The sequence below is a fragment of the Nocardia transvalensis NBRC 15921 genome (genome assembly GCF_000308875.1).
GTDB classification, from domain to species: domain Bacteria; phylum Actinomycetota; class Actinomycetes; order Mycobacteriales; family Mycobacteriaceae; genus Nocardia; species Nocardia transvalensis.
In genome coordinates this window covers 1-55,638 of sequence record NZ_BAGL01000055.1, presented here as the reverse complement: position 1 = coordinate 55,638, position 55,638 = coordinate 1, and the positions used below count along the sequence as shown (strand labels likewise).

The 55,638-nt window shown below is 69.0% G+C and carries 58 protein-coding genes and 3 pseudogenes (1 of these 61 only partly in view); 26 read left to right on the top strand and 35 right to left on the bottom strand.

All coding sequences use genetic code 11. The annotated features are described in order from the left end of the window. The 4 genes and pseudogenes from ON41_RS17050 to ON41_RS17035 all read left to right on the top strand — a co-directional run. Positions 1-787 carry the 3' portion of a LysR family transcriptional regulator gene (locus ON41_RS17050; RefSeq protein WP_051161797.1) on the top strand. It extends 158 nt beyond the left edge of the window, so the window shows 787 of its 945 coding nt (coding positions 159-945); its start codon lies beyond the left edge, outside the window; it ends in the stop codon at positions 785-787. Positions 788-928: 141 nt separating this feature from the next. Then, a complete protein-coding gene (locus ON41_RS39080; RefSeq protein WP_051161699.1) occupies positions 929-1,501 on the top strand; it encodes a pyridoxamine 5'-phosphate oxidase family protein in 573 nt (190 codons plus the stop codon). Between the two features lie 115 nt (positions 1,502-1,616). Beyond that, positions 1,617-2,111, top strand: a complete 495-nt coding sequence (locus ON41_RS17040; protein ID WP_157185502.1) for a hypothetical protein — start codon at positions 1,617-1,619, stop codon at positions 2,109-2,111. A 206-nt stretch (positions 2,112-2,317) separates the two neighbouring features. Further along, positions 2,318-2,742, top strand: a pseudogene (locus ON41_RS17035) (hypothetical protein); the annotation flags it as partial. On the opposite strand, the gene ON41_RS17030 reads toward ON41_RS17035, so the two are convergent. Beyond that, a complete protein-coding gene (locus ON41_RS17030) occupies positions 2,743-6,795 on the bottom strand; it encodes a non-ribosomal peptide synthetase (RefSeq protein WP_083905438.1) in 4,053 nt (1,350 codons plus the stop codon). It abuts the pseudogene before it with no gap. Positions 6,796-7,001: 206 nt separating this feature from the next. Here ON41_RS17030 and ON41_RS17025 point away from each other — a divergent pair, with 206 nt between their 5' ends. Genes ON41_RS17025 through ON41_RS40325 form a run of 3 tightly spaced genes read left to right on the top strand, consistent with a single transcriptional unit; the run spans position 7,002 to position 8,887 of the window. Then, entirely contained in the window at positions 7,002-8,015 is a 1,014-nt protein-coding gene (locus ON41_RS17025) for an iron-containing redox enzyme family protein (protein ID WP_040748634.1), read from the top strand. Then, positions 8,008-8,697 (top strand): HemK2/MTQ2 family protein methyltransferase, encoded by a 690-nt coding sequence (locus tag ON41_RS17020; RefSeq protein ID WP_246461616.1) that lies wholly within the window; start codon positions 8,008-8,010, stop codon positions 8,695-8,697. Before ON41_RS17025 ends, ON41_RS17020 begins: the two co-directional genes overlap by 8 nt. Then, positions 8,678-8,887 carry a CDGSH iron-sulfur domain-containing protein gene (locus ON41_RS40325; RefSeq protein WP_083905416.1) on the top strand — a complete coding sequence of 70 codons (210 nt, stop codon included), beginning with the start codon at positions 8,678-8,680 and terminating at the stop codon, positions 8,885-8,887. The genes ON41_RS17020 and ON41_RS40325 overlap by 20 nt, the downstream gene beginning before the upstream one ends. A gap of 92 nt (positions 8,888-8,979) precedes the next feature. Here the strand turns inward: ON41_RS40325 and ON41_RS17015 are convergent, their stop codons facing one another. The 4 genes from ON41_RS17015 to ON41_RS17000 all read right to left on the bottom strand — a co-directional run bounded on the left by ON41_RS17015 (position 8,980) and on the right by ON41_RS17000 (position 12,006). Further along, a complete protein-coding gene (locus tag ON41_RS17015; protein ID WP_040748632.1) occupies positions 8,980-9,465 on the bottom strand; it encodes a CinA family protein in 486 nt (161 codons plus the stop codon). 115 nt (positions 9,466-9,580) lie between these two features. After that, complete coding sequence (locus tag ON41_RS17010) at positions 9,581-10,705, bottom strand: enolase C-terminal domain-like protein (protein ID WP_040748631.1); 1,125 nt, start codon at positions 10,703-10,705, stop codon at positions 9,581-9,583. After that, entirely contained in the window at positions 10,702-11,661 is a 960-nt protein-coding gene (locus ON41_RS17005) for a TIGR03557 family F420-dependent LLM class oxidoreductase (RefSeq protein WP_040748630.1), read from the bottom strand. Before ON41_RS17005 ends, ON41_RS17010 begins: the two co-directional genes overlap by 4 nt. Positions 11,662-11,805: 144 nt before the next feature. After that, positions 11,806-12,006, bottom strand: coding sequence for a hypothetical protein (locus tag ON41_RS17000; RefSeq protein WP_040748629.1), 201 nt, complete (start codon positions 12,004-12,006; stop codon positions 11,806-11,808). A 427-nt stretch (positions 12,007-12,433) separates the two neighbouring features. On the opposite strand from ON41_RS17000, the gene ON41_RS16995 reads away from it, so the two are divergent. The 3 genes from ON41_RS16995 to ON41_RS16985 all read left to right on the top strand — a co-directional run bounded on the left by ON41_RS16995 (position 12,434) and on the right by ON41_RS16985 (position 15,598). Then, the gene (locus ON41_RS16995; RefSeq protein ID WP_040748628.1) at positions 12,434-13,777 is read left to right on the top strand and encodes a cytochrome P450; all 1,344 of its coding nucleotides are present in this window, start codon (positions 12,434-12,436) and stop codon (positions 13,775-13,777) included. A 508-nt stretch (positions 13,778-14,285) separates the two neighbouring features. Continuing rightward, complete coding sequence (locus ON41_RS16990) at positions 14,286-14,657, top strand: hypothetical protein (RefSeq protein WP_040748627.1); 372 nt, start codon at positions 14,286-14,288, stop codon at positions 14,655-14,657. A 149-nt stretch (positions 14,658-14,806) separates the two neighbouring features. Beyond that, the gene (locus ON41_RS16985; RefSeq protein ID WP_051161698.1) at positions 14,807-15,598 is read left to right on the top strand and encodes a sigma 54 modulation/S30EA ribosomal C-terminal domain-containing protein; all 792 of its coding nucleotides are present in this window, start codon (positions 14,807-14,809) and stop codon (positions 15,596-15,598) included. Positions 15,599-15,650: 52 nt separating this feature from the next. On the opposite strand, the gene ON41_RS16980 is transcribed toward ON41_RS16985, so the two are convergent. Together ON41_RS16980 and ON41_RS16975 are read right to left on the bottom strand one after the other, a co-directional pair. Next, complete coding sequence (locus tag ON41_RS16980; RefSeq protein ID WP_051161697.1) at positions 15,651-16,004, bottom strand: NAD(P)-binding domain-containing protein; 354 nt, start codon at positions 16,002-16,004, stop codon at positions 15,651-15,653. 28 nt (positions 16,005-16,032) lie between these two features. After that, positions 16,033-16,365, bottom strand: a complete 333-nt coding sequence (locus ON41_RS16975) for a hypothetical protein (RefSeq protein WP_040748626.1) — start codon at positions 16,363-16,365, stop codon at positions 16,033-16,035. Between the two features lie 674 nt (positions 16,366-17,039). On the opposite strand from ON41_RS16975, the gene ON41_RS16970 reads away from it, so the two are divergent. Further along, complete coding sequence (locus ON41_RS16970) at positions 17,040-17,195, top strand: hypothetical protein (RefSeq protein ID WP_157185501.1); 156 nt, start codon at positions 17,040-17,042, stop codon at positions 17,193-17,195. 76 nt (positions 17,196-17,271) lie between these two features. On the opposite strand, the gene ON41_RS43800 is transcribed toward ON41_RS16970, so the two are convergent. Next, a complete protein-coding gene (locus ON41_RS43800) occupies positions 17,272-17,484 on the bottom strand; it encodes a WD40 repeat domain-containing protein (protein WP_373281350.1) in 213 nt (70 codons plus the stop codon). A gap of 113 nt (positions 17,485-17,597) precedes the next feature. On the opposite strand from ON41_RS43800, the gene ON41_RS41075 reads away from it, so the two are divergent. Further along, the gene (locus ON41_RS41075; RefSeq protein WP_051161696.1) at positions 17,598-18,389 is read left to right on the top strand and encodes a S26 family signal peptidase; all 792 of its coding nucleotides are present in this window, start codon (positions 17,598-17,600) and stop codon (positions 18,387-18,389) included. Positions 18,390-18,941: 552 nt separating this feature from the next. Here the strand turns inward: ON41_RS41075 and ON41_RS16960 are convergent. Then, positions 18,942-19,796: an aldo/keto reductase gene (locus tag ON41_RS16960; protein ID WP_040748624.1), complete on the bottom strand. Its 855-nt coding sequence runs from the start codon at positions 19,794-19,796 to the stop codon at positions 18,942-18,944. Positions 19,797-19,906: 110 nt separating this feature from the next. On the opposite strand from ON41_RS16960, the gene ON41_RS16955 reads away from it, so the two are divergent. Continuing rightward, a complete protein-coding gene (locus tag ON41_RS16955; RefSeq protein ID WP_040748623.1) occupies positions 19,907-20,608 on the top strand; it encodes a VOC family protein in 702 nt (233 codons plus the stop codon). A 420-nt stretch (positions 20,609-21,028) separates the two neighbouring features. Here the strand turns inward: ON41_RS16955 and ON41_RS16950 are convergent, their stop codons facing one another. Beyond that, on the bottom strand, positions 21,029-22,429 hold the full coding sequence (locus ON41_RS16950) for a serine/threonine-protein kinase (protein WP_051161695.1): 1,401 nt from the start codon (positions 22,427-22,429) through the stop codon (positions 21,029-21,031). 163 nt (positions 22,430-22,592) lie between these two features. Here ON41_RS16950 and ON41_RS42720 point away from each other — a divergent pair, with 163 nt between their 5' ends. After that, a complete protein-coding gene (locus ON41_RS42720) occupies positions 22,593-22,919 on the top strand; it encodes a hypothetical protein (RefSeq protein ID WP_040748622.1) in 327 nt (108 codons plus the stop codon). Positions 22,920-22,930: 11 nt separating this feature from the next. On the opposite strand, the gene ON41_RS16940 is transcribed toward ON41_RS42720, so the two are convergent. After that, the gene (locus ON41_RS16940) at positions 22,931-23,659 is read right to left on the bottom strand and encodes a cutinase family protein (protein ID WP_246829544.1); all 729 of its coding nucleotides are present in this window, start codon (positions 23,657-23,659) and stop codon (positions 22,931-22,933) included. 380 nt (positions 23,660-24,039) lie between these two features. Between ON41_RS16940 and ON41_RS16935 the strand changes: the two genes are divergently transcribed. After that, the gene (locus tag ON41_RS16935) at positions 24,040-26,313 is read left to right on the top strand and encodes an ATP-binding protein (protein WP_040748621.1); all 2,274 of its coding nucleotides are present in this window, start codon (positions 24,040-24,042) and stop codon (positions 26,311-26,313) included. 84 nt (positions 26,314-26,397) lie between these two features. Continuing rightward, complete coding sequence (locus ON41_RS16930; RefSeq protein WP_051161692.1) at positions 26,398-27,609, top strand: PucR family transcriptional regulator; 1,212 nt, start codon at positions 26,398-26,400, stop codon at positions 27,607-27,609. A gap of 34 nt (positions 27,610-27,643) precedes the next feature. On the opposite strand, the gene ON41_RS16925 is transcribed toward ON41_RS16930, so the two are convergent. Beyond that, positions 27,644-27,844 carry a hypothetical protein gene (locus ON41_RS16925; RefSeq protein WP_040748620.1) on the bottom strand — a complete coding sequence of 67 codons (201 nt, stop codon included), beginning with the start codon at positions 27,842-27,844 and terminating at the stop codon, positions 27,644-27,646. A gap of 11 nt (positions 27,845-27,855) precedes the next feature. After that, entirely contained in the window at positions 27,856-28,050 is a 195-nt protein-coding gene (locus tag ON41_RS43795; RefSeq protein WP_373281348.1) for an epoxide hydrolase N-terminal domain-containing protein, read from the bottom strand. Positions 28,051-28,374: 324 nt separating this feature from the next. Between ON41_RS43795 and ON41_RS16920 the strand changes: the two genes are divergently transcribed. The 6 genes from ON41_RS16920 (at position 28,375) to ON41_RS16895 (ending at position 32,859) form a co-directional block, all read left to right on the top strand. After that, entirely contained in the window at positions 28,375-28,779 is a 405-nt protein-coding gene (locus ON41_RS16920; RefSeq protein ID WP_040748619.1) for a CBS domain-containing protein, read from the top strand. A gap of 41 nt (positions 28,780-28,820) precedes the next feature. After that, complete coding sequence (locus ON41_RS16915) at positions 28,821-29,468, top strand: flavodoxin family protein (protein ID WP_051161690.1); 648 nt, start codon at positions 28,821-28,823, stop codon at positions 29,466-29,468. Positions 29,469-29,670: 202 nt separating this feature from the next. After that, positions 29,671-30,606: an alpha/beta hydrolase fold domain-containing protein gene (locus ON41_RS16910; RefSeq protein ID WP_063709889.1), complete on the top strand. Its 936-nt coding sequence runs from the start codon at positions 29,671-29,673 to the stop codon at positions 30,604-30,606. After that, complete coding sequence (locus ON41_RS16905) at positions 30,584-30,934, top strand: ectoine synthase (protein WP_040748618.1); 351 nt, start codon at positions 30,584-30,586, stop codon at positions 30,932-30,934. Before ON41_RS16910 ends, ON41_RS16905 begins: the two co-directional genes overlap by 23 nt. A gap of 98 nt (positions 30,935-31,032) precedes the next feature. Further along, positions 31,033-31,257: a DUF6480 family protein gene (locus tag ON41_RS16900; protein ID WP_040748617.1), complete on the top strand. Its 225-nt coding sequence runs from the start codon at positions 31,033-31,035 to the stop codon at positions 31,255-31,257. A 129-nt stretch (positions 31,258-31,386) separates the two neighbouring features. Beyond that, on the top strand, positions 31,387-32,859 hold the full coding sequence (locus ON41_RS16895; protein ID WP_040748616.1) for an aminotransferase class I/II-fold pyridoxal phosphate-dependent enzyme: 1,473 nt from the start codon (positions 31,387-31,389) through the stop codon (positions 32,857-32,859). Between the two features lie 320 nt (positions 32,860-33,179). Here ON41_RS16895 and ON41_RS16890 read toward each other — a convergent pair whose 3' ends face one another. The 6 genes from ON41_RS16890 to ON41_RS16865 all read right to left on the bottom strand — a co-directional run bounded on the left by ON41_RS16890 (position 33,180) and on the right by ON41_RS16865 (position 37,350). Continuing rightward, positions 33,180-33,626 carry an SPW repeat protein gene (locus tag ON41_RS16890; RefSeq protein WP_063709888.1) on the bottom strand — a complete coding sequence of 149 codons (447 nt, stop codon included), beginning with the start codon at positions 33,624-33,626 and terminating at the stop codon, positions 33,180-33,182. A gap of 123 nt (positions 33,627-33,749) precedes the next feature. Beyond that, positions 33,750-33,959, bottom strand: coding sequence for a CDGSH iron-sulfur domain-containing protein (locus ON41_RS16885; RefSeq protein ID WP_040748615.1), 210 nt, complete (start codon positions 33,957-33,959; stop codon positions 33,750-33,752). Continuing rightward, positions 33,937-34,596, bottom strand: coding sequence for a methyltransferase (locus ON41_RS16880; RefSeq protein WP_040748614.1), 660 nt, complete (start codon positions 34,594-34,596; stop codon positions 33,937-33,939). The genes ON41_RS16885 and ON41_RS16880 overlap by 23 nt, the downstream gene beginning before the upstream one ends. A gap of 27 nt (positions 34,597-34,623) precedes the next feature. Then, on the bottom strand, positions 34,624-35,643 hold the full coding sequence (locus ON41_RS16875) for an iron-containing redox enzyme family protein (RefSeq protein ID WP_040748613.1): 1,020 nt from the start codon (positions 35,641-35,643) through the stop codon (positions 34,624-34,626). Positions 35,644-35,723: 80 nt separating this feature from the next. Then, positions 35,724-36,383: a GAF and ANTAR domain-containing protein gene (locus ON41_RS16870; RefSeq protein WP_218003485.1), complete on the bottom strand. Its 660-nt coding sequence runs from the start codon at positions 36,381-36,383 to the stop codon at positions 35,724-35,726. Next, on the bottom strand, positions 36,364-37,350 hold the full coding sequence (locus ON41_RS16865; protein WP_083905412.1) for an SAM-dependent methyltransferase: 987 nt from the start codon (positions 37,348-37,350) through the stop codon (positions 36,364-36,366). The genes ON41_RS16870 and ON41_RS16865 overlap by 20 nt, the downstream gene beginning before the upstream one ends. 115 nt (positions 37,351-37,465) lie before the next feature. On the opposite strand from ON41_RS16865, the gene ON41_RS16860 reads away from it, so the two are divergent. Beyond that, positions 37,466-38,080, top strand: a complete 615-nt coding sequence (locus ON41_RS16860; RefSeq protein WP_174411332.1) for a TetR/AcrR family transcriptional regulator — start codon at positions 37,466-37,468, stop codon at positions 38,078-38,080. Between the two features lie 151 nt (positions 38,081-38,231). Here the strand turns inward: ON41_RS16860 and ON41_RS16855 are convergent, their stop codons facing one another. Then, entirely contained in the window at positions 38,232-38,738 is a 507-nt protein-coding gene (locus tag ON41_RS16855; protein WP_157185499.1) for a hypothetical protein, read from the bottom strand. A 166-nt stretch (positions 38,739-38,904) separates the two neighbouring features. Next, on the bottom strand, positions 38,905-39,471 hold the full coding sequence (locus tag ON41_RS16850) for a peptide deformylase (protein WP_040748609.1): 567 nt from the start codon (positions 39,469-39,471) through the stop codon (positions 38,905-38,907). A gap of 46 nt (positions 39,472-39,517) precedes the next feature. Between ON41_RS16850 and ON41_RS16845 the strand changes: the two genes are divergently transcribed. Then, positions 39,518-40,063 (top strand): PadR family transcriptional regulator, encoded by a 546-nt coding sequence (locus ON41_RS16845; RefSeq protein ID WP_040748608.1) that lies wholly within the window; start codon positions 39,518-39,520, stop codon positions 40,061-40,063. A 109-nt stretch (positions 40,064-40,172) separates the two neighbouring features. Here the strand turns inward: ON41_RS16845 and ON41_RS16840 are convergent, their stop codons facing one another. The 4 genes and pseudogenes from ON41_RS16840 to ON41_RS16825 form a co-directional block, all read right to left on the bottom strand. After that, positions 40,173-40,775, bottom strand: coding sequence for a pentapeptide repeat-containing protein (locus tag ON41_RS16840; protein ID WP_157185498.1), 603 nt, complete (start codon positions 40,773-40,775; stop codon positions 40,173-40,175). A 290-nt stretch (positions 40,776-41,065) separates the two neighbouring features. Then, positions 41,066-41,947 (bottom strand): annotated as a pseudogene (locus tag ON41_RS16835) (spirocyclase AveC family protein). A 178-nt stretch (positions 41,948-42,125) separates the two neighbouring features. Beyond that, positions 42,126-43,139, bottom strand: coding sequence for a glycoside hydrolase family 183 protein (locus ON41_RS16830; RefSeq protein WP_040748607.1), 1,014 nt, complete (start codon positions 43,137-43,139; stop codon positions 42,126-42,128). A gap of 47 nt (positions 43,140-43,186) precedes the next feature. Continuing rightward, positions 43,187-43,540, bottom strand: a complete 354-nt coding sequence (locus ON41_RS16825; RefSeq protein ID WP_051161686.1) for a hypothetical protein — start codon at positions 43,538-43,540, stop codon at positions 43,187-43,189. 108 nt (positions 43,541-43,648) lie between these two features. Between ON41_RS16825 and ON41_RS16820 the strand changes: the two genes are divergently transcribed. Then, positions 43,649-44,797 carry a hypothetical protein gene (locus tag ON41_RS16820; RefSeq protein ID WP_040748606.1) on the top strand — a complete coding sequence of 383 codons (1,149 nt, stop codon included), beginning with the start codon at positions 43,649-43,651 and terminating at the stop codon, positions 44,795-44,797. Positions 44,798-44,823: 26 nt separating this feature from the next. On the opposite strand, the gene ON41_RS16815 is transcribed toward ON41_RS16820, so the two are convergent. The 9 genes from ON41_RS16815 to ON41_RS16775 form a co-directional block, all read right to left on the bottom strand. Continuing rightward, positions 44,824-45,894 carry an MSMEG_0565 family glycosyltransferase gene (locus ON41_RS16815; RefSeq protein ID WP_040748605.1) on the bottom strand — a complete coding sequence of 357 codons (1,071 nt, stop codon included), beginning with the start codon at positions 45,892-45,894 and terminating at the stop codon, positions 44,824-44,826. Beyond that, entirely contained in the window at positions 45,894-46,745 is an 852-nt protein-coding gene (locus ON41_RS16810) for a carbon-nitrogen hydrolase family protein (protein ID WP_040748604.1), read from the bottom strand. Before ON41_RS16810 ends, ON41_RS16815 begins: the two co-directional genes overlap by 1 nt. Positions 46,746-46,755: 10 nt before the next feature. Further along, a complete protein-coding gene (locus tag ON41_RS16805) occupies positions 46,756-48,000 on the bottom strand; it encodes an MSMEG_0569 family flavin-dependent oxidoreductase (protein WP_040748603.1) in 1,245 nt (414 codons plus the stop codon). Next, complete coding sequence (locus tag ON41_RS16800; RefSeq protein ID WP_040748602.1) at positions 47,993-48,916, bottom strand: carbon-nitrogen hydrolase family protein; 924 nt, start codon at positions 48,914-48,916, stop codon at positions 47,993-47,995. The genes ON41_RS16805 and ON41_RS16800 overlap by 8 nt, the downstream gene beginning before the upstream one ends. Beyond that, positions 48,913-50,340, bottom strand: a complete 1,428-nt coding sequence (locus tag ON41_RS16795) for an MSMEG_0567/sll0787 family protein (protein WP_040748601.1) — start codon at positions 50,338-50,340, stop codon at positions 48,913-48,915. Before ON41_RS16795 ends, ON41_RS16800 begins: the two co-directional genes overlap by 4 nt. 1 nt (position 50,341) lies before the next feature. Further along, positions 50,342-51,400, bottom strand: coding sequence for an MSMEG_0568 family radical SAM protein (locus tag ON41_RS16790; RefSeq protein WP_040748600.1), 1,059 nt, complete (start codon positions 51,398-51,400; stop codon positions 50,342-50,344). 10 nt (positions 51,401-51,410) lie between these two features. Next, positions 51,411-51,956: an MSMEG_0572/Sll0783 family nitrogen starvation response protein gene (locus ON41_RS16785; protein ID WP_040748599.1), complete on the bottom strand. Its 546-nt coding sequence runs from the start codon at positions 51,954-51,956 to the stop codon at positions 51,411-51,413. 342 nt (positions 51,957-52,298) lie between these two features. After that, complete coding sequence (locus tag ON41_RS16780) at positions 52,299-53,507, bottom strand: cytochrome P450 (RefSeq protein ID WP_040748598.1); 1,209 nt, start codon at positions 53,505-53,507, stop codon at positions 52,299-52,301. A gap of 114 nt (positions 53,508-53,621) precedes the next feature. Continuing rightward, entirely contained in the window at positions 53,622-54,194 is a 573-nt protein-coding gene (locus ON41_RS16775) for a hypothetical protein (RefSeq protein ID WP_040748597.1), read from the bottom strand. 108 nt (positions 54,195-54,302) lie between these two features. Here ON41_RS16775 and ON41_RS16770 point away from each other — a divergent pair, with 108 nt between their 5' ends. After that, positions 54,303-54,875 carry a TetR/AcrR family transcriptional regulator gene (locus ON41_RS16770; RefSeq protein ID WP_040748596.1) on the top strand — a complete coding sequence of 191 codons (573 nt, stop codon included), beginning with the start codon at positions 54,303-54,305 and terminating at the stop codon, positions 54,873-54,875. A gap of 42 nt (positions 54,876-54,917) precedes the next feature. On the opposite strand, the pseudogene ON41_RS16765 reads toward ON41_RS16770, so the two are convergent. Continuing rightward, positions 54,918-55,622: pseudogene (locus ON41_RS16765) on the bottom strand (aldehyde dehydrogenase family protein); the annotation flags it as partial. Positions 55,623-55,638 lie beyond the last annotated feature (16 nt).

Below are 55,638 nucleotides of genomic sequence, written 5' to 3'. Positions count from 1 at the left end.
CTTCGAAGGCCTGACTCCGGAGGGGGAGCGGCTGGTTCTGTGGGCGCGGCGCATCCTTGCCGACCACAACGCGCTCCAGCAAGAGGTGGTGGCCCTGCAGACGGGGTTGTCCGGTGAGCTGCGGCTCGGGGTGATTCCCGCGGCCGCGGGGACCGTGGCTCTGTTGACCGATCCGTTCTGCGCCGAGCACCCGCTGGTGAAGGTGCGGATGGAGACCAGCTTGACATCGGCGGACATCGTCGAGCGGATCCGGCGCTGCGAGCTCGACGCCGGCGTGGTGTATCCGGACGGGCAGGACACCGCCGGATTGTCGGTCACGCCACTGTATTTCGACCAGCACGTGCTCCTGGCGGGTGGCGATCTGCTCACCGGTCGGTCGGGCCGCATCGGTTGGCCGGACGTGGTGGAGCTGCCGTTGTGCCTGCTGCATCAGGGGATGCGCGGCCGCCAGCTCATCGACGATGCCCTGGCGACGAAACATCTCCGAGTCAACCCGCAGCTGGAAACCGACTCGGTGGCAGCGCTTTTCGCTCATGTCGCGGCCGGCCGGTGGGCCACCGTCATCCCGTCGACCTGGCTGCGCACCATGCGTCCGCCGGCGGGCGCGCGTGTGCTGCAGGTGGAGGACCCGTCGGTCACTGCGATGATCGCGTTGGTCACCGGTGTGGCGGAGCCGGTTTCGATGGTGACGCGCGCGTTGTGCGAGACCGCGCGGACGACTCGCATCGAGGCCGCGGTACAACGGCCCCGGGAATCGACCGAGACCGCGACCTTCGGCACCGAGTGATCGCTCCGGCCTATCGAATCGTCGCGTACGTCTCTTGGACGCTCGTGCAGTGCCGCGGTGAGACTTGTTGGACACGGCACCGGCGGCAGTACGGAAGCTTCTTCGATGTCGTCACTTGCGGGCCACCTGAGGTGACTTATTGTGAGCGAACCGGATTTCTTCGGCAACGGCACCTACCACGGGCCGTTCGGCCTCTACCACCGCTCGGATCTCCAGTCGGGCTTATCGAGTGACGAGGGTGCGAGCCCGCCGGTCGATCCCGAGCCGACACGAACACGGCAGCTGTCCGACAGCGACTGCCTACGTCTGCTCTCTGATGTCCGAGTCGGACGGATTGCGTTCTCCCGCTACGCGTTACCCGTGATCAGGCCGGTCAACCACATCGTCGACGCGGAGTTCGTCATCGTGTATGCCGCCGCCGGTATGGGGACCTCGCCCGACCACCACGTCGTCACGTACGAGGCCGACGCGCTCGATCATCGCACGCTGCTCGGCTGGTGCGTCGCGGTCACCGGCTTCGCGGAACCGGTGACCGCCACCCGCGAAATCCACCACTACCGCAATCGATTACAGCGGTGGATCCCCGGACAGCACGAACGGATCGTCCGCATCGTTCCCGACATCATCGCCGGTGTCGAGTACGTCGAACACCACGATCCGGACCCCTCCCATCGACCCGGACCGCCGCTGCCCCCGCCGACGTTCGATCGATGACGCCGATCACTGGTCGGCGGTCCCTATTGGACGTGCGCAGCTTCTGTCTCCGAGGATGACATCCGCTCTGCGGTGGGTTTCATCAGGCTTGCTCGATCCAGGATGGGAGAACGATGTGGTGACGACAGCGCAGATGCGTGCCGTGCTGGCTGTGCTCGATGTCGATGTGGAGACCCTCGTCACGGTGGGCGATACGGACATCGAGCGGGCCGAATTGGCGGCCGTACTGCAGTCGGTGGCACGCCGCGCACTGCGTGCGTCGGTGACGGAGGCGCCGCTGGGCGAATGCGCTCGGGCGTGGTCGGCCGCCGCCGTGGCGGCCACGGTGTCCGGGAACGAGATGTCCGAGCAGGTGCAATTCGACGCGATTTGGCTGCGGCAGCAGATCGCCGCCCTCGCCGTGCGGACGGCGCCCGCGCCGACGCGCGCACTGCTGACAGCCGCCGCACAGGCGATCGATGCCGCGGCGATACTGACCGCGATCGCCCGCAGCCCAACCGGTTACGGCAGCCGGGACGGCTGGCAGGCAGCTCTCGCAGACCTCGCCTGCGCTTTCCGGGCGGTCACCGACGAGCACAACGAACTCACCCGACCCGGTCCCCAAATATGATCGGTGCCCTCGGTGGGTCATACGAGGCACCCTCGTCGGCCAGCTGCTGGTGACCGCCCCGCTGGCGGTCCTGGCGGCCACGCAGGGACCCCTTTCTCCGCTGAGGTTATGGCTTGCCGTCGAGTGCGGTGCGACGCCGTTGGATGGGTGTCATGCCGTAGGTGGCGCGGAATCGGTGGGTGACGTGGGACGAGTCGCGGAAGCCGGGGCGCTGGCGCATGAGTGCGGCGACGGTCCTGTCGATCGTGGCGATGATCCTGTGGCTCATCCTCGATCACGAACTGTGGGAGCGACCGGAATCGCCGTCCGACCGCGGTCGATCGGTGCTCTACAACGCAGCGACCGTAGTCACGCTGGTCACCGGCGTCGCTGTCCTACACGTGGCCCTGTTCGGACTGTTGCTGGGCACGGCAGTCTGACTCTTCCCTCAGAACTGTTCTCGCGGGTTCTGGGGCACGGAGTGAACGTCGCCGATTACCTCACCCTGGCTTGGTTGCTGGCGTCCATCGCGACCATCGGCGGGGCCCTCGGATCCGGTCTCGAAGATGACACCGCGGTGAAAGAAGCGGCATACGGGGTCCGGCAGCGCCAACGCCTCGACAAGCACCGGAGCCCTTCGACCGAGCCATGATTAGAGCCGTCCCCGCCATCGTCTCTCTGTGGGGGAGCGTTGGGCGGCCTGTGCTGGGTGGCGACCGGATCGCTCCATCGGTTCGAGTTCGGCCGGGGCCGTTTCGCTGTCGGCGGCGGGTGATTGCGCGACGGCTGTCAGGTGGCGGTCGAGGAGCGGGCCGATGACCGCGACGACGTCGGAATTGGTCAGTTGTGCGTGGGTTGCCTCGATCCGGTGCTCGATGAGCTTTCCCGTCACGTGCGGCCGCCATATCCGGGCGTCTAGCAGTGCGGTGATGCCGCGGGTCGCGGAGAAATACAGCAGGTCACCGTCGTAGGTGCCCGGCCGGTAACCGTGGGAGAGCATGGTGCCCGCGACGTATCCGCGGTGCAGCCGTTCCAGTTGGTCGGCGCACAGCCCGGCGCCGAAGGCTCGGGCGGTGCCCGCCAGCTCGGCCGCCGCCTCTGCCGCGGTGACCTCGGGCGCCGCGTCGGCGTCCTCGGGTTCGTCGCCGAGCAGGTGCGTCAGCAGATCCCGCATCCGCGGCGCCGGCGGTGGCGCCGCCTCGGCGGGAACGACCACGCTGTCCAGCATGGCCAGCACCGCGACCGTGGCGCCGTCGGCCCGGAGCCGGACGGCGAGGGCGTGCGCGAGCTGTCCGCCGAGGGACCATCCGAGCAGGTGGTAGGGGCCGTGCGGCTGTACGGCGTAGATGGTGTCCAGATAGTGGCCCACCAGGTCGTCGATCGTGATCGCCCGATCGGCCAGTTCGGTGGCCTGCAATCCGTAGATGGGCCGGTCGGTGAGGTAGCTCGCCAGCCCCGAGTAGCACCAGGCCAGCGGCACGGCCGAGTGCACGCAGAACAGGGGCGGCCGAGTGCCGTTGTGGCGCAATGTGAGTAGCGTCCCGAGCGCGTCGTCGCCGGTGTCGTGACCGTCGTAGGCGGCGATGCGCTGGGCGAGTGCCGCGACGGTCGGGGTGGTGTAGAGCCAGCGGACCGTCACCGGGACGTTCGTCGCCGCCGACAGGTTTGCCGAAACACCCACGCCGAGTAGGGAATTGCCGCCCAGTTCGAAGAAGTCGTCGTCCAGGCCGACGCGCTCGGCCCCGACCGCCGTCGCGATGTGGTCGGCGACCAACCGTTCCAGTTCGGTCTGCGGAAGCCGCGTGGACCGCGGTGCGGGTCGCGGAGCGGGTAGGGCGGCGCGATCGATCTTTCCGTTGCCGGACAACGGTAATCGCGCGAGTTCGATCAGCGTGCCGGGAATGAGGCTCGGCGGCAGGATGCCGCGCAGGGTGCGCAGGACGGCGCCGGTGTCCAGGGTGGCGCCGGAGGCGGCGACCACGTAGCCGGCCAGCCGTGCGCTGGGCTCCCGCGCCTCGGTGACGATCACCGTGGCGTAGGCGATCTCCGGCTGGGCGAGCAGCGCGGCCTCGATCTCGGCCGGTTCGATACGCCGCCCGTGCAGTTGAATCTGGTTGTCCAGGCGGCCGTGGAACTCGAATGCGCCGCCGAGGTTCGCGCTCACCAGATCGCCTGTGCGATAGAGCCTTTCACCACGATTGAAGGGGTCGGCGACGAAGCGCGCTGCCGTGCTCACCGGGTCGTGGAGGTAGCACTGGGCGACGCAGGAGCCGCCGAGATAGAGTTCCCCCCGCGCACCCTGGGGAACCGGTCGCAGGCGGGCGTCCAAGACGACGGCGAAGACGCCGGGCAGCGGGCGGCCGATGGTGACCGGCTCGTCGGCGGTCATCGGCGCGGCGGTCTCGGTCACCATGATCGTGGCCTCGGTGGGCCCGTAGCCGTTGTACAGCCGCACGCGCGGCGCCCACTCACGCACCACCGTGGCCGGACAGGCCTCGCCGCCGATCGCCACCACCTCCACCCCCGGGAGGTCGTCCGGGGACATCGTGGCGAGTACGGCGGGCGCGGTCTGGAGCACGGTGCAGCCGACGCGCCGGATCAGTTGCGCCAGTTCGGCACCGGCGAGCACCGTCGGCGGTGCGACCACCAGCTGAGCCCCGGCCGCGAACGCGGCGAGCAACTCCAGCAGATGTGCGTCGTAGATCGAGGTATGCGAATGCAGCAGTACCGAATTCGCCGTGATGCCATACTGCGCGAGCAGATGGTCGATCAGCGGTCCCAAGCCGCGGTGGCCGACCACGACGCCTTTCGGGGATCCGGTGGTCCCGGAGGTGTGGATCAGATACGCCGGGTGCTCGGCGCGCAGTCGCCGGGGCCGGTCGGCATCGCCGACGGGTGTGCCGGGGTACTTGTCGGCCGGTGAGGTGTCGTCATCGAGCACGAACCACTCGATCGCTGCGGGCACGGTGCCCGAGGTATCGCCGTACGGCGCCGGCGGCAGGGCCGAGCGAACCGTAAGTCCCCAGCGGGCACCGCAATTCGCGGCGATCGCCCGGAGGCGTCCGGCGGGTTCGTCGGGATCCATCGGCACGAAACACGCGCCGGATTTGGCGACCGCCCATAGCGCGAGAACGGATTCCAGTGATCTGGGAGCCAGGACCGCGACGAATGTTCCGGGGCCGGCGCCGTGGGCCAGTAACAGGCGGGCCCAGCGTGAGGACTCCTTGTCCAGCTCGGCATACGTGCGGGCACGCTGCCCGTCCCGCACGGCCACCGCATCCGATACTGCTGCGGCGCACAGCAAGTCGGGCAGCAACCGCGTAGGGCCCGCAGTCGGATGTGGTACCGACACCGCTACGGTGCCGCCCAGAGCCATTGCCGGACAGTCCCTTCCGGCCGCGAGGAAACTCCGGAAGTAGTCCAGGAACCTCCGATGCCAGTGCACGACCGTCTCGAAGCGGTAGCAGTGCGGGTTCGCCTGGAAGTCGATACACACCGAGCGCTCGTCGGGTCCGACCTGGTAGCCGTTGACATGCAGGTCGGTCACCGGGCCCAGCGCGAGCAACCGGACGCTGCCGGTCAGGGACCCGACGCGCAGCGGCTCGGTGAAACCCAGCACGTTGACCACGGGACCGAAGCCGTCGCGCAGCGCCTCGTGGTCGTGGCGGATGTCCTCGTGGCGGTGACGTTGGTGGCGCAGGGCCCCGATGACGGTCGAGCGCACCTGCGCGACGACGCCGCCCACGGTCGTGACGTCGAGATCGCGCAACCGCAGCGGAACCACGTTCGACATCGAACTCGCCGACCGGCGCAATGCGGCGGTCGGGCGGGCGGTGACCGGCAGCGTCAGTGTGAGATCCGTGGCGCCGGTCATGCGTGCCAGAAAGCAGGCGAACGCGGCGATCGTCAGCTCGGGGAAGGTGGCGCCGTAGCCGGCCTTGGCCCGAGCGAGCAACTGTGCCGTGTCGTCATCGAGCGCGGCGCTCACCTGGTGGGGCCGGGCCTGGGGAGCGGCCACCCGCCCCGCCAGGCCGACCGGCTCACGGGCTCCGGCCAGCTGTTCGCGCCAGTAGTCGCGGTCGGCCTCGGCGCGGGAGGACCGCTGATAGGCCTGTTCGTCGTCGAGGATCTGGGATATCGACAGTGGTCCGGTGTGGGCCGAGCCGTTGCCGGTGCCGAGAGCGGCCGCGGACTCCCGCTCGCCGGGCGCGGCTGTCGCGGCGCGGTAGAGTTCCGCGGTCCGGCGCAGCACGGCGGCGGCGCCCACACCGTCGAGGGCGATGTGATGGCTGCGCAGATACAGCAGATGTCGGTGCGGCGCCACCGTGAAGACCGCGGCGACGGTCAGCCGGTCGGTGAGCGGATCCAACCGCGCGGTGTGGTCGCGCCGCATCCGATCCCGCGCTGCCGCAACCGGATCGGGCGTGCCGGTCAGGTCCACGATGTCCATCGGCAGCTGTGCGGTGGCGTCGACGCACTGGTGCGGGATGCCGTCGATCAACCGCACTCGGAGCTGTGGCGACTCGAATTCGTGTGCCGCGCGCCGGGCACAGCCCGCCAGTGTGGCGATGTCGAGGTCACCCTCGAGGTCGAGGTACAGGGCCACGGTGACGGGCACGGCCGGATGTAACTGCTGGGCCAGCCACCAGCCCCACTGGGCCTTCGACAGCGGATACGCCGGTGCTGCTGCGATATCCGGTCGCATCGTCACCACGCCTCCCGAGAATTCGGACCAGCTGAAGTATTTGTGGCAAACCTACGGCATCGGACAGCCGGTAGGCCGGTTGTGGCCGCGGGGCACGGCGAGACGGCTCCGTCGCGCGTCACGGACTGCTCCGGCGCCGGGCCGCGTGAAAGCGAAAAAGCTGGATATCACGCCTGTAGGTCGCCTACACGGGAGTATGAGCAGATATGACGGTCACTACGGACATCCGGCCTCGCCCCCTGCCGCGAGCACGCGGCACACTGTCCGAGGCGGTAGCAGAGGTGTTGCGAGCGGTGCCCGGCACACCGATGCCGAAGCCGCGCGATCTCGATCCGTACGGTGAGGATCTGCAGCTGGCCCTGCACACCTGCTATGAGCTGCACTATCAGGGATTCGCCGAGGTGGATCCGGGGTGGGAATGGGATCCCGGCCTGCTGGCCCTGCGGGCCACGCTGGAAACGGCATTTCTGGAGGCGTTGCGCGCGGACGTCCGCGGCGGCGGCGATCTGGAATCCGAACTCGGCGATCTGCTGGTGACACCGACGGAATCGACCGGCCCGGCCGGGTTTCTCCGGGACTCGGGACGCTGGTGGCAGATGCGGGAGTACTTCGTGCATCGGTCGATCTATCACCACAAGGAAGCCGACCCCTACGCCTGGGTGATTCCGCGGCTGCGGGGGCAGGCCAAAGCCTCGTTGGTCGCGGTGGAATTCGACGAGTTCGGCGGTGGGCGCGGGGAACGCGTGCACGCCCGGTTGTATGCCGAACTTCTGGCCGGCGCCGGTCTCGACGCCGAATATCTGCACTACCTCGACGTGGTCCCCGAGCCGATGCTGACGCTGGTCAACATGATGTCGCTGTTCGGCCTGCATCGAAGGCTGCGCGGTGCGCTGGTGGGCCACTTCGCGGCCGTCGAGATCAGCTCCTCGCCGGCGTCGGCGCGGATGGTCGAGGCACTGGAGCGGCTCGCCGCGGATCCGGCCTGCGTCCGGTTCTACCGAGAGCACGTCGAGGCCGACGCGGTACACGAACAGCTGATGCGCACGGAGGTGATCGGCGATCTGCTCGCGCACGAGCCGGACCTGACCAAGTCGGTGGTCCTCGGAATCCAGGTCACCAATCTGCTGGAGGGCCGCTTCGGCGATCATGTCCTGCGCGCCTGGCGATCCGGTCGCACCTCGCTGCGGACGGCCGGGCGATCCGAGGACGTCGATGTCTAGGGCGACCTGGACGGGGGAGCGCGAGCGGATGACGCTCGTGCGGATCCCGGGTGTCTATCGCCCCCAGCACGATACGTGGCTGCTGATCCAGGCGCTGTCACAGTCCGGGATCCCGCCCGGCGGCCGTGCCCTCGACATCGGTACCGGTACCGGGGCGCTCGCCGTCGCCGCGGCCCGGTACGGCGCTCGTTCGGTCACCGCCGTCGACATCTCCCGGCGCGCCGTCGTCACCACCCGAGTGAACTGCCGGTTGCACGGTGTGCCGGTCCGCGCCGTCCGCGGTGACTTCGAGGCTCGGCTCACCGGCGAACGCTTCGACCTCGTCCTGGCCAACCCGCCCTACGTGCCCGCACCGCGCACGGCATCCGGCCGCGGAACGGCACGCTCCTGGCATGCGGGCGACCGGGGCCGGGCGGTGCTGGATCGGTTGTGTGCGATGCTGCCACACCTGCTCGCACCCGGTGGCTCCGCGTTGATCGTGCATTCGGGCCTGTGCGATCCGGATACGACGCTGGCTCAGCTTCGGGACGGCGCGCTCGAGGCCACTGTCGTGACACGCGCGCCGGTGCCGTTCGGTCCCGTCATGCGTGAGCTGGCCCCGTGGCTGGTCACGGCCGGACTGATCGAGCCCGGCCAGAATCGAGAGGATCTGGTGGTGATCCGTGCCGACAAACCCGTCTAGTCACCCGCGCCGGGTCAGAATCACCAGCGAGGGCCCCGCCCTCATCGACGGCCCGGTCGACCTGCTCACTCCGGACGGGCGGACCATCCACTGCGACCGCGTCGTCGTCGCCCTCTGCCTGTGCCGCCGCTCGAAAACCTACCCGCTGTGCGACACCAGCCACCGCAAACAACGCCGCCAGAGCCCCTGACGCCGGAGTCGTCGGCACAGTGCTCGAGTCCGAACCTCTGCTCTGTCGCCGTGCGGCCCGCCGAAGGCATTGTCCTACTGGGGCGTTCACGGCTACCCCGACGTGGGTGGGCTGTGCGTCACGTCGTGGTGCAACAGCTCGAGGGCGCGCCGCACGGTTCGGTGGACCACGTCGACCGGTTCGCCGGCGAATTCCTCGTAGACCGCTCGGGTGCCGTCGGGTGTGGCGATAGCGAGCCAGACGGAGCCGGGTTTCGCGCCGTCCTGGCTGTCGGGGCCGCCGACGCCGGTGACCGCGACGGCGATATCCGCGCGCATCATCGACCGCACGCCCGCCGCCATGGCCCGGGCCGCTTCGGCGCAGACGGGGGAGCAGTCCGGCATGCCCAGCACCCGGCGTTTCACTTCGGTCGCGTAGGCCACGACGCCGCCGCGGAACCATTCGCCGGCCGCCGGGGCCGCACCGAGGGTTGCCGCGATCTTTCCCGAGGTCAGGGATTCGGCGACCGCGACGGTCCACCCGGACGCGCCGATCGCCTCGGCCAGTTCGGAGTCTCGTGATCGCTTGTCGTCCGCCATATCGGCACGCTACCCGCCGAGCCGCGCGGAAAACGTGGTCGGGAGCCAGGACAGCACCGGAGCCCTACCACGAAGACCAGGCTCGAGGCACGCGCTGGGCGGAAGTTGTGAACCGTTACCGCGCAACGGTTGGCGGGCACGTCCGGTACGGCTCGGCCGATTCCGACAATCGCATGCCGTGACCGCAGTCGGTGTCCGGGCGGTGCGGTGGCAGCAGGCCGCCGGCGACCTCGGGTGCGCCGTCGACGAGCAGCGGTTCGAGGCGGGCGTGATCGATGAACCACTCCAGATTCCGCAGGTTCGGCACCGCGGCGGTGACGGGGGCGTGCAGGGCGGGGGCGCAGTGGGCGGAGACGTCGCGGCCGTGCGCGGCGGCCAGCGCGGCGCAGTCGAGGAATCCGCTGTAGCCGCCGCAGCGGGTCACATCCAGTTGCAGGCAGTCCACCACGTCGATCAGCGCCGCCGCGTCGTAAGGGCCGCAGATGTATTCGCCGGCGGTGACGTCGCAGCGCACCGACGCGCGGACGCGTTCCAGACCGTGCGGATCGTCGCTGGTGACCGGTTCCTCGAACCAGACCACGCCGCGGCGGTCGAGTTCGCGGCCGACCCGGCGGGCCCGGCCGACGGTGTAGGCGCCGTTGGCGTCGGCCATCAGCGCGCATCGGCCCTCGGTGAGTTCGGCTGCGAGGGTGAGGCGTTCGAGATCGCGCTCGATCGCGCCGCCCCGATCCTGCCCGATCTTGATCTTCACCGCCGAGCAGCCCGCGGCAAGCCACTGCGAGATCTGCGTGGTGAGTTCACTGTCGGGCAGATTGGTGAAACCGCCGGAGCCGTAGACCGGTGTGGCGTCCCGTGCGGTGCCGAACAGCGCCGACAGCGGCGTCCCCAGCAGCCGCGCTTTCAGGTCCCACAGTGCGATGTCGACAGCGCTCAGCGCGTGCGCCACCACCGAGGTGGTGCCGATACTGCGGCACGCGCGCTGCAATGCGATGCGGCATCCCGTGATATCGAGCGGCGAGCGTCCGCGCAGCAGCGGCGCGAGGTCGTGATCGATGACCGTGCCCGCGGCCGGACTGCTGTAGGTCCAGCCGAATCCGCGCTCGCCACCGGCGGTCAGCTCGACCGCCACCGCCGTCGTGGCGTTCCACTCCAGGGTGCCGTCGGCTTCGGGACCCGGTGTGGGAAAACGGAATACGCTCACCACGACCGCGTCATCGATACCGGGGGCCGCGGCGGTCATGCCGCACGCACCGCGGGCAGGATCTCCTTCTCGTAGGCGGCGAAGAAGCCGTCCAGGTCGGGGCCGATCTGCTGGACGTAGAGTTCGTCGACGCCGGCGTCGAGATAGGCGCGTAGCTGTCGGATATGCCGATCCGGGTCCGGGCCGCTCGCGAATTGCTCCGCCGTGGCCCGCTCGTCGACCAGGCTCATCGCGGCGCCGAAATCCGCAGGGCGGGGGAGGGTCTGGCCCAGCTGGCCGGGCAGCAGCTCGTTGGCCCACAGCCGGTGGGCGACCTCGAGGCCCGCCCGTTCGTCGCGGTCCCAGCTCACCTTCGTGCCCGCTTGCACGGGCTTGTCGCCGCCGCCCGCGGATCGGAAGGTGTGCACCAGATCGGCGTCGGGCAGGGCGGTGCAGTAGCCGTCGCCGATGCGCGCCGCCAATTCCGTTGCCTGCGGGCCGAATCCGGAGACGTAGATGGGCACGGGCCGCTCGGGCAGCGTGTAGATCCGGGCCTCCTGCACGCGAAAGTGCGTGCCGCGGTGGCTGATCGTCTCGCCCCGGTGCAGCCGCCGGATGAGGTGGACCGCCTCCTCGAGCATGTCCAGGCGCACGCCGGGCTCGGGCCACGGGTCGCCGAGAATGTGCTCGTTGAGGGCCTCACCGGAGCCGACGCCGAGCACGAAGCGGCCGTCGAGCTGGACCGCGGCCGTGGCGGCGGCCTGGGCGACGATCGCCGGGTGGATGCGTACGGTGGGGCAGGTCACCGCCGTCGTCACCGGCAGCTCGGTGGCTTCCGACAGCGCGCCGATCGTGCCCCAGACGAAGGGACTGTGCCCCTGCGCGTCGTTCCAGGGATGGAAGTGGTCGGAAATCCACAGCCGCTCGAAACCGGCCTGTTCGGCACGCCGGGCCTGGTCGACTAGCTGCTTCGGACCGAACTGTTCGCTTGCGAGGAAGTATCCGATGCTGGCCATACCGGGCGCCTACCCGGCCCGGCGCGCGGTATGCGCGGGCGGCGTGATCCTGTCACCGGCGAGGCCGGGCCGTGCGGCGACGTCCGAGACGGGCCCGGCAGCGTTCGCTGCCGGGCCCGCTCGCACGATGGTCGCGCTGTGGCGTCAGCGGCCGCCGTGGCTGTGCTGCCCGCCCTTCGACTTGGCCTCTTCGGGCTGCGCTTCGGCGCCCTTGCGGCCGGCCTCGTGGGGATCGGCGGCATTGCGCTCACCGAAGCTTCCGGTGCTCTGCTCGCCGCCACGACGGGCCTGCTCCTCGGTGTCCGAACGGTTTCCGAACTGACCCGGGTTGTTCTGATCCGCCATTGCTCGACCTCCTTCACGATCAGCTGACTTCTCTCGTGGCGTCGTCGCCACGTCGTGTGGCATGTTTGCCACATCCGCCGCCTACCCCACGTATCGGGCGCTATTCATCCGGGATCGATCCCGAATTACGGTCGTACCGGCCGGTTTTCGCGGATTACTCCGACCCGGATGGGTGTCGTGGCGCACCGGTAGCCGACAACGAGCCGGACTGGGGTACGCCGTACCGCATCGTTTCATCGGGCCGGGCCCGGGTAGGGCGTGGAGAACCCGATTCCCCGTTCGAGGAGTGCCCGATGAGAGCTGTGACCTGGCAGGGACCGCGGAAGGCGACTGTGGACGACGTCGCTGATCCGCGTCTCGAGGAGACTGCCGACGCGATCGTGCCGTTCCGGATCAGCTGTGCTGACTACTGGATGCGAGGTGCGCTATGACACAGGGCCACAAGGTATTCGGCGTTCGGGCGGCGGCGATACTGGCCGATCTCGGCCTCGCCGCGGTCACGTCGGGAGTGATCGCTCGCCGACGCCGCACGATGGGTCTGCTCGAGCGACTGCAAGCCGACCGCCGCGCGGTTACACGAATGCGGCAGCTGCGCCGTGAATACGGTCGCGGCCCGATCGAACTGGTGCTACCCGGACGCCGAGTCGTCGTACTTCTCGACCCGGCGGACGTCGGAACGGTCCTGCGCGATGCGCCGGAGCCGTTCCATCCGGCGAACCGGGAGAAGTTCGCGGCGCTGCGGCAGTTCCAGCCCCACGGCGTCCTCATCTCGGACGAGCCGATCCGCGATCAGCGGCGCGCGGCCAACGAGACCGTCCTGGACACGAGTTCCGCGCTGCACCGCCTGGCGGAACCGTTCACCAGGATCATCGGTGACGAGGCCCAGGGCATGGCCGAATCGGCGCTGCGCCGGGGGCACGTCGACGCCGCAGAATTCACCGTCGCCTGGTGGCGGCTGGTGCGGAGACTCGTCCTCGGCGTCCAGGCACGTGACGACGACGCGGTCACCGACGACCTGTGGCGGTTGCGTTCGGCAGCGAACTGGTCGTTCCTCGCCCCGCCCCGGGCCAGGCTGCGGGAGCGGTTCTTCAGCCGTCTGTACCGGTACGTCGAGATCGCGGAACCCGACAGCCTCGCCGGGGCCCTGGCGCGGACACCCGCCCCGGGCGGCGTCGACCCGGTCGGCCAGATACCGCACTGGCTATTCGCGTTCGACGCCGCCGGAATCGCCGTGAGCAGGGCCCTCGCCGTGCTGGCCACCCACCCCGAACACCATGCCCGCGCGGTCGCCGACGCCGCGGACCCGGACGTCCCGGGCCTACGGAACTACCTGCGCGCATGCGTTCTCGAATCGGTGCGGCTGTGGCCGACGACTCCCGCCATCCTGCGTGACACCACCGAACCGACCACCTGGGGTGACGAGGGCAGCAGGTTCACGATCGACGGCGGCGCGGCATTGTTGATCGCCGTCCCCGCGTTTCACCGCGACCCGGACCTTCCCTTCGCCGACGCTTTCACGCCCGACATCTGGCTGGACGGCACCGCCGAGAAATATCCGCAACTCGTCCCCTTCGGCGACGGACCGGCCGGTTGCCCCGGCCGCAACCTCGTCCTCTTCACCACCAGCACACTGCTCGCACACCTCGTCACCGCTATGGAGTTCCGGCTGAACTCCCATCCGCGACCCGCGCCGGACGCGCCACTTCCGTTGACGTTCAACAACTTCGGCCTCGATTTCGCGGTGGCTCCGGCGCCGGCGCGGATCCCGTGAGCAGGTCAGGAGAAACGATGCCGAGAAAGATTCAGAACGGAAGGCCCGACCTGGCAACTGATCATCATCTTCGTGCTGAAGGCTCGCCGTAAGCGGCTTATCGAGCACGCGGCAAGGCCACCTGTTCCGACCCCAGCCGATCTTGCGGGGTATTGCTGATCGGGTGCGAAAGCTGTTGCCGCACAGTGTCTCTGTGGTGGTCGGCGATCGGCGCGACAGCGTTCGGGATGCTACGGTAGGTCGGCGGAATTCGTGGTCGAGAACTGGTCGGAGACTGCGCGGGAGACAATTCCTCTCGACTGGACGAAATTGGTTTGCGCGCGGGTTGCGACCGGCTTTGCTGCGGTGCATAGTGTGTGCGGCTTCGGTGTACGTGTGTGCTCGACGACCAGCCAGTGGAAGGACTTGTCCCGTGGTGATGACCGGATCCAGGGTTGCTCGGATTCGTGACCTTCTCCGACGGTATGACCGGGCGCTCGGAGCGGCGGACGCCGGTGCTGTCGCCGAGTTGTATTCCGCGTACGGGGCACATTTTCCCGGGCGGCATCCCGAAGCCTTCGGCACCGACGTCGAGGAACGATATCGGTGGCTGTTCCGCTTCGAGCCCCCTCGGCCCGGCCACCGGCTGCGGGAGATCGTCACCGGCCAGGACCTGACCGTCGTGGCGACCACCCAATACGACGACCGGCTCCCCGCACGGTTGACGCCGCACCTGTTCGTCCTCACCGATTCCTGCGGCGGATACCAGATCCTCGCCTCGATCCAGGGCACGTCGCCCACGATCCCCCGGCCTGGCTGCGGAGGCCGCGCCGACCTGCTCGGGCACATCCGAACCCGGCTGTGCGCGACCAACGCGACCATGCTCGCCGTGAACGACTGACGATCATCGCCGTTGTGATCCACTGATTGCGAAACAACGAAATGTATAAATCTTGCAAGTTGTGACCAAAGGCCCTACTCGGTCTGCGGGCGGCGACGCACGCTGAGTTGAACCATCGGTAGCTCTCGAAGACGCAGTGAGGCCCGTTCGTGCTTCCGGAACTGCAACCATGGTCGTCTGCCGAATTTCCCGGCATCGTCGTAATCGCTCACGGCCGGGTGCCGAAACTCGGGGGCGAACGAATCACCGCAGCGGTGGGCCGGCTGCTGCGACAGCACGGTATCCCGGCACGGGCGCGGGTCCGCGCGACCACCGCGACGTGCGCGACCGGTCCGGTACTGATTCAGGTCAACCTCGACGTCGCGGGCACGCCGTGCCGCATGCAGACTCTCGTCCCCGGGTGTGGCGACGTCCTGCGCGCCACCGTGCGGCTGCGGCGGCAACTGCTGCCGCCGGCCCAGCGGCGGCCACAGCCCTGGCCCGACTTCACGCGTCGCCTGCTCGCCGCGTCCGGTCCCGGCGCCATCACGCGCCACAAGTACTGCGCCTTGGCGATCGAGGAACCCCTCGCCGCGGCCGTGACGATGGACACGATGGACTACGACGTGCATCTGTTCACCGACGCCGACACCGGCGAAGAAGCCGTCGTCTACCGCAGCGCCGCCGCCGGGACGAGGCTCGCCCGCCAGTACCGTCCCCATCCCGCGAAGGCGCCCAACGGGGCGATTCCCGGCCCGGTCACCGTTCTTCCCGCTCCCGCGCCCTTGCTCGATGACCCCGAAGCGGTCGGGACACTGTGTGCGCGCGGGCTGCCGTTCCTGTTCTACACACACATGGGCACGTTTCGCGGCCACCTGCTCTATCGCCGCTACGACGCCAACCTCACCCTCGTCAGCCCGCTCCCCGAGACGCCGCGCGAGCCGGTGCCACGCACGCCTTGATCCGTTCCGAACCGCCTGAAGCCGGGGACCGGTCCCCTGCGCGCCGACGTTCTCAGCGGGCGACCGACACGGCGAAGGCGCGAAACCGCCGGGATCGGATGATGTGCGGTACGAACAGGATCGCGGCCTCGGTCGCCCGGGCGGTCTCGATCCCGCCGAGGTCGGTGGTCCATCGCTCGTCCCAGCCGAGGTGGGTCAGCAACTCGGTGACGACCTGCTCGGCCTCCGGGTCGTCGCCGGAGAGGAATACCGACGGCGGCTGGGTGAGCGTGGCGGGCGCGGTCATCACCATCGTGTTGAGTGTTTTGACGACGTGGGTGTGGGGGAGGGCCCGCCGGAGTTGTTCGGCGACCGCGGCCCCGCGGAGATCCTGTGCATCCTCGACCTCGCCGGTCGGCCCCGGCACCCGCGAAGCTGACCTGGGCAGAGTGGGTTCACGGTGTGCTCAGTACCGGTAGTTCCCCCGTTGCCCATCGGGCATATGTGTACTCCGGGGCCACGGTGATGACATCGGTGATCTCGACGAGCGCGGCGGGAATGACGCGGTCGGCGAAGTGGTCGGCGCTGGGCACCACGACCGCCTCGGCGTTCACTCTGGCCACGGTATCGAGCAAGTGCCGGACGGGATCACCGCTGTGACCGAGGGCGATGGTCCCGCTGAGGTCGTAGCCCAGACGTCTTGCCAGACAGCGGACCTGAGCCGCATACCAGCTCCGGTGCTGCCGTGACACGTCCGTGCGTAGGAATCCGAGAGCGACGAAACCCATGTCGGTCCTTCCTCCAGGTCGGCCGCATCACGCGGCGGTCCTGCGTGGGGCGAGGAGAAGGCGATCGCGTGGACCCGAACAGTCGCACCGCCCAGCATCCTTCTGGCAAACGACGCTAACGGTCGGTTTCCGGCCATGGCAACCTCACGACCGGGCTTCGGCCCGGCGACACCGTGCCGGGTTTGCTGGCCACTCGTCCTTCAATGCCCTCTCACGTGCGGTGACGGTCACCGGCGGGATCGGGTGCGGACCCGGCCGCGGACAATGCCGGACATTCCGTTCGCCTGCGTGACGTCCCTGGGTCGCCGGGCTGCGTCAACGCGGCCCGAGGTGGCGACACCTGCTGGTAGCCGCCCGTTTTCACGCCGCGAGGAGGCGTTGGCCGCGCCTGTGGTAAGACTGGCTCCCGTGGTGTGGTGCGGCGCTGCGGGCGGGGGCGGTCTCCTGTCGGGTATGCGGAGATGCGCCCCTGTGGCGATCCCGCGGCCCGATCGGAGGGACGGCTCGCCGAGGGGGAGGCCGGGCGTCGGCGGCAAATCGACGCGATCTTGCCGCCGGTGGATCCGTCAGCCTAATATGTTGCTGAATGATCGCTGAATGCTGATGCGGTCTCGTGATACCCGAGGGGGTACTTGGCGGTGTCGACTGTGGATCCGGTGGTCAGTCCGGTTCGTATGATCGCGGCGCGTCTGGGCCGCAAGGGATTTCGGCTCGAGCAGGCCAGCGGAACCGAGCAGGAGCCCGGCCGCTGGCATGTGCTCGCCTTCTTCGACGAGATACCCGTATTCAGCGGGAGCCTCGACGAGATCAACGCCTGGCTCGCCTCCTGAGGCCGGCATCCGTAGTGCCAGGTTCCGCCGGCGAAGTCGGTGCGGGAATGCCACACGCCCCGTGCCGTGGCTCCGCCTAGCAGGGCGGGGAGTAGTCCAGGTCCGGCAGGTAGTGCCGCCAGCTTTCGCGGGTCAGGGTCCCGCGCGTCGTCGCGCAGATCCGGCGGGCGGCCAATTCCGGACTGCCGGTGGAGAATTGGATGATCCGGTCGTCACCGCCGCTGGCCAGGACGGATCCGTCGGGGCTGTAGGCGGCGGCGATGATCGAACCGGTATGGCCGGCGGTCAGCGGTTGTCCCCGCGTGGCCGCGCGCGCGGGATCGGTGACATCCCACAGCCGCAGCGTCCCCTCGGCACCGGCAGGGCGGGACCAGCCTGCTGATCTCCCATCGGCTCGGCGCCGTGCGCGACGCCGACATGATCGTCGTCGTGGCGGAGGGGCGGATCGTCGAATGCGGTGACCACGCGGCGTTGATGGCCGCCCGGGGACACTACGCGCGATTGCTCACCGTGCAGGCCGCCGGTTATCGCGCGGACGGTCACGGTGGTGAGGCCGGGCGACCGCTCGTGACGCCGTCGATCGCCGACGGGGGCGGCGTGAGCGGGCAGCGTGCGGCCGGGGTCGTGACGGCGGCGCTGTCGGCCGCGACCGCACTGTTACTTGCCGGATATCCGGGCTGGGCAACGGTATTCGGTGTGGTTGTCCTGATACTCCTTCCCGCTCTGACGTTTTCGTACCTGGTGACACGAACGATGGTGACAGTCACCGTGCGCGGGACGAGTATGGAGCCCACCTACCGCGACCACGACCGGGTACTCGTCCGCCGCCGGTCCGCGGTGGTCCCCGGTCAGGTGGTCGTCGTCGACGGAGCGGCCTTCGCCTCGCCCGGACACCGGCAGCCGCCGCTCCCGCGCCGCGCCGGGCCCGGCCCGGTGGCGCAACGGCTCTGGGCCATCAAAAGAGTCGTGGCCGTCGCGGGCGACCCCGTGCCGCGCACCCGGGTCCCTGTCCTGGCCCGGGTGCCCGAGAACCGTATTCCCGCAGGGAAACTGGTGGTCCTCGGCGACAATGCCGCGGCCAGCGTCGATTCCCGGAAGATCGGCTACATCCCCGCGGACCGCGTACTCGGCACCGTCGTGCGGCGAATAGGTGGTTGTCAGGCCGGAACGCATTCCAGTCGCGAGGGGTCGTAATACCGTGCGCGGGCTTGTTCGCAGGCATCCCAGCTCGGGTACGGCCCGGGATCGAATCCGGGCTCGCTGTCGACCGAGCCCGAGGAAATGCGGCCGGTAATGGCCGAGGGATGATCGGCACCGGCGGCTGTCGACCTCAACGCCGCCGGAGCGTCTGTCACGAGAATGGGAGTAGCCGAGGCAAGGCCGGCGCCTATCCACGGGACGGCGAGCAGTACGCCAACGGTAGCGGCCAGCTTGGTGACGACATTCATGAGCATTCCTTTGCCGTATGAAGGCGCCGCACCGTTTCACCGAAACGGTAGCAGCGGAACCGGACCCGGCGATTCTGCGCCACCGACACCGGGACCGGTCCCGCGCCACGGGCTCACCGACCTCCGGGATCGCCCGAACTTCGGGATCCACGACCTTCGATTCGACCGCTGCCTTGATCTCGCCGATTTCGTCGCGTCGAGACAGCTCGGCTGTCTTGTCGGCGACCACACGACGCTGAAACAGATACGAATCGATGCGATCTCGGATGTTCGGTACGAAGGTTACGGTCGGCTGGCGTCACTTGCCGCTGTAGACGGGGAAGACGCTGTTGTCGCCGTAGTCCCGGGCGCGCAGGTTTCGCAGGAGGTCCATGTCGTCGTCGGTGATCACGAAGTCGACCTGGGCGTTGCTGCGCATGTGTTCGGGGTTGGCGGACTTCGGCAGGGACACGGTTCCCAGTTGCAGGGTGTAGCGGATGCAGAGCTGCGGGACGGTCACCTCGTATCGGGCGGCCATCGCCTGGATATCCGGGTTCTGCAGGATTTCCCCGTGTGCGATGGGTGAATATGCCTCCGGGAGAATGCTTTTGCTCTCGGAGTAGGCGATGAGTTCGGTGGGGGTGTTCCCCGCGTGGATGAGTAGCTGGTTCACCTGCGGTGCGACCGTGCAGGATTGGTCGATGTTCTCGAGGTCGCGCTGCTCGAAATTGGAGACGCCGATCGAGCGGAGTTTTCCTGCCTTGTAGGCGTCCTCCAGCGCACGCCACGCCTCGCGGTTGCCCTCGGCGTAGTCCCCGCCCCGGAAGTCGTTCCAGGGCTGCGGGCTGTGGATCAGCATCAGATCGATGTGGTCCAGCCCCAGTGTGGCGAGGGAACCGTCGATCGCGGCGGCGGCATCGTCGTAGTCCTTGATCTCGGCCGCCAGCTTGGTGGAGACGAACAGTTCGTCGCGCGGGACGGCGCTGGCGCGGATGCCTTCGCCGACGCCTCGCTCGTTGTTGTAAGCCTGCGCGGTGTCGATATTGCGATAGCCGATCGCGACGGCCTCGGTCACCGCGTCGGCGGCCTTGTCGTCATCGATGAACCAGGTGCCCAGTCCCAGCTTCGGAATCTGCACCCCGTTCGACAGCGTGTACGACTCGTTCAGAATCATCGTCGCTCCTTCACGTCGCTGTTACCGGTGCGAGGACAGTCAGCAGCAATGCGGCAAACATCAGCGTATAACCGCCGTCTACCCATCCCGGCCGGGTTTACGCTGGCGTTATGTCGGACGCGAGGTTCAAGGATCTGGTTATCGACGCTACCGACGGGTCCGTGCTCGCCGCCTTCTGGTCGGCGGCGCTCGGCCTGAAAGCGGGTCCGGCCGGCGACTCCGCGGCGGACTTCCTGCTGGCGGACGACGTTCCCGAGCATCGGGTCTGGATCAACCAGGTCCCCGAGCCCCGCACCGTGAAGCAACGGGTGCACCTGGACCTGCATGCCACGGTCGAGGAGCTGACGCGGCTCGGCGCCACCGCCGCTGTGGAGTTCGGCGACGAGGACGACTGGACGGTGCTGCGTGATCCCGAACGCGGCGAACTCTGTGTGTTCCCGCGGCGGGCCGCGACGGTCGGCGGGTACCGCCTCTACGCGCTGGTCGTGGACGCCGCGGACCCGGCGGCGGTCAGCGCCTGGTGGGGCGAGCGGTTCGGCCTGGAGTCGAAGCGGTACCACGACCGACCGTGGTACCGGCTGGAGCCGGGCGAGGGGCTGCCCTGGCCGATGCTCTTCATCCCGGTCCCCGAGCCCAAGACCGTCAAGAACCGCATCCACTGGGACGTCTGGGGCGACACGGAGCGGCTCCTCGCGGCCGGAGCGACGCTGCTCACCGGCCGGGAGGACGCATCCGACCCGCGCGTCGTCTGGGACGTGCTGGCCGACCCGGAGGGCAACGAGTTCTGTGTGTTCTGCCCGGACCGGGACTGAGCCGGGCCGGGTAGGACATCATCGACGGCCGCTGTCCAGACTGCCCCGAACGCCGACGCGGTGGCGACCCGAACGGCTCGAACAATGGAAGATACCGTCGCCTGCGATGTGGCCCACCTAACGCCGAATCAGAGGTCTGGCCGGATGCTCCCGGGGTAGTGCGTGAGCGGCGGGGGAACAGCGGGCCCCGCACCGACGACAGGGCCCGGACGACAGCACGACGGCCGCGAGCGGCGGCCGGGAACAGGGTGCGCCATGCAGGTTCCCGCGTCTCGACAGAATCCGCCGAGAGGCCCCGACACGGTCGAATGGCCGGACCCGAGCCCGCTGACCTCCTGGTGGGAGCAGGTGATGTTCCCGAACGAGGAGTCCGAGGTCCCGGCCGACGGAGAAAGTTGAGCGCGACGGTTCGTTGCGGCATCAGTTCGGCTGCTGGGGCATGAGCATGTTGCTGCACTGCCAGCGACCGTCGATGTATTCGACGGTCATCGTTACCGAAAGCTGCTTGGTCTGTGGGGTCGGGCTGGCGAGGTTCTGCGTCGTCTGGGTGAGCAGAGCGGCGACTTCCGCGCGGGTGGCGTCGCCGGACTTGAAGTAACACTGGGCGTCGGTGGACTTCGAGGTCAGCTTGGACTGGGTCATGGTTTCCCGCAGCGTCGCCCACGAGCTGTCGTACTGCGCTTGGAGATCTCCGGTCGCGCCGTCGTCGAACGCCTTCTTGTAGGCGTCGAGGTCGCGGTAGTCGTACGTGGTCGCGATGCGGCCGAAGTCGCAGGCGAAACGGCGCGCCGCCTCGCGGGTGTCCTCGACGGCCTGGTGCTGTTGCTCGCGGCTGGACGAATTATGCACCACCAGAGCGACAGTCGTGGCCGCGCCGCCGAGGACCAGGACGATGCCCGCGACCGCGGCGACGAACAAACCTCGGCGGCGACGCCGCGGCACCGGCGGTGCGGCGGCGAACGCGGGCGGGTGCGGTATGTGCCCGCCCGCCAGCACGCTCGCCGCGGCGGCGGCCAATTCCCCACAGCTACCGAATCGGTGGCCCGGGTCCTTCGCCAGCGCGCGGGCGATGACGGCGTCGAACCCCTTGGGCAGCGCGGGATTTCGCCGACTGGGCGCCGGCGGGGGCAGGTGCAGGTGAGCGTTGATGAGCTGGGCGGAATTGGTTCCGGGATACGGGTGGTCGCCGGTGAGCATGTGGTAAAGCGTGCCGCCGAGCGCGTAGACGTCGGTGCGGTGGTCGATCGGCGTACCGGCGTCGAACTGTTCGGGCGCCGCGTACTGCAGGCTGGCGTACACGTCGCCGGTGCGGGTCAGGCCGACGGATTCGTCGAGGACCTTCGCGATTCCGAAGTCTGCCAGCAGCACTCGCTGCTGCGGTCCGCGCGCGAGCAGGATGTTGGCGGGTTTGACATCACGATGCAGAATGCCCGCCGCGTGGGCGTGGTCGAGCGCGCGGGCGGTTTCGGTGACGATCCGCACCGACTGTTCCGGTGCGATCGGTCCGTTCCGCACCACGGCGGCGACGTCGGTGCCGTCGACGTACTCCATCGCGATCCACAGCCGGCCGTCGTGCTCGCCCCGCGCGTGGACGGCCACGATGTTCGGATGCGCCAGCCGCGCCACCATATCGGCCTCGCGCTGGAACCGGGCCCGGACATCGGCGTCGCCGGCCATCGCGTGACCGAGCAGCTTCAACGCCACGAATCGCGGCAGATCGCGATCGTGTGCGAGGTACACCTCGCCCATGCCGCCGACGCCCAGCAACCGTTCGATGCGGTAGCCGGCGAAGACATGACCGTGCGCCAGCGTGTTGCCCACCCGTCCTCCTCCACCCAAATCCCCGGCTACGGTACTGGACCGCGACCGAGCGGGCGACTTCGCGCTGGTCCTTCTTCGCGGCAACGGCCGCACACCGCCACGCGCGTTGGTCACCGAGTTCGCAGGAGGAGACTCGACCCATGGACCCCGTGCACGTCACCGTATGGGACGAGAGCGACACGGTGACCACGGGCAGTCCCCGGACACCGAACGCAGCGACTTCGACACCGACACCGACGATCTCGCCGCTCTGCTGGCCGGCACTCCTGAAACGAGTACGGCAGAGCACCGGCCCCCGGCACAACGCGACATGGAAGCCGACATCCCACTGCGACCACTCGCCGCCGCGCCGTGGCCCACCCTCGTCATCTGCGGCACCTGGGAAGACACACCCGACCGCTACCGTCGGTACGCCGGCGAGTCCCTCATGGCCTGCGCCCAGGCCACCCGGCCGAGGTCAACGCGGGCACTACGCGAACTGTGGTCCTGAGCCGACTCGGGCTAGCCGCTGCGCTCCGCGGCGAACTCGGCGGCGGCGCGTGCTTCGGAGCCGTAACTCATGTGCGCCATCATGTTCTTGCCGCCGCGTTCGCAGACCGGGTCGCCGACCGCGCAGCTGTCGAAGGTGCGGGCGGCGTAGGTGCCGGTGACCTCCCGGCCTATGGAACGAATCGGGTTGCCGAACAACAGCAAAGCGATCACTTTCGGCTCTACGGAAGCCGGCAGCGTCGCCACGATGGGTCCGCCGACCTTGGCGCCGTCGCTGCTGATTCCGGCGGAATTGTCGACGACATTGGCGCCCTGGGAGTATCCGACCAGAATGAACCGTTGGCCGGGACAGGCGGCGGCGCGTTTCGTGACGTGCGCGACCAGATCCCGGTTGCCCGCTTGCACCGACGCCGGCTGGTTGAAACTTGCCGGATAATCGACCCGGTAGGAGCTGGTCGATCCGTGGAGCGTGTCCTGCAATGCCCGATACACCGGGCCCCCGACGACGGCGCCGAGCGTGCCGGCCTCATTGGTTCCGCGCGCGACCACCACATCGAAGTCCGTGCAGGCCGGCGCGGCTGAAGCGGTCGGTGCCACCGGTGCGGCCGACGCGAGGGCCGCGGCCGCGACGGCCGCCCCGAATGCGAGCGAGGTGCGAAACTGCCCGGTGGTCGAGGGGAATTCTCTTCTCATGTAATGCCTGCTCTCAGTGGACTCCATTGATCGGAATGTGAGCAGCACGATATCCCCGCCCTGAAATCGACATCATGGCCGAAAGTGTATTTCTATGATTCCTACTATCGAGGTGTCGTCCTCTTTGTGAGAAAACGTGTAGTCGCGCCGACAATGACATTCTGTCTACGTACGCCGAATACGTAGAATGCGCGATTGCGCTCCGGCCGCATATGGGGCAGGTGTGCCGATGTGAGTATTCCCGGACGGACGATCCGGTGTCGGGCCGACCGCCCGTCGGCCCGCGCCCGAGATAACGCCTGGCAAACGCCGGACTCCGCAGCCATGCGCACAGTACTATTCGGCGTACTCGATCGGAATGCGGATCCGGCACGGCAGGCGACGGCGTATCCGGGTGCTGTGCGGATCCGGAATGGAGCGAACGGCGGATGGCACGCGGCGATCTCGACGCGCACCCGACCAGTTACATCGGCCGCGCCGCCGAGACGGCCGAGGTGCGCCGTCTGCTGGGCGCCGCGTCCCTGGTGACACTCACCGGCACAGGGGGAATCGGAAAGACCAGGCTGGCGCGGCGGACCGCGGCCGCCGTCGCCGGTGCGTACCGCGACGGCACCGTCTTCGTGGAGCTGGCCGAGGCCCGGCACGACACCGAGGTGCCGCAGGCGGTCGCGGACCGGCTCCAGCTCCGCTTGCGTTCGGTGGAGCCGGTCACCGCCCGTGTCCTGGAACACCTGCGGGACAAGAACATCCTGCTGGTGCTCGACAACTGCGAGCATCTGCTCGACGGCTGCGCCGCATTCGCCGCGGCGGTCCTCGACACCTGCCGCGATGTCGTGATCCTGGCGACCAGCCGGCAGTCGCTCGGCGTACCCGGCGAACATGTGTTCCGCCTGCCGCCGCTCGCCGCGCCCGTCAACGCCGACACCACGCTCGCGGAACTGAGCCGATACGAGGCGGTCCGGCTGTTCACCGATCGCGCGGCCGCCGTGCGCTCGGATTTCGCGCTCACCGACCGCAACGCTCGCGACGTGGCGCGGCTGTGTCACATGGTCGACGGCGTGCCCTTGGCGATCGAGCTGGCGGCGGCACGGATGCGTTCGCTGTCACCACAGCAGGTGCTCGCGCGCTGGTCCGGAGGGCTGGGACTGTCGACCAGCTGGGGTCGCACGGTGGCCGCGCGGCACCAGAATCTACGCGCCACGATCGACTGGAGTTACGGCCTGTGCACCGGCGGGGAACAGGTGGTGTGGGCGCGACTGTCGGTGTTCGCGAGCTGGTTCGACCTGGACGCGGCCGAATTCGTCTGTGCGGGAGGCGATGTCGATCCCGGTCCGGTAGTCGACGTGATCGACGCGCTGGTGGACAAGTCGATTCTCGAACGCCACGGTGACCAGGTCGTGCGTTTCCGGCTGCTGCAGCCGCTGCGCGATTACGGCCGGCAACAGCTCGACGACAGCGGGGAGCATGCGCGGGTACTGCGACGGCACCGAGACTGGTTTCACCGGATGCTCACGACCGCCGACGCCGAATGGTTCTCACCGCACCAGGCCGAATGGGTGTCGCGGTTGCAGCATGCCCGTGCCGATGTCCGTGCCGCGATCGCCTGGTCGCTCGACGAGCCCGGCCATGCCGGCACGGCGCTGTCGATGGCCGCGCGGGTCGAGGAGTTCTGGACGTTGTCGGGCGCCAACCGGGAGGTACGGGCCTGGCTGGAACGAGCTCTCGCCGCGACACCGGAGCACCCGCTGCGGGCGCGGGCGTGGGCGGTCGCCGCGTTGCATTCGCTGTGGCTGACCGACCTCGACACCGCGGCCCGCCAGCTCGACCGCGCCGAAGCCGCCGCGATCGAGGACGCGGACCCGGCCCTCATCGCGTACGTGACCGGCGTCCGCGCCCACGAGGCGAAGATCCGGCTGGACAACGACCGCGCCGCGAAACTGGCCGGCGACGCGCTCGAGGTGCCGCGCGCGCACGGGCGCCTGCGCGAGGCGCAACTGTCCGTGCTGGTCCTCGGCCTCGCGGGCGCGGCCGGAGATCCGGACGGCACGCTGAGGATGCTGCGTGACGCGGTCACCGTGTGCGAGCGGTGCGGCGACTCCTACTACCGCGAGATGATGCTGTTCGCGGTCGCCCTCATCGAGGTCTACCTCGGCAACCTCGACACCGCCACCCAGGCGGCGACCACCGCGCTGCGCTCGGCGCAGGTCCGCGACAGCCGATTCGCCGACGCCTACCTCATCGAAGCGCTGGCCTGGGCCGCCGCGGTGGCCCAGGACCACCTGCGGGCGGCGACCCTGTTCGGCGCCGCCGACGCCGCCTGGGAACTGCTCGGCGCCGAGCCCGCCGTCGTCCTGGCCCTGCCGCACGGCCGGTTCCGCTCGCACAGCGAACACGCGCTCGGCGACCGCCGATTCGCCGAGATGTTCGCGACCGGACGGGCGCTGCCGGTGGCCGCCGCGCGCGGCTACGCGCTGGGCGACCAGACATCCGGCCCCGCTCCCGTCGACGCGGATCCACTGACCGGCCGAGAACTCGAGGTCGCCGCGCTCGTCGCGCAGGGATTGACCAACCGCGATATCGCGGCACGACTGGTGATCGCTCCCCGCACCGCCGATACCCACGTCCGCAACATCCTCACCAAACTCGGCTTCGCCGGGCGTGCACAGATCGGCGCGTGGATCACTGCCCGCTCTCCTACGTAGCCGCGGGGATACGCACATCTGCCGATGCCGCGCCGGGGCCGCGCGGTGCAGCCTGGATCTTCCACCGTTATCGAGGAGGATCCGGTGCCGCAGCACACGCAGAGGTCGGCGACGACATCCCAGCACATCGAAACCTTCGCTCGCGCCGTCTGCGACCGTGTCCTGTCCACCGCGCCCACACGAATATCGGTGCGGCGGAACACCGTCGACGGCATAGCGGTCGCGCGGGAATGCCTGGAACTGGCGATCGCGATCGTCGACAGCCCCGAACACCCCGCACGGGTACTCGACGTCGAACGCGCGGCGCAAGAGTGGGCGCGCGACGGCATCACGATCGACACGATTCTCGACACGCTGCACGACGGTGTGCGCATCGGCATCGACCTGCTCGCCGCGGGCGACCGCTCGGGTCACGAACCGGCGCTCGATACCGCGGCGATCGCCGTGCGCGGATCCCTGGGCGACGCCGACGCCACGCACCTCGCGTTGCGCGTGCTCCACACGATGACCACCGCGATCACCCGCGCCTACGTGCGGCACGCGCAGACCGCGACGCCCACCCGGCACACCATCGAGCAGACACTGGCCTCGGCACTGCTCACCGGTCACGACACCACCATGGCGCGCCGGCACGGCATCGACATCGCCGAGGAATACCTCGTTCTCGCCCTGGCGTTCAGGCGCGTCGAGCCGGCGCCGCCCGGCGTCGACACCCGGGTGCTCGCGCGCCGGCCGCTGTCGGCGGTACACGCCGAACTCGCGCGCCGCTACCGGGACACAGCGCTGCCGGCACTGTCGATCGACGGCGGCACGGTCCTGCTGCCTTCCACGGGCACCGACGACAGCGAACTCGAATCCTTGATCACCGACCTGTCCGCCACTGCGGAACTGTCGGTGACTGCGGTGGCCCTGTCGTCGGCGACCTCCGAGATTCCCGCCACCGACGTCTTCGCCCACGAACTCCTCGACCTGACCCACCGGCTCGGCCTGCCCCCCGGTGTGTACCGATTCGCCGACCTGGCACTGGAATTCCAGCTCACCCGCCCCGGCCCGGGCCTGGACCGGTTGAGCGCGTTGCTCGACCCCCTCGACACACATCCCGAGCTGCTCGACACCCTGCGCTGTCACCTCGCCAACAACCTCAACCGGCAGCGCACCGCCCACACACTGCGCCTGCACACCAACACCATCGACTACCGCCTCAAACGCATCGCACGCCTTACCGGCCTGGACATCACCCGCGTCACCGATCTCTGGTACATCCGCTCCGCCCTCGTCGCCCACGACGACCGCTGAAGAGAAACCGCGGGCCGATTGCCGAGCGTGCCGCCTACAGGACGTCGGTGATGTCGTTGCCGTTCATCGTGATTCGGACGTCGCCGCCACGATCGACGATCGCTCCCATCAGCGGCTCTATGACGCCGATGAGCTGGCCGAACGCGGGCGCGAAATCTTCGGTCATCTCTGCGGGAACCGTGAAGCGAAGGACATATTCGGTGGCCTGCTGCTCACCATCGGCCGACGTGGTCATGCATGCCACCTTCACAGACGGGAAGTTCGGCGCTCCGCCCAGGTGTCCGGGACGGGCGCCCGGGCGGGGCGGGCAGTCAGCGGACGAGGCGGAAGAACCCGCGGATCTGCTCGATCAGCGACCTCCAAGAACTCGAGCACCGAACCCGGCCACCCGTGCGTGAGCACCAGCGGGAACGCGTCCGGCTCCGGCGAGCGGACGTGCACGAAGTGGATCCCCAGCCCGTCGATCGTGTCGCGGTACTGCGGGAAACGTTCAGCCGCTCGGCGAACCCGAAGTCGTAATCCTCTGCCCAGCTGCGGCACAAACTCCTGCGCATAAGCCAGCGGCACTTATCGGATCACATATAGGTCACAGGGAAACCCGGCGTCGATTCGCTGTGGGCGGGATTCGGTTTATCGCTGTCAGGGCGGGTATGCGCAGCAGGTCACCTATTGGACGGTGCGGCAGCACTGTGATCCGAGTGTCGGCGAGGGCCGCTGCCGACCCTGCGCGGCTTGCGATGGATGGAGTACAGGAGGGCTTGACCGATGACCACGGCGCGAGAACTGATGTCCACCGATGTGGTCTGGGCACGTCCCGGCGACACCGTCGTGGAGGCTGCTCGCCGGATGGCGGCGGCGGGAGTCGGCGTGCTGCCGGTCTGCGGCGCGGACGGCAGTCTGGCCGGCATGCTGACCGACCGCGACATTGTCGTGAAAGTCGTTGCAGCGCAAGCCGATCCGAACGGCGTCCGCGTGAGTGAGCTGGCACGGGGCGTCCCCGCGGTTGTCCAGGCCGACGAGAACGTCGCCGTGGCCCTGACCGCCATGGCGGAGGGCAGGGGGCGGCGGGTGCCGGTGCTGGACGATACGACGCTGGTCGGCATCGTCGAGCAGGGCGATCTCGCCCGCGCCTTGAAGAGCGACACGTCCGCCCGGGTCGCCGAGAGCTGACTTCGCGGCTGCCCGGCCTCCGACCCCTTCAGGAGTTACTCATGACCACAATTCCCGATAACGCGAACGACGCCGGCCGCGACACGCTCACCGCTGTCGCGCTGGTGTGCACGCTGAAGAAGTCACCGGACGGGTCGAGCAGCGAGTTACTGGCCCAGCAACTGCTGGCGGAGCTGGCGAAGGAAGACGTCGAGGGTGAGATCGCCCGGGTGAGCGACTTCGACGTCCATCCGGGCATCACCGCGGACGAGGGCGGCGGCGACGAGTGGCCCGGACTGCGCAGCCGGGTCGCCGGCGCCGATGTGCTGGTCCTGGCGACGCCGATCTGGCTGGGCCATCCGTGCTCGGTGGCACAGCGGGTACTGGAACGATTGAACGCGGAGTCCTCGGAGACCGACGACGAGGGCAGGCCGGCGATGGCGGGCAAAGTGGCCGTGACGGCGATCGTCGGCAACGAGGACGGCGCCCACAAGGTGACCGCCGACCTGTTCCAGGGCTTGGACGACATCGGATTCTCGATCCCGGCGCAGGGGAGTACGTACTGGACCGGGGAGGCAATGGGATCGGTCGACTACCGCGATCTGGACCAGGTACCCGACGCGGTGCGGTCCACGACCGCGGGGGTGGCGCGTAATGCCGCCCATCTGGCAAGGCTACTGCGTGAGCGGCCGTACCCGCCCGGGAAGTAGGCCACCGTCAACCAGCCGAACACACGCGCCCGGTTTCGGTGCGGATAGGCCGCGCCGGTGTGCGTGGGCGCCCGTCGTTCGCCTTCCGGACCTCGGTGATGTCGTTGCGGTTCACCGTGATTCGGTCTGCGCCGCCACGCGGTCCGGAGACGGTGGCCTCGCTCGTGATCGTCGGTGCCGCGGTGGGGCAGGAGGATGATTGATGACGTCGTGGCAGGCGCGGGCCCTGATCGCGCGAATGTGGTTGGGGCGCAACAAGAAGTTCTACGCCGATCCCGCGACGATGCGTGCGGCGTTGGCGCGGCATCAGGCGCCGGAGCGGGCGCGCCCACCGAGACGGGTCGCCGCCGCCTTCGACATCGCGAGGCAGACGATCGACGGCCACGACGTGCACACCCTCGCGCCCGAGGGCGGACCGACGTCACCGTGGCACGTCTTCCATATGCACGGTGGCGGTTTCGTCGAATCGCCCGAACCACACCACTGGCACTTCGCGGCGAGGATGGTGGCCCGGCTCGGGTGCACCTACACGATGCCGATGTATCCGCTTGCGCCCCAGTACGATCACCGGGTCATCGTCCCCATGGTCGAGCACGCCTACGACCGCGTCACCGCCGCCACCTCGCCCCGGCACCGGATCGTCTTCGGGGACTCGGCCGGCGGCACCCTCGCTCTGACGCTGGCTCGACATCTCCGCGAGCGCGGGCAGCCGCAGCCGGCCGCGCTCGCGCTGTTCTCCCCGTGGATCGATCTCGCGACCGACGACTCGTTGTCGCTGGCGCTCGACGACCGCGATCCGGAACTCGGCGTGACGGGTTTGAAGCAGGCGGGGCGGTGGTACGCGGGCAGACGTGCGCTCGATGATCCGGAGATCAGTCCGGCATTCGCCGACCTCACCGAGCTGGCTCCGGCCATCGTGTTCATCGGCCACCGCGACATCCTGCTGCCGGACGCTCGCCGGATCAAGGAACTCGGCGATGCCGCGGGTGTGCCGGTCGAACTGCGCGAATATCCCGGAATGTTCCACAACTGGATCATGAAGAACATTCCGGAAGCCCGGCAAGCCACCGACGAACTGCTGCACTTCCTGCAGACCGTCGAGAGGAGGACCGAGAATGATCGTCCGCACGACCGCTGAGATCACCGGCACCGACCGCCAGATCGACAGTGACACCTGGACTTCCAAACGCATCGTCCTCGCCGACGACAAGGTCGGATTCTCCTACCACGAGACCACCGTCGCCGCGGGCACCCGAACGCCGCTGCACTATCCCGACTACATCGAAGCCGTCTGGCTCATCGAAGGCCACGGCCACCTCCTCGATCGCGACAACGAGGCGACCTACCCGCTGGAGCCCGGCACGATGTACCTGCTCGACAAACACGAACGCCACACGATCATCGCCGACACCCAGTTGCGCATGTACTGCGTATTCATGCCCGCCGTCCCCCCGGCGACCGACTGACGTGCGCAGGGGATGACACCGTGGCCCGCCTGTGTTGCCGACGGAGAGCCGGGTAGGCCGAAGGGACGAACACCGGACAACACGATCGGAAGTGCCTCATGTCGATGGATCCCGATCCGGGACGAGTTCCGGACTTGGAAGCCGGTGGCGGCGTGCGGCCGGGGGCCACTCCGCCCGAGACCTCGCAGACATCCGGGCTGTCGGCGCCCGAACCACGGACCCGGAACTCCTTCCCGCCGACCGGAATAGCCGCGGTTGTCGTCGCGATCGTCATCGCCGTCCTGTTCCTCGTCGCCGCGGTCGGGCTGGTCCTCGCGCTCTGAGTGAATCGTGTTCGCGAGCACCAGGAGACGCACGAGGGACGGCGCCCCGAGCTGCCGCCGGTTTGGTCGCGGGTACGCCGGGTAGTCCGGCCGCGTCGGTGCAAGCGAACGGGAGAGGGGTGCATTCCGGTGACAGGGACCCGGGCGGCCGATCACACGCGCGCACCGGTGCTGGAGGCGCTGGCGGAATATCGGCGGACGGGACGGTACGGGTTCACGCCGCCGGGACACCGGCAGGGCAGGGGAGCGGACCGCCGCGTGCGGGAGGTCCTGGGCGACGGACTGTCAGCCGACGTCCTGGCATCGCCGGGACTCGACGACCGGCGCTCGCGCCACGGCTACCTGTCCGAGGCCGAATCCCTGATGGCCGACGCGGTGGGCGCGGAGGCGGCGTTCTTCTCCACGTGCGGCAGTTCGCTGTCGGTCAAGGCCGCGATGCTGGCGGTGGCCGGCGGTGACGGCGGGCTGCTCGTCGGCCGGGACAGTCACAAGTCGATCGTCGCGGGCCTGGTGTTCTCGGGTGTGCGGCCCTACTGGGTGACCCCGCGCTGGGATGCGGAGCGGCATCTGTCGCATCCACCGTCACCCGAGCAGGTGCGCGCGGCATGGGAACGCCACCCCGAGGCCGCCGGCGCGCTGATCGTCAGCCCCAGCCCGTACGGGACCTGCGCGGATATCGAGGGCATCGCGCGCGTCTGCCACGAGCGCGGCAAACCGCTGATCATCGACGAGGCTTGGGGCGCGCACCTGCCCTTCCACGACGAGCTGCCCACCTGGGCGATGGATGCGGGCGCCGACGTGTGCGTGGTGAGCGTGCACAAGATGGGCGCCGGTTTCGAGCAGGGCTCGGTCTTCCATGTCCAGGGCGATCTGGTCGACCGCGACCGGCTGAAGCTGTGTGCCGATCTGCTGATGACGACCAGTCCGAACGTCCTGCTGTACGCGGCGATGGACGGCTGGCGCCGCCAGATGGTGCAGCACGGCGGCGCACTGCTCGACGCCGCTCTCGCCACCGCCGGGTACGCCCGGGCGGAGGCGGCGCGCATCCCGGGGATCACGGTCATGGCCGACGAACTGCTCGGCGTCGAGGCATCCCACGATCTGGATCGCCTCCAGGTGCTCATGGACGTCTCGGAGACCGGCGCGAGCGGTTATCAGGTGGCGGACTGGTTGCGCGACAAGAGAAATCTCGACGTCGGGCTCAGCGATCACCGGCGGATCCTGGCGACCCTGTCGACGGCCGACAGCAAGGAGACGGTCGACACCCTGATCGACGCCCTCGCGGCATGGCGGGAGCAATGGAGTGGACCGCCCGCCCCGCGCATGCGGCTCCCGTCGCCGGGCGAACTGGAACTGGAAACGGTCCTGCGCCCGCGGGACGCGTTCTTCGGGCCCTGCGAGGCGGTCCCGCTCGCGGAGGCGCCCGGCCGGATCGCCGGCGAGCAGGTCACGCCGTACCCGCCCGGCATTCCCGTGATCGTTCCCGGCGAGCGCATCGATGCCGCGGTCGTCGAGTACCTGCGCTCCGGGCTGGAGGCGGGAATGAACGTGCCCGATCCGGCCGACCCGCGGCTGCGCACGATCCGAGTGACCACGCGCTGATCGGCAACCCCCGCGTGGGTCGGCCACCCCGCGTGCCCCGCGTGGGTCGGCGACCTCGTGTGCCCCGCGTGGGTCGGCAACTTCGTGTGCCCCGCGTGGGTCGGCAACTTCGTGTGCCCCGCGTGGGTCGGCGACCTCGTGTGCCCCGCGTGGGTCGGCGACCTCGTGTGCTCCGCGTCGTGGATCGGCAACCCCGCGTGACGGCGGATGCCGATGGCAATTACACGGACGTGGATCGCGAACTCGTGGTTCGCGATCCACGTCGGATGCTGCCGGCCCGGTGATCGTCGGCTGGTGGCCGGATCACCGGGGTATCGGGGTCAGTGGCTCGGTTGCGCCTGGACCGGAGCGTGGCGCGGGCGTCGCAGGGCGGCGAAGGCGGTGACCAGCAGTCCCGCGGCCGCCAGGCCGAGCACGGCGATGATCGCGCCCATGATCACATTCGTCCAGAGCACGCCGTCCGGGCGCTGGTCGACGATCCACGGGCTGATGATTCCCCACACGCCGAGGGGGATGAGCGCCCAGCTCAGGCCGTAGCCGCGCGCGGGCACCGCGGTCATCACCAGGCCGATCACGGCCACGGCGATCCCGAGTACGAGGTTCTGGACCACCAGCCGCTGCGCGGCGGCGAAATCGTCCACCACCCACGGCGTGATGGCCGTGAACAGTCCGGCCAGCAGTATCAGCCCGTCGATGGTAATCGCCGGCACGCCGCCACGGGCGTCCCGCGTCGGGTCGAGCGCGCTGGAGTGTGGTGTGTTGGCCATCGGAGTCTCCTTCCCAGGTTATCGATGGGCCGCCCGGGGGCGGCAGTCTCGGGCTACCCGGTCCGAGGTCGACGAATCGCGGTTCGAATCACCGATATCGGTGTGGGAGAAGATCTTTGACCGCTATTGGGGGCGTCGGCGGTGCTTGCGGTGGCTGGTGTCGCACAGGGGGTAGATCTTGGAGCGCCGGCACTGGCAGACCGCGACGGTGAACCGGTCGCAGTGCAGCACGGTGCCGTCGTCGGTGACCAGGTCGACCGGTCCGTCGATGAGAGCCGGGCCTTCGGCGGTGAGCCGGACGCGGCGTGGTTCAGGTTGTGGGTCGGTCGGCACGGATGACCACCAGTTCCTCGTGGTTGTGGTGCGGGGCGGCGTGCCCGGCGGCTTCCAGCCAGCGGGCGCGGCGTCGCAGGACGGGCCCGTACGCGGTCGTCTCGCGGGCCACCACCGCGGCCTTGAGGCCACCGTCGCGCAGCTGGTGCAGGGTTCGATCGGGCCCGCACATCCCGGAGTGGACGATCAGCGCGGTGCCGTGGTCGGCGAGCAGGCCGGGCAGCATCTCGCACAGCGGGTCCAGTACCGCCCGGCCGTCGGGCCCCGCTTCCCAGGCGCGGTCCCGCGCGCGGCGCGGCGGTGTGACGGACGGGCCGGGGACGTAGGGCGGATTGGCCACCACGACGTCGAACGGCCGTGGCCATGTCATCCGGGTGAAATCACCGCGCAGCAATTCGACTCGCTGCCCGCGGGCGCGGCTGTTGAGCCACGCCGACAGCAGCGCGGCTCGTGAGATGTCCACGGCGGTAACGGTTTTCGCCCCGAGTCGGCGTGCGTGCAGGGCGAGGACGCCGGTGCCGGTACACACATCGAGCACTCGCGGCTCGCGCGGTATCGACGCGGCGGCCACGGCTCGCATCAGCAGTTCGGTGTCGGCCTGCGGGCGATAGACGCCCGGCGCGCGGAACAACATCATGATCGGCGACTACCCGGATAACCCGGTTCAACCCGCCGCGCCCGGTCGGGGCGTATGCAGCGAGGTGCGGCCGCGGCGCCAGCTGTCGTCGAGCAGATGACGTTCGATCCGGTCTTCCAGCAGGTTGGTGGCCTGGATGCCGAAGACCACCGACGGCAGCAGGTCGGGGTCCTGCCGGAGCAGGTCGCCGATCACCTCGCGCCGCATCACCTGTTCGTGTACGGCGTCGGCCTCGATGTGCTCGGTGTAGAAGTGCACGCAGGCCGGATCCGCGCCGAGGCGGCGCAGTGTGTCGGCCATGCGCCGGGCGGCTGGCGGCGAGGTGATCTCCACGGTCGCGAAATGCCCGACCAGCGCGCCCCGCCGGCTGGCGTGCAGCCCGAACAGCGACATCATGTTGACCAGCGCGAGCATCGGCGCGGCCGCCACGTCCAGGTAGTGCAGATAGTCCGGGGACATCTCGGCCCCGGCGAGCAGGTCGGCGAACAGCCGCGCGTGCACGCGGTCGCCGCGGCCGCCGCCGAACTCGTCGAATTCCACCGCCACGAGCGCCGCCTTGGCGTGTCCGCGCAGCCGGGGGATCACCCACGCGTACGGGTCGGCCTCCCTGAGGTGGTAGATCGATCGGTGCGCGAAGTACTCGCGCAGGTGCCACCACCGGCCCTCTTCGGTGAGGAACGCCCCGACGCCGCTCGCCTCCTTCGGCTCGGTGACCAGCAGATCCAATTCGCCCTCGAGGTCGCGGCCACCGGCGACATCGCGGCGCAGCGCGGCGAGGAAACGGTCTTCCAGCGCCGCCCGCAGCCGCAGTACCTCCGGATCCCACTCGCGGTCCGGAGCCACGGAATCGAAACCGTGGTAATGCATTTCGTAGCACATGTGCAGCGCCAGATGCAGATCGCCGCCGTACGGATCGGCGGCGGCGATCTCCGGCGCGGAACCCGGGGGAGTACCGCGCAGCACATCGCGTACGGCGGCCGACAGCGGTCCGCGCGGATTCGGCAGGGGCGGGGCGATCGGATCGGCCAACGCTGAGTCGGTGGTCATGACCGGCGACTACCCGCCGGACGCACGGTCACACCGGACATCCGCCGCTCGCGTGGTTCGCCGGATCCCCGGATCGGCCGTCAGGGGCCCGGCAGGTGGCCGGTGCGGGCGAGGTTGTCGGCGATCTGGGCGAGTTTGGTGTTGGTGTGCTGGCTGGCGCGCACGAGCAGGGCGAATGCTTGGTCGGGGCTGAGTTTGTAGCGTTCCATGAGGATGCCTTTGGCCTGCCCGATCAGGTCGCGGGTATCCAGCGCCAGGGCCAGATGCGCGGCGTGCTGGGCGTCGGCCATCGCGACGGCGGCGTGCGCGGCGAACAGCAGGCCGACCCGTTCGGATTCGGGGGTGAAGGCACCGATCTCGTGCGCGTAGAGATTGAGTGCTCCGAGGTCGTTGCCGGTGACGTAGAGCTGGAACGACAGCATACTTCCGATGCCGAGTTCGACGGCCCGGGCGGCGAAGAGGGGCCAGCGCTGTTCCGCGCCCATGTCCGGCAGTGACACCGTGTGTTTGTCGTACAGGGCGTCCATGCAGGGGCCCTGTGCGAAGTCGATCTGCGCTCGGTCGACCTCGTGGACCAGGTCGGCCGAGGCGATGGGAGTGCTCATCGTGTCCCGCCCGCGCACCACGGACAGGCCCGCGTAACCGGCTCCGGGCACCGTGTGCACGGCGGCGTCGACTATGCCCTGGAGGGTCTCGTCGACATCGTCCTTTGCTTGCAGGTCACGCGCCAGATCGCTCAACCGTGCTGCGAGATCCTGTGGATTCATAATGGCCCCAATCCTCCATGACCGCGCAGGAATCCACCAGCGTGCCGCTGACATAGAGGACATCGCCCATGCGCAAGTCGTCGTCGGTCAGGGGTGGAAGGCCGTTGGCGGCGAACAGGTCTCGGTTGGTGATCGTGTTCAGTGCCCAGCCGCGGCCGGTCAGGTACGGGGCCGCTTCGTTGCGCTCACCGAAATATCGCAGCCGTGCCATATCGGGGTCGAAACCGTGCGCGCGCCAGCGTCGGGAAATGTGGTCCAGGGTCTTCTTCGTCGTCTCGTCCTCGCCCGGGCGCGGGTTGGGACGGCTCTCGGTGGCCACCCGGCTGCCCGGCGCGCTGAGTTCGGTGATGGTGTCCAGCAACAGATCCTGCGCCTCGGGCGGCAGGTAGCCGAGTAGCCCCTCGGCGCTCCACGCGGTCGGCCGCGCCGGGTCGAATCCGGCGGCGCGCAGGACGGCGGGCCAGTCGTCGCGCAGATCGACCGCGGCCACTCGCCGCTCGGCGGTGGGCGTCGCGCGCAGGTCGGTCAGCGTCCGGGTCTTGAAGTCCACGACCTGCGGCTGATCGACCTCGTACACCACGGTTCCGGTCGGCCAAGGCAGCCGGTACGCGCGGGAGTCCAATCCCGATGCCAGGATCACGGCCTGCGTGATGCCCGCGTCCACCGCAGCGAGGAAGAACTCGTCGTAGAACCTGGTGCGGACCTTGGCCCCGTCGATCGCCGCCTGCTCGACCAGGCCGTCGGGGGCCACCTCGCCCGTCGCCAGCCGGGTGAGGAAGTCGATGCCGACCGCCCGGACCAGCGGTTCGGCGAACGGGTCGTCGATGAGCGCCCGATCGGTACGGGTGGCTATCGCCCGGGTCGCGGCGGCCATGGTGGCGGTCGCGCCGACGCTGGATGCCAGGTCCCAGGTGTCGCCGTCGTGCCTGGTGGAAGTCATGTAGTGCGTTGTCCCCTCGGTGAATTCGTCGTAGATCGGCCGGATCGGCTTGCGCGCGAGGACCGACCAGTGGACCGTAACGGGGATTCCTGCCCGATCGACGAAAGTGAGAGCGGTGACCGCTCGTTTGCCTCGCAGCCCGCGTTCGGATGCCCAGGACAACCGTGACCACATCATCGATGTGGCCCGCGCGGTGTTCGTCACTGTCGGCCTGGACGTGGCGATCCGGGAGATCGCCCGCCGCGCCGAGGTCGGGCCCGCGACCGTCTACCGCCACTTCCCGACCAAGCAGATACTGATCGCCGAGGTGTTCACCGACCGGACGCACGCATGGCGGTCCGCGATGGCCGACGGACTCGCCGACGCTGACCCCTGGAACGGCTTCTGCCACACCCTCACGAAGCTCTGTGAGCTGCGAGCACTCGACCACGGCTTCACCGCGGCCGTGAAGTCCACCTTCCCGCGCGCGATCGACTTCGCCGCACTCCGCACGTCGTCGCTGACATCCGCGGCCGACCTGATCCGCCGGGTCGAAGACACCGGCCGCCTGCGCCCCGGCGTCGTGGTCGACGACCTGATCGCCGTGATCACGGCCAACGACGGCCTCCACGCGAGCACACCCGTAGCACGAATCGCGGCGTCGCGCCGCTTCGCCGCACTCGTGATTCCAGCGTTCCACGCCTCACCCGTGTCCGCACCACTGCCGCCGCGCGGAACGAGTTCGCCCTAGCTGGTGAGACGTCTGCCGGAGTCCTGTATTCCGCTGAATCGTGGGCTGGACGGTGCATCCGGATTACGCGATTGTCGTAGGTGCGTCGGTCCCGCTGCCGGGTGAGGGGACCCACCCGGCAGTCACACTCGATGAACTTCGCGCGGGACGGTCAGCGGCCGGCGCTGCCGGTCAGCGGAATTCCGGCGCCGGTCACCTCGACCGTGGCGACCTCGGTGGCCGATGCTGTGGGATCATTCGCCGACTGCGGATAGTTGTCGGCGCAGCGGCCGATCACATGCGCCGGGCCGTTGTCGAGGCCGCGCAGCGAGACGAAATTGGTCCGGCCGGGGGCCGCCACCGATTCTTCCGTGCTCAATGTCTGGTAGGAGCTGCCGATATTGAAGAGCGCGCCGGTGTCCGCGTTCTCGGCCCAGCACACGCCTCGATCGTTCGGGTTCTGGATCTTCGCGTATACCCCGCCCCCGTTCTCGGCGGAGAATTCGGCGGCGGGCGGCTGCAATGCGTCTTGGCCGGAAGCCACACCGGCGGGGGCGAGCGCCACACCGGCGGCCGCGGCGATCGGGGCGCTGTACATCAAGGTTGTCCGTATAAATCGTTGAATCACGGCGCGGATGCTATCAGCCGGAATGAATAAGTGACATATTTCGGCGGGCATGGAGGGCTAATAACACCGCTATTGTGCAGGTATTCGCCGATATCGACAGTTAAATGGTGTCGGCCGCACAGCAGGCTTTCGAGCCACGTTGATATCTGTGCATTCCTGCGGGCCTGGATGCCATTCGGATTCGAATCGCCGAACTGTCGCCCTACCGCGTGTCGGGTCAGCTCGGTGAGGTTCGAGAGTCCGTGCCCGGGAGCCAGCTGTTGCCGGGGCGGGTCCACTGCCGGTCTTTGATCATTCGGCGCGCTTCTCGTTTGTTTCTGCCGATGAGGCGTTCGAGGTAGAGGCGGCCGGTGAGGTGGTCGGTCTCGTGCTGGAGGCAGCGGGCGAGGTAGCCGGTGGCTTCGACGGTGAGGGGGCGTCCGGTCATGTCGACACCGGTGACCTTGGCCCAGTGCGCTCGCCCGGTGGGAAACCATTCGTCCGGCACGGACAGGCATCCTTCGAGGTCGTCCGGGTCGGGCATCGTCTCGGGAATGGGGGAGGTCTCCAGGACCGGGTTGACGACGTGGCCGCGGTGGCGCTGCCCGTCGTCGACGAGGTCGTAGACGAAAACCGCACGCGGGTCGCCGATCTGGTTCGCGGCCAGACCCGCACCTTCGGCGGCCGTGTTGGTGTCGAACAGGTCGTCGATGAACGCGGCGAGCTCGTCGTCGAAGGCGGTCACCGGAACCGCGGGCGTGGTCAGCCGGGGGTCGCCGGCGATGAGGATCGGTCGAACGGACATACACGGAAGAGTACTCAAAAACGAGTAGTCGTGTCAGACTGGGCGTGTGAACGAGACCAGGCTGTTCGTCCTTGCCGCACTGGCCAAACGCGGCCCTATGCACGGCCATCAACTGCGTCGCGATGCCCGCCTGGACCGGGCCGACCTGTGGTCGCGCGTCAAGCCCGGGTCGCTGTACGGCGCCTTGCATCGCATGTCCGACGAGGGGCTGATCCGGCCGGTGCGGACCGAGCAGGAGGGCGCCCTTCCCGCCCGCACGGTCTACGAGATCACCGGCGAAGGGCGCCGGGAACTGCGCGCCTTGCGTGACGAGGCCTTCACCGGGGTCGACATCCGGCCCGACCCGGTCGATCTCGCCCTGGCGGTCAGCGATGATCTCGATCGGGAGCTGCTGCGCGGATACATCGAAGACCGCCTCGCCGCGCTGCGGGCGCGGCGTTCCCGAATCGAGCACCAGCCCGACCGGCGCCGGCCCGACCGGAACACCGCCGACGACCTCATCGTCGATCACGCCATCATGCGGATCCAAGCCGAAATCGACTGGCACGAGAAGGTACTCGCGTGCGTCGACAAGCTCGACGAACCCCGTTGAGGCCGAAACCGCTTCAGCCGTCTCGGTCCAGGGCTGCTGTGACCGCCGTGCCGGCCGCAACGGTTGGCGCACAACGAGAATGCGGGTAGTGCGTCCGCGCTGCGATGTACTACGCGCCTGGCCCACGAGATATGGTGGCGCCGAGTGTATTCGCTCCAGTGAGGTCGGCACCGTCGAGGACGGCGTCGGCCAGATTCGCCCCTGCGAGATTCGCGTCGGCCAGGTTCGCGCCGGTGAGATCGGCACCGGCGAGGTTCGTGCCGGCCAAGTTGAGTCGGCCCAGGTCGGCGCCCCGCAGGCGCGCACGGGTCAGGCAGGTTTCGCTGAGATCTATGTCCGTGTCGGCAGTGTCGTGCGGGACGTGACGTCGGCCGATCACCGTGAGCACGGTCTGTACATCGTATTCGAGCCGTCCCGGCTCGCCCGGCTTACCCACGAGCCGGCACTTCCACACCGGGGACTGGGTGTGCACGTACGAGGCGAGGATCGAGTAGATCGTCGGGTGATCCGCGGGCGAATCCTTGGCCAGGCGCTCCAGCAGGAAGATCGCGGACAGCCGGGCCTCGGGTTTGTCGGTGGTCAGGTGTTCGACGGCCTTGTGCACTCGATCGGTCACGACGGTCTGCTGCGACAACGCGTATTGATCCTTGGTGGCGCGCAACGACTGTCCGGTGAACCACAAGGCGCCGAGCGCGGCGACCGTGGTCGCCATCGCGACGAGGTTCGTCCAGCCCTTCCAGACCAGGAACCGGTGCAACGTCCGTATGAACCGTTGTTCTCGAACGGGTTCGGGCCGGCGTAGCGACCGGCCGGTGCCGGCGACCCGAACCCGCCGCGATCGTGAAACTCCGTCTCGCATCGCTGTGTCCTGCCTGCTCGAAACCATCAGGGGGTCTATCTCGAGGCACACCGGCAGCCGATCATGCCAGCGGGCGGGCCACCGGGAACGCTGTCGGGCCGGATCGTGACCTGACAGCGACGCCGGCGGAGCGAAGAACTACATCACTGAGGATCGTTCGAGATATCCGCTCCGCCGGGCGGTATCAGGTTTCCGTTGGTGTCGATGTATCCCGATCGCTTCGTCGGTATGGGTAGCGCGGGGTCGGGGCACGGTATGTCCGTGCCGTCACCGCAGATGCCGCCGTTGAAATACGAAGGTGATCGAGGCCGCGCTCGACGACGGTACGGCCGTGGTCGTCGGTGAAGTAGCGCAGGCAGCACAGGCCTGCCTGCACCGCACCCACATCAGTCCCTCGTACACCGGCCCCTGGTGATAGGTGCCCGCGGCGAACGAGACGGACCGTATGGCGCCGGGGTAGGTGTAGAGCCCGAACGGCAGCATGAAGCCCGCCTCCATGACGAAGTCGAGCACGAAAGTGAACGCGTAGGTCGCCAGGATGAGCCGTAGATTGGTGATATTCGGCCAGCGCGACGTGATCTTTCGCATCACCCAGCAGCCGAATTTCGTGAGCATCAGTACTCCGGCCGCGTAGCCGGGAGCGTTGATCAACGTAGTTCAGCAGCGGGTCCTGGAAGAACATCAACCCCATGGACACCAGCAGGATGCCGTCGAGGGTGATCCGGCGTTCCCGGCGCCACGGCCTGACGAGGAACCACCAGATCGCCACCGGCACACACCACGACGGCGTTCATCGTGAGGAAGGCCTTCATGTCCATCGGCGGATCGGCCGGCCCGCCGGGCACCCGCTCGAAGTACGGCCCGCTGATCCATCGCACCCACACGTACACCTGTAGCGCCAAGAGCAGGCCACCGGCCGTCGCCCAGATCTGCACTCGTTTCACCCGCAGGCGGTCCTCGGCGGAGGTGGCCGGTGGGCCGTATTGCTTTGTCGCCTCGGGCTTCTCACTCGACAGTTCACCCATGACGCCTCCTGGCTCACGCTCGCATGCTCTCCCGCCAGAAATATACTCACTAGTATCTGGGTATGTGATGAGTATCTGAGATTCTGCGACGAAATTCGGAGTTCCGCGTCGCGGCCAGGCCCTCGGGCAGCGCCGAAATACAGTGGGGGATACGGGTGTGATGATCCGAGCGCCGGTGCTACAGCAGTTCCGAGACGTCGGCGCGGAACTGCATGGCGCGGTAGGGCCAGTTCGTCCCGGTGTTCCACTGGCTCACGACGAGGTGCAGCTCGGAGAGGGTGGAGCCCGGGACCACGTAGCCGCCGTAGAGCTGGGCGACCCGGCCGGTGGCGTGATGTTCGGCGTCCCAGCTCGTGCCCTCGAGCACGGTCGTCCGCGGTGCGCGATACAGGTCGGCGTTGGGTGCGTCGAGCAGCAGTGCGTCGATCCGGTAGTGGCCCGCGTCGAAGAACACGAGCAGCCAGTGCCGCCGACCGTCCGGGCCGGGCACCCGGCGCAGGCACAATTCGCCGAGCGCGCCCGGCAGGGTCAGCGTCGCCGGATTGCCCCAGGCCCAGCGCTCACCGGCGAACCCCCACGGCTCCCAGGACCCCGGATCGGTCAGCGAGTGCGCGGGAACCCGGTGCAGCAGGAGACCGGCGTCGCGCCGGAACCCGGTCGTATACGCGTAGACGTACCCGTCGTCGGCGACCTCCCAGGTCAGCATCTGGAACAGGCCGTCGCAGACGTCTCCCGGCCAGCGGGCCCCGGTGTTCGACCAGGTCACCCCGTTGTCGGTCGAGGCGAGGATCTCGGTCCAGAGCACCGTACCCAGCCCTTGGCACGCCATGACGTGCAGATACATCGTGTCGCCCAGCGTGATCAGGTCGGTCGGCAGCATTGTCGAGCATCGTGGTCGGCGCAGCACCGCCGACTTCGGGTACTCGATCAGCTGGCGCGCGTAGTCGTTCGCGTCGCCGCCGGATCCGGTCCAGCGCAGCCCGCCGGCCACGGTCTCGGGATCGGCGAACAGAGCGATCGGCGAGCGCCACCCGGGCCCGCCGACCGTGGCACGATCGAAACTGTCACCGAAAACGGCGACCAGCCGGCCGTCCGGTGCGGTGGCGACGACACCGAGGTCGGTCCCGCCGACACCGAACGCATCCGTGCGGCCGGGACCGGTCAGGTCGATGATCTTGGAGGTTGTGGCCATCCCCCCACTATTCCCACATCGCGGCGGGCAACGCCACCGCCGATCGGTCACCGACCGAAGCACCGTGATTCCGGGGCGATGCGCAGCCCGGTGATGGGAGTCGGGAGGTCGCCCCATCTGCCCGGCAAGATGCAGCCGACGGTGCCGTTGATGTCGCGCAGATAGACGACGTCGTCGCGGCGGGCGTTGTAGCCACGGCCACCGCTGAAATTCACCGGCTGGTAGCCGGCGGTGATGTCCTGGAACGCCCCCTTCTTCACGCCGTGACGGTCGTACAGGCACACGAACGGCCAGGGGCAGTCCGCCGGCGCGGCGTGCGCGGGGGCGGCGAGCGGCGTCAGAGCGCCCGCCGTCGCCAGCGCGATGGTGGCCAGGCCCAGGCGCGCACGGGTTGTGTTCATGGGTCGAACTCCGTTCTCTCGGCTGTGATGCCACACCAGAATCAGCTGGTCAGTGGCGCTGACCGGAGAATCTGGACAACTTTGGACGGGATTGGCCACAATGCGACCATGGCCGATCCGCTGGAGGAATTGCGGGTTCTCAAAACCCAACTCCGCGAACTTCGTTGGACCACTCAGGTCGATTCGCTCAACACGATCGCGCGGGAATCCGCCACGGGGCCGGGTGCGCGGGGCGGCATCAGCAAAGCCACCATCGGCAACCTCATCAATCCGGACAGCTCGACCATGCCGCGGTGGGAGACGTTCGAAATCTTCATCGATACCTGCCTGCGCCTCATCGACCGGGCCGGCACCGAGCCGCCCACCGACGGCGGCGATCGCCGGATCTGGCGGTTGCGCTACATCCGGGTACGGGATGCCCTGGGCGAAGACGGCGAGGTGGCCGAGGCCCTCGACGAGGCGGTGGAGGCGTCCACGGGATTCTCCGCGACGCCCGATTCCGGTGTGGCCGGGCGGGATTCGGTCATCGAAGGCCGCTGGCTGATACTCCTCACGGCCGCTGCGGTGCTGGCGGTCGTCGCGGTCGTGGTCGTATGGCAGGTGGTGGGCGACGAGCGCGCACCCGACGACGCCGGACCGGGAGCGAAGCCGTCGTTCTGCACGGAGCTGAACGGGACGATGATCCTGGACGACAGCTTCACCGACGTGCGGTCCGGCTGGCCGCAACGTCCCGGCCGATCCGAATACGTTTCCGGCTCATATCGTTTGACGGCCGTGTCGGGCCCCCAGGTCATCCCCGCCAATGCCCCCGTACCGATGTTGACGAATTCGTGCATGGAAGCCGTGGTGCGCCACGAGTCGGGTTCGGGGGGAATCGCGCTGTGGTGCCGGGGCGAACCCGGGGACTTGACTCGCCGATACCTCTTCACGGTGACGACCACCGGGCAGTGGGGTATAGCGATGGGGCAGCCCGAGCAGTCGACGGTGGCCGTGCTCGCCTCCCAGGACAGCTTGCCCGGACTGAATCTGGACCAGCAGACCAGAATCGGTGCGTCCTGCCGCAACACGGCCGAGGGCGTCGATCTGGTGGTGAGCGTGAACGGCCACCGCATCCGTCACCTGGATCCGGAGTCGCGGCTGACCAGCGGGACCGTGGGCATTGTCGGATGGTCGTGGCTACTGGAGCCGGGCGCCACCTCCAGCTACGTGGTCGAGGAAACCCAGATCTGGGACCTACCCGCCACGGTCGGAGGGTAGACGCGCAGGGGAAGACGACGGTGGTGTTAGTGCGCGCGGTAGAACTCGAGATGACTTCTCGCTGCCTTGTCCCAACCGAATCGGGCGGCGACGGCCCTGCCGTGTTCGGCTGCGGAGGGTTCTCGCTGGAGACTCTGTGCCATGGCCGTGGCCATATCGGTGGGATTCGTGCCGTAGGCGATAGCGTCCCCGAACACCTCCCGGAGAACCGGCAGGTCACGGCCCACCACCGGCACGCCCGCGGCAAGTGCCTCCATGGCCGCCAGGCCGAACCCCTCCTTCGTGGAGAAGAGGGGAACCACGGCGGCGCCGGCCACCAGGGCGGGCAGGGAGTCGTGGGGCACGGTACCGAGGATCGTCGGCCGGATGCCCAATTCGATGGCGCGCGAGTCGAAGACGGCCCGGTAGGCGCGATAGTCGAAGAGGGTCTCGCCGCCCGCGTAGACGAGGCTCAGGTGTGGATGGTCGCGGCGGAGCAGGGCGAAGGCCTCCAGGAGATCGACGCTGCCCTTGCGGGGTTCGATGCCGCCCAGCGCCAGAACGTACGGGCCGAGCCTGCGTGACCAGTCCAGACGGGCGGCGGACGCGGAAGCCGTTGCGAAGCGGTCGTATTCGACGCCGTTCGGGATCACCGTGGGGCTCAGGCCCCAGCCCGCGCGGACCTCCGCGGCGACGGCGGCCGAGACGCAGATGTGTGCGTAGGGCTCGACGATGGCGCGCTCGTGGCAGGCGGCCAGCTCGGGTGTGGTGAAGGTGTCGAGGTGGTGGACGGTGCGGATACATCGGTCGACCGCGTTGGCGCTGATGCAGTCCTGGGCGTGCACGATGTCGTAGCGCGAGGGAGTGAAGGCGGAGCGTAAGGCCTTGATGGAGCGCATGATCCGGGCTCCGACCGATTCGCCGTCGGCGGCCTCGAACGGCACCACGCGCACGGTCACGGCCGGATCGACGGGCCGGAAGAAGGCCGCGTCGCCGCCGCGGCCCAGGGTCCACACCGTGACGTCCACGCCCAGCGCGGCCAGGGCCTCGGCCAGATTCAGTGTATGCACGACGCCCCCACGGGGTTTGGTGGAATAGGTGAGCAACGCGACCCGCATCAGAACCGGCCCTTGTCGCTCATCAGGTTGTGGTACGCGTCCACCCGGCGTTCGGCCAGGTGACGCAGGACGCGCCGGGCCCGTTCCACCTCCGCGTCGACATCGATGTCCGTGACCGCGAGCCCGCCCTTGGACCAGGTCTTCGCGAGGATGTCGCCGCCGGGGCCGACGATCTTGGCCTGCCCCAGAAATCGCAGCGACCCTGTGATGCCGGTCTGGTTGGACGAGGCCAGGACGACCTGGTTCTCGGCCGCGCGGGCCTGATCGTAGAGGTCGAAGAGGCGGGACTGGCGGTCGTTGGGCATGCGGGAGGCGCGATCGGTGACGCTCGCGGGCCATGCGGACAGGGCCGCGATCGTGCGAGCGCCGTCCAGGGCCAGGGCGCGGGCCGATTCGGGGAAGGTCTTGTCGTAGTCGATGAGCATTCCCAGACGGCCCACGGGAGTGTCGAAGGCGGTGAAGCGATCTCCCGCGGCATAGGCGAGGTGTTCGCCCGCGGGCTGGTGGGCCTTGCGGTGGCGGCCCAGGACGCCGTCGCCGGTCACGCAGACCGCGGCGTTGTAACGGGCGCCGTCGCCGTGCTCGGCGTAGCCGACGCAGACGGTCATCGCGCCGGCCAGCCGGCACAGCAGCCGGATCTCGGGGCCGTCGGGGTCGATGGCCTCGGGGCCGGTCGCCGGATCGGGATTGCGGAGGTCGCCGATGTAGCCGCCGAGCGTCGCATCGGGCAGGACGAGCAGGTCGACGCCGTCGGCGGCGAGCCGGTCGATGATGCCGGTGATCTTGTCGAGGGCGCGGGCGATATCACTGCCGAAATGGGCGGCGACGGCGGCGATCCTGGTGACGGCCATGGGAATCCGATCAAGCCGCCACGCGCGTGCGGGTGGTCTGCGCGATCCGCTCCGCGAGGTGTTCGGCGTCGCGGGCGATCGCCGCGAAGCGGCCCGACCCCCACGTGTGCAGCCACGGCAGCCCGAGGAAATACAGGCCCGCGGTGGAGGTGACGCCGCGGTTGTGGCACGGATGCCCCTCGCCGTCGAAGACACCGACGCGCAGCCAGCGGTAATCCGTCCGGAAGCCGACCGACCACACCACCGACGTGATCCCGCTCGCCGCCAGGTCCACATCGGTCACCTCCCGCTCGGGTCGCCACACCGGCCGATAGCGCTCCTCGGCGGGTGCGTCGACGCCCTCGCGGGTGATGTAAGCGTCGATGGAATCCTTGATGCTCTCGGCTACGGCGTCGGCGGCGTCGAGCTGCTTCTCGAGGGTCGGCTCGAAACGCGCTGTGCCACCGGCGACATCGACCATCCGACCGTAGAGGGACATGCCCTCGAGCGCGAAGCGACGCAGATCGATATCGCGCCCGCCGTCGCGGCCGGTGACGTAGTGATTGGTGTTCTCGCGCTTGCCGAGACCGCCGGGCTGGTCCTCGATGGGAATGTCGTAGTGGCCCATGTCCTGGAGCCACGCCACGCAGTCGCGGCCCCGGTAGAAGCGCGCGACGCGCGGCGCGCTGCCGACCGCGAGATGCACCTTCCGCCCGGCCAGATGCAGATCCTCCGCGATCTGCGCGCCCGACTGCCCGGTGCCGACGACCAGGACCGCGCCCTCGGGAAGGTCGGCGGCACTGCGGTATTCGGCGGAGTGCAACTGCCGGATCGTCCCGGGCAACCGTTCGCCGAACCGCGGAATCGTGGGCGTGTGATAGCCACCGGCGGCCACCACCACCTGATCGGAATGCAGTGGCCCCGAGGTCGTTTCGATATCGAAACCACCGCCGCTCGCCACGCTCACCGCCGTGACGGTGACGTGCTCGCGCACCGGCGGATCGAAGGTGTCGGCATAGCCGCGCACCCACGCGTAGACCTCGTCGCGTGTCATGAAGCCGTGCGGCTCGGGACCGTCGTAGCGATAGCCGGGCAGCACGCACTGCCAGTTGGGTGTGACGAGAGTGAAGTTGTCCCAGCGGGTGTCGCGCCACTCGTGCGCGACGGTGTCGCGTTCCAGGACGACATGATCGATCCCGCGGCTGGTCAGATGCCAGCTGATCGACAGCCCGGCCTGCCCGCCGCCGATCACGACGACCTCGTGATGGTCAGGCATGAGCGGCCGCCAATCCCTCGGGCACGGACGGCTGTCCGACCACGCCGTGCCGCGCGACCACGCTGTCGTAGATCTCCGGTCGCCGATCGCGGAGGTTGTACATGCCGCCGCCCCGGGCCAGCCCCAGCGCGTGCTCGACGTCGACGGTCGTGGTGGCCAGGCCGGGTTCGGTGCCCGTGGTGGCGAGGACCTCGCCGCCGGGACCGACGATCTTGGCGCTGCATACGAAGCGCAGCGAGCCGAAGGTCCCGGCCTGGTTGGAGGCGATCCACACCACCTGGTTCTCCACGGCCCGCGCGCGGTCGAAGATGTCGAAGCGCTGGGTCCAGCGGTCGTCCTCGAGCCGTTCGGCGGTGGCGGTGCGGGCGGTCGGCCACGCCGACAGCGAGGTGATGATCTCCGCGCCGTCCAGTGCCAGCGCCCGCGCCGCCTCGGGGAACGCCTTGTCGTAGCAGATCTGCATGCCCATCCGGCCGAGGGGCGTGTCGAAGGCGCGGAACGCCGAACCCGCGGCGTAGCAGAGGTTTTCGCCGAGTGGCTGATGCACCTTGCGGTACGAGCCGAGCACGCCGTCGCCGGTGAGGGTGACCGCGGCGTTGTAGCGGTCCTCGCCGTCGGCCTCGCAGAAGCCGAGGGTGACGACGAGATCACCGGCCATGGCGGCGATCCGGCGTAGTTCGGGCCCGTCGAGCGCGAGGGCGGGCGGGAGGCTGCGCAGCCGTCGCCGCCGGGCCTCCTCGCTCTCGGTGTCCCCGCCCAGGCTGGGCAGATAGCCGCCGAGGCAGGCCTCGGGCAGCACCAGCAGGCGGCTGCCCCGGGCGCGGGCCCGATCGATGAGGTCGCCGATGGTGCGGTAGCAGGTGTCCATATCGCGGCCGAATTCGGCGGCGGCGACAGAGATGGTCAGGTCGGTCATGAGAGTCCCAATCCGGTGACGGTGCCGGGCACCGCGGTGGTGGTGTTTCCGTCGGGCCAGCGCAGTCGCACGCCGGGCGTGGTGGTCAGGACGCCGCATACCGCGGAGGTCGCGGGTCCGGTGGCGGCGATCGCGGCGCCGGGGCGGTCGGCGGTGAGCATGGCGAAGCCGGGGAAACAGGTGATCCATTCCGCGACAGCGGTTTCGGCGGGACGCGGCATGCGCGCCACGTCCAGTTCCGCGCCGACTCCGGACGCCTCGGCGAGCATGCCCGCGGTTCCGGCCAGCCCGGCCATGCTGACGTCCTTCGCGGCGGCCGGCGCGGTGTCGGCGACGAAGCGCCCGAGCGCCCGCAACTCCGCGCCGGTCCGCAGTGATGACGAATCCCATTGCCGCCCTGTATAACCCGGACGCCACCGGCCGCCGAGATCCGCGGTGAGGCGTAGCTCGTCGCCCGCCCGGCCGCCACCGCCGGGCACCGGCCGCGCGGTGCGGCCGAGGGCGGTCACCGACAGCGCGGCCGGTCCGATCTGGGTGTGCCCGCCGAGTACGGGCACGCCCCAGGTGTCGCTCGCCCGGGCCAGGCCGCGCAGGATGCGCGTGAGCAGCGACCGGGTCGGAGCGGCGACCGCGTCGAGCAGCCCGACGGGTTCGGCGCCCATGGCGGCCAGGTCGTTGAGATTCACCAGCGCCGCGCACCAGCCCGCCCACTCCGGATCGCGTTCGACCATGGAGGCGAGAATCGCGTCGCAGGCCGCGACGAGATCGCTGCCCGGCACCGGCGCGCCGTCGTCACCGCGGAAACCGGTGCCGCCCAGCGACATCGGCTGCGCGCCGAGATCGTTCAGCAGCGGGCCGAGCAGCACCTTGGTGGTCCGCGCCAGCCGGTCGATCCGGTCGATCGGCCAGCGCATGCGGACGTGCGGCGCGCCGCCGACCATGGTGTCGCCCAGGAGGATCCAGCCCAAGCGGGCGAACATCGCGGCGTGCCGCCGCTGCACCGTGGCCTCGAACCGCAGGACGTCGGCGTTCTCGGCGTAGGCGCACGCCGCGCGCACCAGCGCGTGACCGACCCCGCGCGTGCGGCGCCCGCTGTTCACGACCAGCCTGCTGCCGGTCCACCAGCCGAGATCGGCGGTGGTGGCGGGGGCAAGGCGCACGCCGCCGAGGACGGTGCCGTCCGGGGCGAGCGCGACCAGGACGATGGTGCGCGGATCGTCGTCGGTGTCGTCGGCGTCGCTGCCCTCGAACAGGCCCTGATCGCGAACGAAGCTCTCGCGGCGCAGCCCGCGATAGGCGGCGAGATGGCGGGCGTCGGCCGGGCGGATCAGGAATCCGTCCGCGGGCTCGGTGGGATTCGGGTGTCCGGACAGGACGCAGTGGTCCGGTGACGACGAGGCCCGGAAGGTGTCGACGGCGACCATGTCAGCCTCCCGCGGTCCGGAGCACGCTGCACGCCCCGCACGCCGCGCAGCCCGCCTTCTGATCGGCGCCGAGCATCCCGGCCCGGCGCAATGCGTCAGCGACCCTGCGAGTTACGTCCTCGAGCAGCGACGGCGCCGGCGCCGCCGCGCCGTCGACATCGGCGGCGAGCGTCCCGGCCAGCGGCCGGAAGGGGACGACGAACGGGTAGACGCCCATCTCGATGAGTTCCCGTGCGCCGCGGACCAGTTCGTCGGGGTCCTCGCCGAGGCCGACCAGCAGGTAGGTCGACACCTGATTGCGGCCGAACACCCGCACGGCTTCGGCCCAGGCCGCCCGGTACTCCGACAGCGGCACCGTGGACTTACCGGGCATCCAGCGGGCGCGCACCCGGTCGTCGAGGGATTCGACGTGGATGCCGATGGATTCCGCGCCCGCCTCGCGCAGTTCCGTGAGAACGGCCAGGTCGGCGGGCGGTTCGCACTGCACCTGGATCGGCAGTCCGGGAACGGCCCGCCGCACGGCCCGCACGCAGCGCGCCAGATGCCGTGCGCCGCGGTCCTTTCCGGCCGTGGTGCCGGTGGTCATCACCATCTGGCGCACCCCGTCGAGCCGGACCGCGGCGGCCGCGACATCGGCGAGCTGCTCGGGCCGCTTGACCGCGACCGTCGAGCCCGCCGCCAGCGAGGCCTCGATCGCGCAGAACCGGCAGCGCTGGTCCTCGCCGTATCGAATACAGGTCTGCACCACGGTCGTGGCGAGCACGTCGGCGCCGTGCAGCTTGGCGATCTGCTCGTAGGCGATGCCGTCGGCGGTGCGCAGGTCGTAGAAGCGCGGCCGCCGCACCGGCTCGACGGCGACACCGAGATCGGCGCCGTCGCGCAGCAGCCGGTCGCCGCGCAGGGTGTAGGGACTGTCGGACCGGATGGGAACGGCAGCGCCGGCGCCCCCGAACAGCACATGACCGTCGTCGCTGGGCCCGGCTCCGGAACGGCGCTGCACCGGCACGTCGACGCGAATTCCGAGTAGCGCCAGGTCTACTCGTGTGGATACCTCGGTCATGGCGGGCCGCCTACACCTGATAGGTGGAGTTGATGATCGCGCCCTTGCGCGCGTAGTGGATCAGTGCGTCCTGCACGTCGAGCGGATGTGCGGGAACGACGCCCTCGATGAGGTCCTCCTCGCGCGCGCCGTGCAGGGCCAGGCCGAACCGGCAGGCGAACACCTTGCCGCCCTCGGCGATGAAGGTGGACAGTGCCTCGTTGATGTTCTGCTCGCCGGGGAAGCCGCTGTCGCCGGTGGTCGGGAAACCGCGGTTGGCGACGCAGTTGATCGCGCCGGGTCCGTAGAAATAGATGGCCGATTCGAAGCCCTTGCGCAGCGCGCGGGTGGCTTGCAGGACGGCCACGAAACTCACCGAGGACTCGTGCGCGATGCCGTGCACGAGCGTGAAGTACGTTTCCCCGGCCTCGGCGCGGTAGTCGGGGAAGATCTTGGTGGCGCCGTAGATGTTGGTGCCCTTGGGCAGCGCCGGGTGCGGGATCTCGGCCAGCGATTTCGCGATGTTCTCCTCGATCGCCTTGTCGATGTCGGCGGTGGTCTCGGTGGGTGCGGACATGCGTCAACTCCTGGGGAAGGTTCGTCGGAATCGGTGAATTCGGCGGGGGAGTCGGGTTCACCGATGGAACTAGTTGACGCCGTGAGTATTTCCTGTTGGTCACATCCGGAGTAATTGAGAGTTGCCGAAGTCTCACCGGTCGCGAATTGCGTCCTAGGCTCGTAAATGTCTGTGCGGCAGTCATTTTCGGCGCTGCGGCGATGTGAATTCGAGCGTTTCAGAACAGCGGGCGACCGCCGCGTAATCGTCGTGCTGGGCCTTTCCGGAGCCCGTTTACATTCGCCCGCCGTGGATCTAGCGGATCCGTAACACGGATGTCATCGAGGACGTACCTGTCGAGTATCAGCCGATCGTGATCGGCAAGGTCTCCCAGCCGCGCACGGTGGAGGTCGAGGACAGTGCGGCCCCGTCCCATTCGACGTCCCATCGGGGAAATCGGGCGAGTAGTTCCTCCAGGGCGACCTTGGCCTCGAGGCGGGCCAGGGCGGCTCCCAGGCAGAAGTGGGTGCCGAAGCCGAAGGTCCGCTGGTTGCTCATCTTGCGGTGGATGTCGAATCGCTGCGGGGACGGCCAGCGGTTCTCGTCGCGGTTGGACGAGCCGATCAGGAGCATCATCGCGCTGCCGGCGGGCACGGTCCGGCCGTACAGGTCGACGTCGGCGGTGACGTATCGGGCGATGGCGTGCCCGGTGGGCTCGAACCGCAGTGTCTCCTCGATGGCGTTCGGGATCAGGCGCGGCCGGCCGACCAGTTCGGCGCGCTGGTCGGGGTGCCGGGCGAGCAGCGAACCCAGCCAGCCGATCAGCCGGGCGGTGGTCTCGTTGCCCGCGCCGGCCACGACGGAGATGTAGGTCAGGATCTCCTGGCGGGTCAGCGTCCGCGTCACGCCCTCGGTGTCGACGAATTCCGCGCGCAGCAGTTCGGTCATCAGGTCGTCGGAGGGGTGGTCGGCGCGCCAGTCGATGTACTCCGCGAACTGGTCGGCATGCGGAATTGCCGTGTCCGACACCTGCATCCGCTGCCCCGGAGCGGTGCGCAGATTCGCGTCCGCGCGCTCGCGGACCGATTCCTGGTCGGATTCGGGGATGCCGAGCAGCATCCCGATCACGCGCATCGGCACCTCGTTGGCGAACGCGGTCATGAGATCGAACCGGTCGAGGCCGGTGAGCCGGTCCAGCGAGCGGACGCACAGGTCGCGGATCTGCGGCTCCAGCGACAGCACCCGCCGCGGCGTGAACACGCTCTTGAGCAGTCCGCGGTGGACGTCGTGGGCCGGCGGGTCCTCCATGAGCAGGGTGCCGGGCGGAATCTCGACGCCCGCCTTGATGATCTCCAGGATCGGCCCGCGCGAGGAGGAGAAGGTCTCCCAGTCGAGCAGGGCGCGGTCGACGTCGTCGGCACGGCTGAGGGCGTAGAAGTCGTGCGTCTCGTTGTAATAGAGCGGCGCCTCCGCCCGCAGCCGCTCGTAGATCGGATACGGATCGCGGGCGATCGCGGGGTCGAAGGGATCCCAGTAGGCCGCGGTGTCGCCGTGCGGTTGGGTGTCGGGCATGCTGACCTCGATCCGTCCGATAACTATGTTACCCTGCAACGATATCTCGAATGCAGAATTCGAGAATTAGATTCTCGATTGCGGTGTCGACAGCCCCGCGGCCGGACCGGGCGGTCACGCACGCGATCGGCGGCGTCCTTCGGCGGTGCGGCCCAGGCGGATCGCGGAGATCAGGAAGAACACGCCGCCGAGGGTCGCGTACCCGGCGAGGCTGCCGAGCGAGGCCGAGGACCCGCCGGATTGCAGGATGAACCCGGCGCCCGCGAGGACCGAGATGCCGCCGCTGAGGATCATCGGCCACTGCCCGCCGAGCGCGCGGCGGGTAACCCCGACGACGAGCTGCACCGCTCCGGCGGCGATCGCCCATGCGCCCCATACGATCAGCACCGCGCGCAGTCCGGAGCCGACCGCGAAGGCGAGGCCGACGGCGGTGAGCAGGCTGAGGCCCATATTGACGGAGAGCAGCAGCGCCGAGGGGGTCGCACGGGACGCGCGATGGTCGATGACCGCGGCGGCGAGGTCGAACACGGGGTAGAGCAGGAGCAGGGTCGCGCTGACAGGGCCGATCGAGGAGGCGGTCGCGGCGAGCAGCGCGGCCCAGACGATCGCGAACCCGAATCTGACGAAATAGAGCGTGCGAAGCGCCGTCGAGATCGACGCGGGGCGAGATGCGATGGCGGTGGTCATGAGGGGTCCGATCTGTCGTAGCGTAAAGTAGAATGACTAGTCACTCTACTTGAGACGACAGTAGCGGCCGAGGGGAGCGGGGCGCAAGGACGAATGGAGGGAGGCCCTATGATCGGGACCGTGAAAGCGTCGATGCGGGAGCGGTTGATCGACGCAGCGACCGAGTTGTTCTATGCGGACGGGCTCCGTGCCGTGAGCGTCGACAAGGTCATCGAGCGGGCCGCGACCACGAAGGTGACCTTCTACCGGCACTTCAAGAGCAAGGACGACCTCATCGTCGCCCATCTGGAACGGCGCGCCCGGCTCGAACGGGAGGGCCTCACCGCGGCGATCCGGCACGCGGACGGCGACGTCGACCGGGCCTTTCAGCTCATCGCCGCGGCGGTCGGCGCGATGGCATGTGAGCCCGGTTTCCGCGGCTGCCCGTTCATCAACGCGGCCGCCGAATACCCGGATCCGGACAGCAGCGTCCGGAAGGCGGTCGCCGAGCACCGCGCATGGTGCCGAACGTTATTCGCGGAACTCGTCGATCCGCTCGACCTGCCCGATCCCGGCGCGGTCGCCGACGATCTCATGCTGATCCGCGACGGCGCGATGGTCGGCGGCTACCTGGACGACCGCGACACCCTCGCCGACTCGTTCCTCCGCGGCTGCCGCGCCCTCACCACCCGAACCGGCTGAGACGCAACGGATTCGGGCGCGGCGGTCAGGGTAGTCGCGGTGTCAGATCTGTGCCCACACCGACTTGGTCTGGAGGTAGGCCTCGATGCCTTCGCGGCCGAATTCGTGGCCCCAGCGGGATTGCTTGTAGCCGCCGAAGGGGACGTTGTGATCGAAGTTCAGCTGGGAGTTCAGCGTGACGGTGCCCGCGTGCAGGCGCTTCGCGATGCGGTGGGCCCGGCTGAGATTGGTGGTCCAGGCGGTCGCGGCGAGGCCGTAGGTCGTGTCGTTCGCGAGGGCCGCGGCCTCGTCGTCATCGTCGAACGGCAGGATCGTCACCACGGGGCCGAAGATCTCCTGCTGGTACAGGCGCATATCGCGGTCGACGTTGGTGAGCACGGTCGGGTGGACGAAGTAGCCGGGCCGGTCGAGCCGGTATCCGCCGGTCACCACCTCGACGCCGTCGCGTTTGCCCTCATCGATGAAGCCCATGACACGGGTGAGCTGCTTCTGGCTGATCAGCGGGCCGATGCCGCTGCCCTCTTCTTTGGGGCCGCCCAGTTGCAGCGCGTTGGCGATCGTCGTGATGCCGTCCACCACCTGGTCGTAGACGCCGCGCTGGACGAAGACCCGTGAGCCGCAGACGCATCCCTGGCCGGAATGCACGAAGATGCCCATCGAGGCCATCATGATGGCCATGTTCAGGTCGGCGTCGTCGTAGATCAGGACCGGTGACTTCCCGCCGAGTTCGAGCATGACCTTCTTGACTCAAGAAGGTCATGCT

Bases quoted from the DNA above. Each gene is read 5' to 3' on its own strand.
- ON41_RS17030 (WP_083905438.1), bottom strand. From the start codon at position 6,795: ATGCGACCGGATATCGCAGCAGCACCGGCGTATCCGCTGTCGAAGGCC.
- ON41_RS17025 (WP_040748634.1), top strand. From the start codon at position 7,002: ATGACGGTCACTACGGACATCCGGCCTCGCCCCCTGCCGCGAGCACGC.
- ON41_RS17020 (WP_246461616.1), top strand. From the start codon at position 8,008: ATGTCTAGGGCGACCTGGACGGGGGAGCGCGAGCGGATGACGCTCGTG.
- ON41_RS17015 (WP_040748632.1), bottom strand. From the start codon at position 9,465: ATGGCGGACGACAAGCGATCACGAGACTCCGAACTGGCCGAGGCGATC.
- ON41_RS17010 (WP_040748631.1), bottom strand. From the start codon at position 10,705: ATGACCGCCGCGGCCCCCGGTATCGATGACGCGGTCGTGGTGAGCGTA.
- ON41_RS17005 (WP_040748630.1), bottom strand. From the start codon at position 11,661: ATGGCCAGCATCGGATACTTCCTCGCAAGCGAACAGTTCGGTCCGAAG.
- ON41_RS17000 (WP_040748629.1), bottom strand. From the start codon at position 12,006: ATGGCGGATCAGAACAACCCGGGTCAGTTCGGAAACCGTTCGGACACC.
- ON41_RS16995 (WP_040748628.1), top strand. From the start codon at position 12,434: ATGACACAGGGCCACAAGGTATTCGGCGTTCGGGCGGCGGCGATACTG.
- ON41_RS16975 (WP_040748626.1), bottom strand. From the start codon at position 16,365: ATGGGTTTCGTCGCTCTCGGATTCCTACGCACGGACGTGTCACGGCAG.
- ON41_RS16970 (WP_157185501.1), top strand. From the start codon at position 17,040: ATGATCGCGGCGCGTCTGGGCCGCAAGGGATTTCGGCTCGAGCAGGCC.
- ON41_RS16960 (WP_040748624.1), bottom strand. From the start codon at position 19,796: ATGATTCTGAACGAGTCGTACACGCTGTCGAACGGGGTGCAGATTCCG.
- ON41_RS16955 (WP_040748623.1), top strand. From the start codon at position 19,907: ATGTCGGACGCGAGGTTCAAGGATCTGGTTATCGACGCTACCGACGGG.
- ON41_RS42720 (WP_040748622.1), top strand. From the start codon at position 22,593: ATGGGACGAGAGCGACACGGTGACCACGGGCAGTCCCCGGACACCGAA.
- ON41_RS16935 (WP_040748621.1), top strand. From the start codon at position 24,040: ATGGCACGCGGCGATCTCGACGCGCACCCGACCAGTTACATCGGCCGC.
- ON41_RS16925 (WP_040748620.1), bottom strand. From the start codon at position 27,844: ATGACCACGTCGGCCGATGGTGAGCAGCAGGCCACCGAATATGTCCTT.
- ON41_RS16920 (WP_040748619.1), top strand. From the start codon at position 28,375: ATGACCACGGCGCGAGAACTGATGTCCACCGATGTGGTCTGGGCACGT.
- ON41_RS16915 (WP_051161690.1), top strand. From the start codon at position 28,821: ATGACCACAATTCCCGATAACGCGAACGACGCCGGCCGCGACACGCTC.
- ON41_RS16910 (WP_063709889.1), top strand. From the start codon at position 29,671: ATGACGTCGTGGCAGGCGCGGGCCCTGATCGCGCGAATGTGGTTGGGG.
- ON41_RS16905 (WP_040748618.1), top strand. From the start codon at position 30,584: ATGATCGTCCGCACGACCGCTGAGATCACCGGCACCGACCGCCAGATC.
- ON41_RS16900 (WP_040748617.1), top strand. From the start codon at position 31,033: ATGTCGATGGATCCCGATCCGGGACGAGTTCCGGACTTGGAAGCCGGT.
- ON41_RS16890 (WP_063709888.1), bottom strand. From the start codon at position 33,626: ATGGCCAACACACCACACTCCAGCGCGCTCGACCCGACGCGGGACGCC.
- ON41_RS16880 (WP_040748614.1), bottom strand. From the start codon at position 34,596: ATGATGTTGTTCCGCGCGCCGGGCGTCTATCGCCCGCAGGCCGACACC.
- ON41_RS16875 (WP_040748613.1), bottom strand. From the start codon at position 35,643: ATGACCACCGACTCAGCGTTGGCCGATCCGATCGCCCCGCCCCTGCCG.
- ON41_RS16865 (WP_083905412.1), bottom strand. From the start codon at position 37,350: ATGACTTCCACCAGGCACGACGGCGACACCTGGGACCTGGCATCCAGC.
- ON41_RS16855 (WP_157185499.1), bottom strand. From the start codon at position 38,738: ATGCCCGCCGAAATATGTCACTTATTCATTCCGGCTGATAGCATCCGC.
- ON41_RS16850 (WP_040748609.1), bottom strand. From the start codon at position 39,471: ATGTCCGTTCGACCGATCCTCATCGCCGGCGACCCCCGGCTGACCACG.
- ON41_RS16840 (WP_157185498.1), bottom strand. From the start codon at position 40,775: ATGGCGACCACGGTCGCCGCGCTCGGCGCCTTGTGGTTCACCGGACAG.
- ON41_RS16830 (WP_040748607.1), bottom strand. From the start codon at position 43,139: ATGGCCACAACCTCCAAGATCATCGACCTGACCGGTCCCGGCCGCACG.
- ON41_RS16825 (WP_051161686.1), bottom strand. From the start codon at position 43,540: ATGAACACAACCCGTGCGCGCCTGGGCCTGGCCACCATCGCGCTGGCG.
- ON41_RS16820 (WP_040748606.1), top strand. From the start codon at position 43,649: ATGGCCGATCCGCTGGAGGAATTGCGGGTTCTCAAAACCCAACTCCGC.
- ON41_RS16815 (WP_040748605.1), bottom strand. From the start codon at position 45,894: ATGCGGGTCGCGTTGCTCACCTATTCCACCAAACCCCGTGGGGGCGTC.
- ON41_RS16810 (WP_040748604.1), bottom strand. From the start codon at position 46,745: ATGGCCGTCACCAGGATCGCCGCCGTCGCCGCCCATTTCGGCAGTGAT.
- ON41_RS16805 (WP_040748603.1), bottom strand. From the start codon at position 48,000: ATGCCTGACCATCACGAGGTCGTCGTGATCGGCGGCGGGCAGGCCGGG.
- ON41_RS16800 (WP_040748602.1), bottom strand. From the start codon at position 48,916: ATGACCGACCTGACCATCTCTGTCGCCGCCGCCGAATTCGGCCGCGAT.
- ON41_RS16795 (WP_040748601.1), bottom strand. From the start codon at position 50,340: ATGGTCGCCGTCGACACCTTCCGGGCCTCGTCGTCACCGGACCACTGC.
- ON41_RS16790 (WP_040748600.1), bottom strand. From the start codon at position 51,400: ATGACCGAGGTATCCACACGAGTAGACCTGGCGCTACTCGGAATTCGC.
- ON41_RS16785 (WP_040748599.1), bottom strand. From the start codon at position 51,956: ATGTCCGCACCCACCGAGACCACCGCCGACATCGACAAGGCGATCGAG.
- ON41_RS16780 (WP_040748598.1), bottom strand. From the start codon at position 53,507: ATGCCCGACACCCAACCGCACGGCGACACCGCGGCCTACTGGGATCCC.
- ON41_RS16775 (WP_040748597.1), bottom strand. From the start codon at position 54,194: ATGACCACCGCCATCGCATCTCGCCCCGCGTCGATCTCGACGGCGCTT.
- ON41_RS16770 (WP_040748596.1), top strand. From the start codon at position 54,303: ATGATCGGGACCGTGAAAGCGTCGATGCGGGAGCGGTTGATCGACGCA.